Origin of the sequence: Thermithiobacillus tepidarius DSM 3134 (genome assembly GCF_000423825.1) — a bacterium.
In the GTDB taxonomy this organism is placed as follows: Bacteria; Pseudomonadota; Gammaproteobacteria; order Acidithiobacillales; family Thermithiobacillaceae; genus Thermithiobacillus; species Thermithiobacillus tepidarius.
In genome coordinates this window covers 5,146-46,889 of sequence record NZ_AUIS01000019.1, presented here as the reverse complement: position 1 = coordinate 46,889, position 41,744 = coordinate 5,146, and the positions used below count along the sequence as shown (strand labels likewise).

The 41,744-nt window shown below is 69.7% G+C and carries 40 protein-coding genes; 24 read left to right on the top strand and 16 right to left on the bottom strand.

Translation table 11 applies throughout. The features are described from left to right. Nucleotides 1–328: IS5 family transposase (locus G579_RS0109945; protein WP_028990065.1), on the top strand; the 328-nt coding region annotated here is incomplete at its 5' end. 817 nt (nucleotides 329–1,145) lie between these two features. Here the strand turns inward: G579_RS0109945 and polA are convergent. Then, a complete protein-coding gene (gene polA, locus G579_RS16945) occupies nucleotides 1,146–3,869 on the bottom strand; it encodes a DNA polymerase I (RefSeq protein WP_038019321.1) in 2,724 nt (907 codons plus the stop codon). A 79-nt stretch (nucleotides 3,870–3,948) separates the two neighbouring features. Here polA and G579_RS0109930 point away from each other — a divergent pair, with 79 nt between their 5' ends. From G579_RS0109930 to G579_RS0109920, 3 genes are read left to right on the top strand one after another with little or no spacing between them, the layout of a single operon-like run. Further along, nucleotides 3,949–4,671, top strand: a complete 723-nt coding sequence (locus G579_RS0109930; RefSeq protein ID WP_038019318.1) for an LOG family protein — start codon at nucleotides 3,949–3,951, stop codon at nucleotides 4,669–4,671. Between the two features lie 58 nt (nucleotides 4,672–4,729). Beyond that, nucleotides 4,730–5,026 (top strand): DUF2782 domain-containing protein, encoded by a 297-nt coding sequence (locus G579_RS0109925; protein ID WP_038019316.1) that lies wholly within the window; start codon nucleotides 4,730–4,732, stop codon nucleotides 5,024–5,026. A gap of 10 nt (nucleotides 5,027–5,036) precedes the next feature. After that, a complete protein-coding gene (locus G579_RS0109920) occupies nucleotides 5,037–5,975 on the top strand; it encodes a homoserine kinase (protein ID WP_028990062.1) in 939 nt (312 codons plus the stop codon). On the opposite strand, the gene G579_RS0109915 is transcribed toward G579_RS0109920, so the two are convergent. Both G579_RS0109915 and G579_RS0109910 read right to left on the bottom strand, forming a co-directional pair. Beyond that, nucleotides 5,964–6,716, bottom strand: coding sequence for an alpha/beta hydrolase (locus G579_RS0109915; RefSeq protein WP_038019313.1), 753 nt, complete (start codon nucleotides 6,714–6,716; stop codon nucleotides 5,964–5,966). The two genes, G579_RS0109920 and G579_RS0109915, sit on opposite strands and share 12 nt — an antisense overlap. Nucleotides 6,717–6,731: 15 nt before the next feature. After that, nucleotides 6,732–7,526, bottom strand: coding sequence for a sulfite exporter TauE/SafE family protein (locus tag G579_RS0109910; protein WP_028990060.1), 795 nt, complete (start codon nucleotides 7,524–7,526; stop codon nucleotides 6,732–6,734). A 240-nt stretch (nucleotides 7,527–7,766) separates the two neighbouring features. Between G579_RS0109910 and G579_RS0109905 the strand changes: the two genes are divergently transcribed. The 6 genes from G579_RS0109905 (at nucleotide 7,767) to G579_RS0109880 (ending at nucleotide 14,160) form a co-directional block, all read left to right on the top strand. Next, nucleotides 7,767–7,997 carry a sulfurtransferase TusA family protein gene (locus G579_RS0109905; protein ID WP_028990059.1) on the top strand — a complete coding sequence of 77 codons (231 nt, stop codon included), beginning with the start codon at nucleotides 7,767–7,769 and terminating at the stop codon, nucleotides 7,995–7,997. Between the two features lie 47 nt (nucleotides 7,998–8,044). Beyond that, complete coding sequence (locus tag G579_RS18310) at nucleotides 8,045–8,689, top strand: TetR/AcrR family transcriptional regulator (protein WP_028990058.1); 645 nt, start codon at nucleotides 8,045–8,047, stop codon at nucleotides 8,687–8,689. A gap of 122 nt (nucleotides 8,690–8,811) precedes the next feature. Beyond that, nucleotides 8,812–9,060 carry a type II toxin-antitoxin system CcdA family antitoxin gene (locus tag G579_RS0109895; RefSeq protein ID WP_028990057.1) on the top strand — a complete coding sequence of 83 codons (249 nt, stop codon included), beginning with the start codon at nucleotides 8,812–8,814 and terminating at the stop codon, nucleotides 9,058–9,060. Then, nucleotides 9,060–9,374: a CcdB family protein gene (locus G579_RS0109890; protein ID WP_028990056.1), complete on the top strand. Its 315-nt coding sequence runs from the start codon at nucleotides 9,060–9,062 to the stop codon at nucleotides 9,372–9,374. The genes G579_RS0109895 and G579_RS0109890 overlap by 1 nt, the downstream gene beginning before the upstream one ends. After that, complete coding sequence (locus G579_RS0109885) at nucleotides 9,375–13,010, top strand: hydantoinase B/oxoprolinase family protein (protein WP_051181359.1); 3,636 nt, start codon at nucleotides 9,375–9,377, stop codon at nucleotides 13,008–13,010. Beyond that, a complete protein-coding gene (locus G579_RS0109880; protein WP_211218710.1) occupies nucleotides 12,997–14,160 on the top strand; it encodes a glycerate kinase family protein in 1,164 nt (387 codons plus the stop codon). The genes G579_RS0109885 and G579_RS0109880 overlap by 14 nt, the downstream gene beginning before the upstream one ends. 3 nt (nucleotides 14,161–14,163) lie before the next feature. Here the strand turns inward: G579_RS0109880 and G579_RS0109875 are convergent, their stop codons facing one another. From G579_RS0109875 to G579_RS0109865, 3 genes are all read right to left on the bottom strand, one after another. Continuing rightward, a complete protein-coding gene (locus G579_RS0109875; protein WP_028990053.1) occupies nucleotides 14,164–15,579 on the bottom strand; it encodes an exonuclease domain-containing protein in 1,416 nt (471 codons plus the stop codon). A gap of 73 nt (nucleotides 15,580–15,652) precedes the next feature. Continuing rightward, a complete protein-coding gene (locus G579_RS0109870; protein ID WP_028990052.1) occupies nucleotides 15,653–17,362 on the bottom strand; it encodes a potassium channel family protein in 1,710 nt (569 codons plus the stop codon). A gap of 10 nt (nucleotides 17,363–17,372) precedes the next feature. Then, a complete protein-coding gene (locus G579_RS0109865) occupies nucleotides 17,373–17,756 on the bottom strand; it encodes a DUF6394 family protein (protein ID WP_028990051.1) in 384 nt (127 codons plus the stop codon). Between the two features lie 400 nt (nucleotides 17,757–18,156). Between G579_RS0109865 and G579_RS16935 the strand changes: the two genes are divergently transcribed. The 4 genes from G579_RS16935 (at nucleotide 18,157) to G579_RS16930 (ending at nucleotide 22,186) form a co-directional block, all read left to right on the top strand. Beyond that, nucleotides 18,157–18,645, top strand: coding sequence for a GlcG/HbpS family heme-binding protein (locus G579_RS16935; protein WP_051181357.1), 489 nt, complete (start codon nucleotides 18,157–18,159; stop codon nucleotides 18,643–18,645). Continuing rightward, complete coding sequence (locus tag G579_RS0109855; RefSeq protein WP_028990050.1) at nucleotides 18,645–19,301, top strand: class I SAM-dependent methyltransferase; 657 nt, start codon at nucleotides 18,645–18,647, stop codon at nucleotides 19,299–19,301. Before G579_RS16935 ends, G579_RS0109855 begins: the two co-directional genes overlap by 1 nt. A 51-nt stretch (nucleotides 19,302–19,352) precedes the next feature. Then, nucleotides 19,353–19,622, top strand: a complete 270-nt coding sequence (locus tag G579_RS0109850) for a cupin domain-containing protein (RefSeq protein ID WP_028990049.1) — start codon at nucleotides 19,353–19,355, stop codon at nucleotides 19,620–19,622. A gap of 119 nt (nucleotides 19,623–19,741) precedes the next feature. Continuing rightward, the gene (locus tag G579_RS16930; RefSeq protein ID WP_081662716.1) at nucleotides 19,742–22,186 is read left to right on the top strand and encodes an EAL domain-containing protein; all 2,445 of its coding nucleotides are present in this window, start codon (nucleotides 19,742–19,744) and stop codon (nucleotides 22,184–22,186) included. 15 nt (nucleotides 22,187–22,201) lie between these two features. Here G579_RS16930 and G579_RS0109840 read toward each other — a convergent pair whose 3' ends face one another. Then, nucleotides 22,202–22,696: a DsrE family protein gene (locus G579_RS0109840; protein ID WP_038019307.1), complete on the bottom strand. Its 495-nt coding sequence runs from the start codon at nucleotides 22,694–22,696 to the stop codon at nucleotides 22,202–22,204. Nucleotides 22,697–22,770: 74 nt separating this feature from the next. On the opposite strand from G579_RS0109840, the gene G579_RS0109835 reads away from it, so the two are divergent. Then, nucleotides 22,771–23,592 carry a metal-dependent hydrolase gene (locus G579_RS0109835; RefSeq protein ID WP_169376791.1) on the top strand — a complete coding sequence of 274 codons (822 nt, stop codon included), beginning with the start codon at nucleotides 22,771–22,773 and terminating at the stop codon, nucleotides 23,590–23,592. A gap of 18 nt (nucleotides 23,593–23,610) precedes the next feature. On the opposite strand, the gene G579_RS0109830 is transcribed toward G579_RS0109835, so the two are convergent. From G579_RS0109830 to G579_RS0109810, 5 genes are read right to left on the bottom strand one after another with little or no spacing between them, the layout of a single operon-like run. Next, nucleotides 23,611–24,174 carry a nucleotidyltransferase family protein gene (locus G579_RS0109830; protein WP_028990046.1) on the bottom strand — a complete coding sequence of 188 codons (564 nt, stop codon included), beginning with the start codon at nucleotides 24,172–24,174 and terminating at the stop codon, nucleotides 23,611–23,613. After that, nucleotides 24,171–25,160 (bottom strand): XdhC family protein, encoded by a 990-nt coding sequence (locus tag G579_RS0109825; RefSeq protein ID WP_028990045.1) that lies wholly within the window; start codon nucleotides 25,158–25,160, stop codon nucleotides 24,171–24,173. Before G579_RS0109825 ends, G579_RS0109830 begins: the two co-directional genes overlap by 4 nt. 1 nt (nucleotide 25,161) lies before the next feature. After that, nucleotides 25,162–27,333, bottom strand: a complete 2,172-nt coding sequence (locus G579_RS0109820; protein WP_028990044.1) for a xanthine dehydrogenase family protein molybdopterin-binding subunit — start codon at nucleotides 27,331–27,333, stop codon at nucleotides 25,162–25,164. Beyond that, nucleotides 27,330–27,794, bottom strand: coding sequence for a (2Fe-2S)-binding protein (locus G579_RS0109815; protein WP_028990043.1), 465 nt, complete (start codon nucleotides 27,792–27,794; stop codon nucleotides 27,330–27,332). The genes G579_RS0109820 and G579_RS0109815 overlap by 4 nt, the downstream gene beginning before the upstream one ends. A gap of 21 nt (nucleotides 27,795–27,815) precedes the next feature. After that, the gene (locus G579_RS0109810) at nucleotides 27,816–28,883 is read right to left on the bottom strand and encodes an NADH:flavin oxidoreductase/NADH oxidase (protein WP_028990042.1); all 1,068 of its coding nucleotides are present in this window, start codon (nucleotides 28,881–28,883) and stop codon (nucleotides 27,816–27,818) included. 197 nt (nucleotides 28,884–29,080) lie between these two features. Between G579_RS0109810 and G579_RS16925 the strand changes: the two genes are divergently transcribed. The 6 genes from G579_RS16925 (at nucleotide 29,081) to G579_RS16920 (ending at nucleotide 33,938) form a co-directional block, all read left to right on the top strand. Next, complete coding sequence (locus G579_RS16925; RefSeq protein WP_038019330.1) at nucleotides 29,081–30,064, top strand: tetratricopeptide repeat protein; 984 nt, start codon at nucleotides 29,081–29,083, stop codon at nucleotides 30,062–30,064. A gap of 109 nt (nucleotides 30,065–30,173) precedes the next feature. After that, nucleotides 30,174–30,803, top strand: a complete 630-nt coding sequence (locus G579_RS0109800) for a cytochrome b/b6 domain-containing protein (protein WP_028990041.1) — start codon at nucleotides 30,174–30,176, stop codon at nucleotides 30,801–30,803. Next, a complete protein-coding gene (locus tag G579_RS0109795; protein WP_028990040.1) occupies nucleotides 30,796–31,203 on the top strand; it encodes a DUF1924 domain-containing protein in 408 nt (135 codons plus the stop codon). Before G579_RS0109800 ends, G579_RS0109795 begins: the two co-directional genes overlap by 8 nt. A 10-nt stretch (nucleotides 31,204–31,213) precedes the next feature. Next, nucleotides 31,214–31,738 carry a diheme cytochrome c gene (locus tag G579_RS0109790; protein WP_028990039.1) on the top strand — a complete coding sequence of 175 codons (525 nt, stop codon included), beginning with the start codon at nucleotides 31,214–31,216 and terminating at the stop codon, nucleotides 31,736–31,738. A 192-nt stretch (nucleotides 31,739–31,930) separates the two neighbouring features. Further along, nucleotides 31,931–32,590: a response regulator gene (locus tag G579_RS0109785; RefSeq protein ID WP_028990038.1), complete on the top strand. Its 660-nt coding sequence runs from the start codon at nucleotides 31,931–31,933 to the stop codon at nucleotides 32,588–32,590. A 1-nt stretch (nucleotide 32,591) separates the two neighbouring features. Further along, entirely contained in the window at nucleotides 32,592–33,938 is a 1,347-nt protein-coding gene (locus G579_RS16920) for an ATP-binding protein (RefSeq protein ID WP_038019304.1), read from the top strand. Between the two features lie 152 nt (nucleotides 33,939–34,090). Here the strand turns inward: G579_RS16920 and G579_RS0109775 are convergent, their stop codons facing one another. The 4 genes from G579_RS0109775 to G579_RS16915 form a co-directional block, all read right to left on the bottom strand. Next, a complete protein-coding gene (locus G579_RS0109775) occupies nucleotides 34,091–35,104 on the bottom strand; it encodes a M14 family metallopeptidase (protein WP_028990037.1) in 1,014 nt (337 codons plus the stop codon). Nucleotides 35,105–35,108: 4 nt separating this feature from the next. Beyond that, nucleotides 35,109–36,539, bottom strand: a complete 1,431-nt coding sequence (locus tag G579_RS0109770; protein ID WP_028990036.1) for a glutamate--cysteine ligase — start codon at nucleotides 36,537–36,539, stop codon at nucleotides 35,109–35,111. A gap of 243 nt (nucleotides 36,540–36,782) precedes the next feature. Continuing rightward, nucleotides 36,783–38,951 carry a DNA helicase II gene (gene uvrD / locus G579_RS0109765; protein WP_028990035.1) on the bottom strand — a complete coding sequence of 723 codons (2,169 nt, stop codon included), beginning with the start codon at nucleotides 38,949–38,951 and terminating at the stop codon, nucleotides 36,783–36,785. A gap of 58 nt (nucleotides 38,952–39,009) precedes the next feature. Continuing rightward, nucleotides 39,010–39,720, bottom strand: coding sequence for a rhomboid family intramembrane serine protease (locus G579_RS16915; RefSeq protein WP_081662715.1), 711 nt, complete (start codon nucleotides 39,718–39,720; stop codon nucleotides 39,010–39,012). A gap of 207 nt (nucleotides 39,721–39,927) precedes the next feature. Here G579_RS16915 and G579_RS0109755 point away from each other — a divergent pair, with 207 nt between their 5' ends. The 3 genes from G579_RS0109755 to G579_RS0109745 are packed head-to-tail and all read left to right on the top strand — an operon-like array spanning nucleotide 39,928 to nucleotide 41,705. Next, on the top strand, nucleotides 39,928–40,896 hold the full coding sequence (locus tag G579_RS0109755; protein WP_028990034.1) for a DnaJ C-terminal domain-containing protein: 969 nt from the start codon (nucleotides 39,928–39,930) through the stop codon (nucleotides 40,894–40,896). Between the two features lie 2 nt (nucleotides 40,897–40,898). Then, entirely contained in the window at nucleotides 40,899–41,222 is a 324-nt protein-coding gene (locus G579_RS0109750; RefSeq protein ID WP_038019301.1) for a chaperone modulator CbpM, read from the top strand. A 3-nt stretch (nucleotides 41,223–41,225) separates the two neighbouring features. Continuing rightward, nucleotides 41,226–41,705: a phosphate-starvation-inducible PsiE family protein gene (locus tag G579_RS0109745; protein ID WP_028990032.1), complete on the top strand. Its 480-nt coding sequence runs from the start codon at nucleotides 41,226–41,228 to the stop codon at nucleotides 41,703–41,705. The last annotated feature ends 39 nt before the right edge of the window (nucleotides 41,706–41,744 follow it).

Genomic DNA, 41,744 nt, shown 5'->3' with positions numbered 1-41,744 from the left:
CTCGGCAGGTCAGGTCGCCGACATCGAACAGGCCGCAGCACTGATCCAGGATCAGCCGGCCGAATTCATCGTGGCCGACAAGGGCTACGATTCGGATGCCTTCGTCGAAACAATTACGACGCAGGGCGGTCAGGCGGTAATCCCGCCGCGTTCCAACCGACTCAACCCCCGCTCGTTCGACCGGCATATCTACAAGAGCCGCAATCTGATCGAGCGTTTCTTCGCTCGCATCAAGCAATTCAGACGCATCGCCACGCGTTACGACAAGCTCGCCCACTCCTTCCTGTCGTTCGTCCATCTGGCTTGTTCCATCGTCTGGTTGGCTTGATTGAGAACAGACCCTAGGGATAATAGCATCTGTGGGCGGGTGCATCGCGCACATGGGCTGGGATGCGGGGCTTCAGCGCACGCAGAAAGGGACCGGCCGCGACCGGCTTGTTGACCGGCAACCGCGAGCCTGCCCGCTCCTGCGGCGGGCCAGCCGCATGGTCCCAGGCGGCCGTGCCGCCCCCTCATCCTGCCCGCTCACCACGGGAGAGGGTGTCCGGGGCTAGCCAGACGCGGTGCCCATCGATCACCCGACGGCGAACCGGCCGCGATGGTTCACGGGAAGGCAGGGGCGGGCTGGCCGGCGATCCCAGGGTGGCCGGCCGCGACCTTTATCGCGAGCGAGCTCGCTCCTGCAGCCGGTGGCAACAGCGGGGTCAGGGGTTTGGTTTTTCCACCCCCATTGTCCCGCTGAGCCGCACAGGACCGGCGGGAGATGCAGGGGCGAACTCGCTCGCGATTGCCTCCCCATCGGCACAATGGATCGCGAGCCAGCTCGTTGCTGCCGCCAGGGGCGGCAGCAACGAGCGAACGCCTGTTTGAGCGTAGCGAGCTGCGCAAGCGGCCCGCAGGGCGGGACAACGGAGGGGCCTCCGCTTTAGCACCAGTTCAGCCCAACCTACCCCACCTGTGAGCGGCGTGCCGAGTCAAAGGCCAGGGCGAGCGGGACGCGGCCACGCACCCGGCACGGTGCGCGCGCAAGCAGGTTGCCGCAGGAGCGAGCCTGCTCGCTTCTGCAAGCGCGGGACCAGCCTGCGACTGTCCGGCCCACTTCGCGGCGGAAGCCGCGCCTGCGCCGCACGCCACGGCACCATGGATCAGTGCGCCTCATCCCAGTTGCACCCCACCCCCACCGACACCTCCAGCGGCACCGCCAGCTCGGCCACGCCGGTCATGCGCTTGACCAATGCCGCCTTGACCTCGTCCACCCGCGCTTCCGGCACTTCCAGCACCAGCTCATCGTGCACCTGCAGGATCATGTGGCCGCGGCCCGGGTCCTCCTGCAGCCAGGCATCCACGGCGATCATGGCCAGCTTGATCAGGTCCGCCGCCGTGCCCTGCATGGGAGCGTTGATGGCGGTACGCTCGGCGTAGGCGCGGCGGTTGGCGTTGCTGGAATTGATCTCCGGCACGTAGAGGCGGCGGCCGAAGAAGGTCTCCACATAGCCCTGCGCGCGCGCCATGGCGCGCATCTCGTCCATGTAGCGGCGCACGCCCGGGTAGCGCTCGAAATAGCGGTCCACGTAGCGCTGCGCCTCGTTGCGCTCGATCTTGAGAGCCTGCGCCAGGCCGAAAGGGCTCATGCCGTAGATGAGGCCGAAGTTGATGGTCTTGGCGCGGCGGCGCTGCTCCGGATCCACGGCGGCGGGGGGCACGCCGAAGATCTCGGCGGCGGTGGCGGTGTGGATGTCCTCGCCGTGGGCGAAGGCGGCCAGCAGGCGCGCGTCGCCGGACAGATGGGCCATGATGCGCAGCTCGATCTGCGAATAATCGGCGCTCACCAGCAGGCAGCCCGGCGCCGCCACGAAAGCCTGGCGGATGCGGCGGCCCTGGCCGGTGCGCGCCGGGATGTTCTGCAGGTTGGGATCGGAGGAGGACAGCCGGCCGGTGGAGGTCACCGCCTGATGGAAGCTGGTGTGCACGCGGCCGGTGGCGGGATCGATCATGCGCGGCAGGGCGTCGGCATAGGTGCTCTTGAGCTTGGCCAGGCTGCGGTAATCCAGGATCAGGCGTGGCAGGTCGAAGCTTTCGGCCAGCTGGGACAGCACCTCCTCGCTGGTGGACGGCGCGCCGCCTGGCGTCTTCTTCTGCACCGGCAGCTTGAGCTTGTCGAAGAGGATTTCCTGGATCTGCTTGGGCGAGTTCAGGTTGAAGGGCTGCCCGGCCTGGGCGTGCGCCTGGGCCTCGACCGTCTGCATGGCGGCGGCCAGCTCCTCGCTCAGGATGCGCAGAGGCTCCGGGTCGATGCGCACGCCGGTGCTCTCCATGCGGGCCAATACCGGCACCAGGGGCATCTCGACCAGCCGGAACAGCGCCTTCAGGCGCGGCTCGGCCTCCAATTGCGGCCACAGGCACTCGTCCAGGCGCCAAGTGACGTCCGCGTCCTCGGCGGCGTAGGCGACGGCCTGCTCCACCGGCACCTGAGCAAAGCTGATCTGCTGCTTGCCCTTGCCCGCCACCTCGGCAAAGGTGATGGTGCGATGGCCCAGCACCTGCTCCGCCAGGGTGTCCATGTCGTGGCTGTGAGCGGTGCTCTGCAGGACGTAGCTCTCCAGCATGGTGTCGCGCGCGATGCCGCCCAGGCGGATGCCATGGCGGGCGAGGACGCGCAGGTCGTACTTGAGGTTCTGGCCAATCTTGGGCCGCTCGGGGCTCTCCAGGTAGGGCCGCAGGGTATCGAGCACCCGGGTGAGCGGCAGCTGCGGCGGTGCGCCCAGATAGTCATGGCCCACTGGAATGTAGACCGCCTCCGGGCAGGGCGCGCCCGGCGTCTTCCAGGCGAAGGACAGCCCCACCAAAGCGGCGTTGTTGGGGTCGAGGCTGGTGGTCTCGGTATCCACGGCGGCCCAGGGCGCCTGTTCCAAGGCGGCCAGCAGCTGGTCCAGCTCCTGTTCCGTGAAGATGCCGCGGTAGCGCTCGCGATCGATGGGCTCGGCATCGGCCGGGCGCACCGGCACGGCCGCGGGCTGCCCCTGCTCCAGTTCGCGCAGCCAGGATTGGAAGTCCAGCTGCCGGAAGAGTTCGCGCAGGCCTTCCTGCTCGGGCGCGCGGCGCTGCAGGTCCTCCAGGCCAAGCGGCAGTTCCAGCGTGGTGTGAATGGTGGCCAGCTCGCGGCACAGGGGCAACTGCGCCAGGCAAGCGCGCAAATTGTCCCCGGCCTTGCCCTTGATCTCATCGGCGTGAGCCACCAGCGCGTCCAGGCTGCCGTACTGCTGCAGCCACTTGCTGGCGGTCTTGGGCCCGACGCCGGGCACGCCGGGGATGTTGTCCACCGCGTCGCCCACCAGGGTGAGCCAGTCGACGATCAGCGACGGCGGCACGCCGAAGCGTTCCTCGATGGCGTCGGCGTCGCTGTAGCGTTCGCTCATGGTGTCCAGGAGCTGGATGCGGCCGTCCACCAGCTGCGCCATGTCCTTGTCGCCGGTGATGATGAGCACGTCGCGACCCTGGTCGGCGAAGCGCCGCGCCAGGGTGCCGATCACGTCGTCCGCCTCCACGCCGCTGATCTGCAGCAGCGGAATGCCGGACATCTGGATGATCTGATGGATGTAGGGGATCTGCCGGGTCAGGTCGTCCGGCATGGCCGGGCGCTGGGCCTTGTAGTCGCTGAAGCGCTCGTGGCGAAAGGTGGGGCCGGGGGCGTCGAACACCGCCGCCACGAAGCGCGGATCGCGCTCGCGCAGCAGCTTGCGCAGCATGTTGACCACGCCGTAGATGGCCCCCGTGGGCAGGTCCACGCGGTTGCGCAGGTCGGGCATGGCGTGGAAGGCGCGGTACAGAAAGCTGGAGGCGTCGATCAGGACGATGGGCGTTTCTTTCATCAGACTAGGGTTCCGGAAAATTTTCCGCCATAATAGCGGGAAAACACCATTCCCAATAGCTGGGGCAGAGAGGTCATTCATGCGTCCAGGCGTTTTTTCCAATGCGCTGTCCGGCCTGAAGTACGAGGAAGTGCTCACCCGCGAGCCCTGGAAGGTGCTGCAGATCATGACCGAGTTCGTGAACGGCTACGAGAAGCTCGCGCCGATCGAACCGAGCGTCAGCATCTTCGGCTCGGCGCGCATTCCGCCCGGGCACGTCTACTACGAGAAAACCGAGCGCATCGCCAAGCTGCTGGCCGATTCCGGCTTCTCCGTGGTCAGCGGCGGCGGCCCCGGCCTGATGGAAGCGGCCAACAAGGGCGCCTTCTCGGGCTCGGGCTACAGCGTGGGTCTCAACATCCAGCTGCCGCACGAGCAGCAGGACAACTCCTATCAGGACATTTCCCTGCACTTCCGCCACTTCTTCGCCCGCAAGGTGATGTTCGTCAAGTATGCCGCGGCCTACGTGGTCATGCCCGGCGGCTTCGGCACCCTGGACGAGGTGATCGAAGCGCTGACCCTGGTGCAGACCGGCAAGAGCCGGCGCATGCCCATCATCCTGGTGGGCAGCGAGTTCTGGGCGGGTCTGGTGGCCTGGTTCCAGGACACGCTGATCCGGGAGGGCATGATCAGTCCCGAGGACCTGGATCTGTTCACCGTGCTGGACGAGCCGGAGGACGTCGTCAAGGCCATCTTCCAGCATTACGAATACCGCGGCTTCGAGCCATCGGCGGCGGAGATCGAGGCCCTGATCAACCTGTAGTTCCGGGGCGCGGCAATCGTGCTATGATGAAATGAAACCGTTTTCGAGGCTCATCGACATGCGTTTTCTGCCTATCTTCCTCCTGCTGGGCGCCATGCTGGCCGGCCCCGCCGCCGCGCAGGACCTGGCCCCCGGCAAGAGCCTGGAGCCCGAGGTGACCATTGCCCCGCCGCCGGGCAGCGAGGTCGAGGAGTACCGCATCCGCGGCCGCCTGTATATGGTCAAGGTGACGCCGCCCAAGCCGCTACCGCCCTATTACCTGCTGGACACCGACGGCGACGGCCGCTTCGAAACCCGCCGCAGCACCCTGGATGAAAACTTCGTCATACCGCGCTGGGTGATCTTCGAATTCTGATCTCGCTTTTATGTCCGTCTACACCTGCGTCAGCCCCAGCGCGCTGGAGGATTTCCTGCGGCGCTACCGCCTCGGCCGCCCCTTGGGCCTGCGCGGCATCTCCGCCGGCGTGGAGAACAGCAACTTCTTCCTGGAAACCGAAGCCGGGGAGTTCGTCCTCACCATCTTCGAGCGCCTGCCGGCGGCCGACCTGCCCTACTTCCTGGACCTGACCGCGCATCTGGCGCAGCACGGCATTCCCTGTCCGCAGCCGATCGCTGACCGCGAGGGCCACTATCTGCAGCAGTTGTGCGGCAAGCCGGCGGCCATCGTGCAGAAGCTCTCCGGCAGCTCGGTGGAGCAGCCCAGCGATCGGCAGGCAACCGCCGTGGGTCGGCTGCTGGGCCGCCTGCATCAGGCCGGGCGCGACTTCCCGCAGCGCCGCGCCAACCCCACCGGCCCGCACTGGTGGGCGCAGACTGCCCGCGCCCTGGCGGGCCGGCTCAGCCCAGCCGAACAGGCGCTGCTGGACGACGAGCTGGCCTACCAGCGCCGGCAGCGGGCCAGCCACCTGCCCCAGGGCGTCATCCACGCCGATCTCTTCTGCGACAACGCCCTCTTCGAGGGCGACGTCCTCACCGGCGTTATCGACTTCTACTACGCCGCCGACGACCTCTACCTTTACGATCTCGCCATCACCGTGAACGCCTGGTGCTCGCGCGCGGACGGCGAGCTGGACCCGGCGCTCAGCCGGGCCCTGTGCGACGCCTACCAGGCCGAGCGGCCCTTCGTGCCCGGTGAGGCCTCGCATTGGTCCACCGCCCTGCGCGCCGCCGCCCTGCGCTTCTGGCTCTCGCGCCTCTACGACTTCCACTTCCCGCGCCCGGGCGACCTCATCCAGATCAAGGACCCCGAGGAGTATCGCCGCATCCTGGAGGCGCGGCGCGCCGACTGCCTGCTACCTCTTTGACGCCCGGCCGTATTTGTCCAGGAACTCCGTCACCGTCCTGAGCAGGACCGCATCCTGGCCGGTGAAGAAATGATCGGCGCGCGGTACCGCCACCTGCCGGGAGCCGGCATGGTGGCGGATGGCCGCCGCCCGCGCCTTGGCCGTCTGCAGCACGGCGGGCAGATCGTTCTGGCCGTAGAGGTCGAGGATCGGGAAATGAACCTTGCCGGCGCCCTGGAAGGCCAGGGAGTTGCCGATGGCCACCCAGGCCTGCACGGGTGCGTCGGGATGGGCGGCGAGGAAGTGATCGGTCATGCGCGTGCCCATGCTGTGGGAGACTACGGCGGGCCGGGCATAGCCCTTGGTCTTCAGGAAATCCAGCGCCGCCTGCAGGCGCTCGTCGGCCTCGGGCAGGACGGCCGCATAAGCTTCCGGCTTGGCATCCGCCGCCAGCACCGGCATCTGCACCGACAGGGTGGTGTAGCCCTGCTGCACGAGCTGCTGGCGCAACTGGCCGATCAGCCCCCAGTCCGGGTGCACGCCCATGCCGTGCACCAGCACCACCGCGTTCTTGGCCTCGGGCGCTTCGGTGTAGATGGTCAGGAATTTGTGGCCGTTCTTCTGCTCCAGGTACACGGGATCGCCCACCACGATGGCGTCCTTGATCTCGCCGGCCCACTTCTGCTCACGTTCGTAGTCGGCCGCCGCCAGGGCATGGCCGGCGCTGAACAGCAACAGGAATGCCAAAAGCAGATGACGCATCGGTCTCCTCCGGATTCAAAGCAGGGAAAAAGCCATCCTCACCGCTAAAGTATAGAGCAAAACAGCGAAGCCCTTTTTCAGGGCGCTTACCGGCAGCCGATGCGCCAGGCGCGCGCCCAAGGGCGCGGTCAAGACGCTGCCCAGCACCAAACCGGCCAAGGCCGGCAGGTAGACGAAACCCAGGCTGTAGGCCGGCAGCCGCTCCGCCGCCATGCCATTGAGCCCGTAGCCCAGGGCACCGGCCACGGCGATGGGCAGGCCGAGGGCGGCGCTGGTGCCGATGGCCCGGTGCAGGGGCACGTTGCACCAGCTCAGGAAGGGCACCGACAGGGTGCCGCCGCCGATGCCCACCAGGCTCGACACCCCGCCGATCACCCCGCCCGCCGCCGTCAATCCCGCACGGCCCGGCAGGCGCCGCTCCGGCCGCGACCGGAAACCCAGCAGCATCTGCGTGGCCACGTAGAACTCGAAGACGACGAAGATCAGCACCAGCGGCCGGGTCGGCAAGCCCGCCGCCAGCACCGTACCCAGCAGGGTGCCGACCACGATGCCCGGCGCGAGGCCGCGCCAGGCCCGCCAGTCCACCGCCCCGTGGCGGTGGTGGGCGCGCAGGGAGGCGATGCTGGTGAAGACGATGCTGGCCAGCGAGGTGCCGAGGGCGAGATGCATGATCTGGCCGGCGGCAAAGCCCTGGGCGGCGAAGAGGAAGCTCAGCACCGGCACGATCACGAGCCCCCCGCCAACGCCGAGCAGGCCGGCCAGGAAACCGGCACCCAGGCCGGTGGCGAGATAAAGCAGGACGACAGTCATGGACACGGATTCCGAAGCGCTTGGGGAATGTCCGGATCTCCGACGCGGCCGTGCCGGACACGGCGCATACCTTAGCGGCTTTGCCCTGTTCGTGGCAAAGGCCGCGGACGGCGGTCAGCGCAAAACGGGGTGATCGCCATGCCCATCTTTACTTGACAAATCCGACCTGGCGCTTATAAGTAATATAACGTTCACTTACTGAGTGGGCGTTATTTCGACGGCAATCCAGGAGGATGTACCATGGACACGGAAACCCTCGACGTACGCGGCAAGAGCTGCCCGACCCCGGTGCTGGAAACCCGCAAGGCCCTCAAGGCGCAAGCCGGCGGCAGCCTGCTGCGGGTGCTGGCCACCGATCCCGGCTCGGTGAAGGACTTCGACGCCTTCTGCCGGCAGACCGGCAACGAGCTGGTGGAATCCGGGGAAGCGGAAGGCACTTACAGCTTCGTCATCCGCAAGACCCAGGGCTGAGGCACCCGGCCGGGCGGACGCCCGCCCGGCCCCCTTCAGGAACGTGCATGAACACCACCAAAGCACCCGCCGCCCGGCGGCGCCTGAGCGCGGCGGCGCGCCGGGAGAGCATTCTGGCCGCGGCACAGCGGCTGTTTTCGGACAAGGGCTTTTTCGGCGTCCCGGTGGACGAGATCGCCAGGGCCGTGGGCGTCAGCCCGGCCGTGCTCTACAAGCACTTCCCATCCAAGGAGGCGCTTTACGAAGCCGTGCTCAACGCCATTGCCTGCCGGCGCGAGGACTACGTGGCGGCGGTGCTGGAGGAACCCTCCGATTTTGCCAGCGTGCTGCAACGCATCACCCTGGTCTATGCGCGCAGCGTGGCCGCGGAACCCGACTACCTGCGCCTGGAACTGCACGCCATGCTGGAGGGCAGCGGGACCGTGGTGGATTTCTTCGAACACCGCTGGCGGCCATTCGCCGATTTCATCGAGGCGGGCCTGCGCGAGATGGCGGCCGCAGGGAGCATCCCGCCCGTGGACGAAAAGGCGGCCAGCCTGCTCTTCCAGGGCATGCTGCGCGAGGCCCTGCTGACCAAGCTGCTGCACCAGGCGCCCCGCTACCGGGAGGTGGCGCTGCCGGCACTGGTGGAGCATCTTCTGGAGCTCTTCTTTCGGGCCGTCGGCTTGGTGGTGCGAGCGGAGCATCGCTAAAAGCACTGGCCGGCCAATGGTGCAAACAGGCGGGCAGCTCCATCTTCCACAGGGTCATGCTCCGGCTTGCAGCGCGCATACAATGCGCGTAGCCTGTGCGCACGCTTCCAAGGGGGCAGCCCATGCACATCGACGCTCATGACCCTGCCGCGCCGAAAAAACCGGTGAACCTGAGCATCAACAGCGATCTGTTGCGCCAAGCCCGGGCGCTCAAGATCAATCTCTCGCAGACGCTGGAGGAGCGCCTGGCCGAACTCCTGCGCGAAGCGCGGCGCAGCCAGTGGCTCGTGGAGAATCAGGCCGCGCTGGACGCCTACAATCGTCACATCGAGCGCCACGGCGCTTTCAGCGACGGGCTGCGGCAGTTCTGATGGCCCAGTTCGACGTGCACCGCAACCCCAACCCGGCGACCCGCGCGGTGGTCCCCTATCTGCTGAACGTGCAGTCCGACCTCCTCGACCGGTTGGCCACCCGAGTGGTGGTGCCGCTGGTGCGGGCCGCCGAACTGGAGCAAGCGGCCGCGCAGCTCAACCCGTGCTTCGAGATCGAAGGACAGGCGGTGGTCATGTCCACGCCCGAACTCGCCGGCGTGCCGCAGCGCGCCTTGGGCGAGCGGGTGTTATCCCTGCAGCACCGGCGCGACGAGATCACTGCCGCCCTGGATCTGCTCTTCACCGGCATCTAGATGCACCCCGGCATCCCCACGCACGCCCCCGCTCCCCGCTGGCAGTTCTGGATCGACCGCGGCGGCACCTTCACGGACATCGTCGCCCGCCGGCCGGACGGCACGCTGCTCGTGCACAAGCTGCTCTCGGAGAACCCGGAGCGCTACGCCGACGCAGCCCTGCAGGGCATCCGCGAGCTCCTGGGCCTGCCCGCCGACGCCCCCCTGCCCGCCGCGGAGATCGAGGCGGTGAAGATGGGCACCACGGTGGGCACCAATGCGCTGCTGGAGCGCCGCGGCGCGCGGGTGGCCTTCGTCACCACCGCGGGCTTCGGCGACGTGCTGCGCATCGGCTACCAGCACCGGCCGGACATCTTCGCCCTGCACATCCGCTTGCCGGAACAGCTCTACGAGCGCGTGATCGAGGTGCCGGAGCGCTACAGCGCCCAGGGCGAGGAGCTGCTGGCGGTGGACCGCGCGGCCGCCCGCGCCGCGCTCCAGGCCGCCTATGACGCGGGCATCCGCGCGCTGGCGGTCGCCTTCCTGCATGCCTACCGCCATCCCGAGCACGAGCAGCAGGTGGGCGAGCTCGCCCGGGAGATCGGCTTCACCCAGATCTCCCTCTCCCACCAGGTCAGCCCGCTCATGCGCATCGTCGGCCGCGGCGACACCACGGTGGTGGACGCCTATCTCTCGCCACTGCTGCGGCGCTACGTGGCGCAGGTGGAGGCCGGGCTGGCGGGCGATGGGACCCGCCTGCTCTTCATGCAGTCCAACGGCGGCCTGGTGGACGCGCGCTTTTTCGAGGGCCGGGACTGCATCCTCTCCGGCCCGGCGGGCGGCATCGTCGGCGCAGTGAAGACGGCGGCGCAGGCAGGCTTCCACAAGCTCATCACCTTCGACATGGGCGGCACCTCCACCGACGTGGCCCACTACGACGGCGATTACGAGCGCCGCTTCGAGACCGAGGTGGCCGGGGTGCGCCTGCGCGTGCCCATGATGAACATCCACACGGTGGCGGCGGGCGGCGGCTCCATCCTGCACTTCGACGGCAGCCGCTACCGGGTCGGGCCGGACTCGGCGGGCGCCAATCCGGGGCCGGCCAGCTACCGGCGCGGCGGCCCGCTCACGGTGACCGACTGCAACGTGATGCTCGGCCGCCTGCAGCCGGATTTCTTCCCCCGGGTCTTCGGGCCCGCCGGCGACGAGCCGCTGGACGTCGCGACCGTGCGCGAGCGCTTCGCCCGGCTGGCCGACGAGATCCGGGCCGCCACCGGCGACACGCGGACGCCGGAGCAGGTGGCCGAGGGCTTTCTCACGGTGGCAGTGGAACAGATGGCCGACGCCATCAAGGCCATTTCCGTGCAGCGCGGCTACGACGTGACCGGCTACACCCTGTGCTGCTTCGGCGGCGCCGGCGGCCAGCATGCCTGCCGGGTGGCGGACACCCTGGGCATGACGCGCGTCTTCCTGCATCCCTTCGCCGGGGTGCTGTCGGCTTACGGCATGGGCTTGGCCGAGCAGCGCGTGCTGCGCGAGCGCGCGGTGGAGGCGCCGCTGGACGCCGCGCTGATGCCGCAGCTCGAGGCCGACCTCGCCGCCCTGGAAACCGAGGGGCGGGCGGAGCTGCAGGCCCAGGGGATCGATGATGCCGCGCAGATCCGCGTGCTCCGGAAGGCGCGGCTGCGCTACGCCGGCACCGACACGGCCCTGCTGGTGGACTTCGGGCCCCTGGCCGCCATGCAGGCCGCCTTCGAGGCCGCGCATCGCGGCCGCTACGGCTTCCTCTATCCGGACAAGGCCTGCCTCGTAGAGGCGCTGCTCGTCGAGCTGGTCGGCGAGACGGCCGCCGTGACGACGCCGACGCTCGCGGCCTGCGGCGAAGCGCAGGCAGGCAGCCCGCTCGCCACGGTCCGCACCTGCGTGGCCGGCGCCTGGCAGGACACGCCCGTCCACGCGCGCGACCGCCTGCAGCCCGGCGTGCGCCTGCCGGGCCCGGCCATCATCGTCGAGCCGACCTCGACCATGGTGGTGGAACCCGGCTGGCAGGCGGAGCTCACCGCGCGCGGCGAGCTCATCCTCACCCGTCACACCCCCCTGCCGCGCCGGGAGGCCATCGGTACCCGCGCCGACCCGGTGATGCTGGAGATCTTCAACCGGCGCTTCATGTCCATCGCCGAGCAGATGGGCTACACCCTGCAGAACACGAGCTTCTCGGTGAACATCAAGGAGCGCCTGGACTTTTCCTGCGCGCTCTTCGACGGCGCCGGGCAACTGATCGCCAACGCGCCGCACATCCCGGTGCACCTGGGTTCCATGGGCGAGAGCGTGCAATCCCTGATCCGCCGCTTCGGCCACGCGCTGGCGCCGGGCGACGTCTACCTCCTGAACTCGCCCTACGCCGGCGGCACCCACCTGCCTGACATCACCGTCATCACGCCGGTCTTCGACGAAGCCGGCGACCGGCCGCGCTTCTACGTGGCCTCGCGCGGCCACCACGCGGACGTGGGCGGCATCACGCCGGGCTCCATGCCGCCCCTGAGCACGCGCATCGACGAGGAAGGCGTGCTGAGCGAGGGATTGCGCATCGTGGCCGGGGGCCGCTTCCTGGAGGACGCGGTGCGGGCCTGGCTGGCCGCGGGCCCGCATCCGGCCCGCAACCCCGCGCAGAATATCGCCGACCTGCGCGCCCAGGTGGCGGCCAATGCCCGCGGCGCCCAGGAACTGCACAAGCTGGTGGCGCACTACGGCCTCGCCACCGTGCAGGCCTACATGCAGCATGTGCAGGACAACGCCGAGGAGGCGGTGCGCCGGGTGCTCGACGTGCTCCGGGACGGCAGCTTCCGCTACCGCATGGACGACGGCGCCGAGATCGCGGTGGCCATCCGCATCGACCGCGCCCGGCGCCGGGCGCGCATCGACTTCAGCGGCACCTCGCCCCAGCAGGCCGGGAACTTCAACGCCCCCGCCGCCATCTGCAAGGCCGCCGTGCTCTACGTCTTCCGCACCCTGGTGCGCGACGAGATCCCGCTCAACGCCGGCTGCCTGCGGCCCCTGGACATCGTCATCCCGGCGGGCTCCCTGCTCAATCCCAAGCATCCGGCGGCGGTGGTGGCGGGCAACGTGGAGACCTCCCAGTACATTGTCGACGCCCTCTATGGGGCACTCGGGGTGCTGGCCGGCAGCCAGGGCACCATGAACAACCTCACCTTCGGCGACGGCGAGCAGCAGTACTACGAGACCATCTGCGGCGGCTCGGGCGCCGGGCCGGACTTCGACGGCACCGGCGCGGTGCAGACCCACATGACCAACTCCCGCATCACCGACCCGGAGGTGCTGGAATGGCGTTTCCCGGTGCTGCTGGAGCGCTTCGCCGTCCGCCACGGCAGCGGCGGCGCGGGCCGCCGGCGCGGCGGCGACGGCGTGGTCCGACGCCTGCGCTTCCGCGCGCCCATGACCGCCGCCATCCTGTCCAGCCACCGGCTGCTGCAGCCCTTCGGCCTGGCCGGCGGCGCGCCCGGCGCCTGCGGGCGCAACTGGGTGGAGCGCGCGGATGGCCGCCGGGAGATGCTGCCGGGCAAGGCGCAGGTCGAAGTGCGGGCCGGCGACGTGCTCGTCATCGAAACGCCGGGCGGCGGGGGCCATGGCGCGGCCTGAGCGCCCGCTGCAGCTCGTCATCGCGCCGGACGCCTTCAAGGGCAGCCTGGAGGCCCGCGCCGTGGCCGAGGCCATCGCCGCCGGCTGCCGGCGCGCGCTGCCGGACGCCGTGATCCGCTGCTTTCCCCTGGCCGACGGCGGCGAGGGCACGGTGGCCAGCCTGCTCGCCGCCCGCGGCGGACGGCTGCGCGGCGTGCGCGTGCACGGGCCATTGGGCGAGCCGGTGGAGGCCGGCTACGCCATCCTGCCGGACGGCGCGGCGGTGATCGAGCTGGCCGCCGCCTCGGGCTTGCCGCTGCTGCCGGCGGCCCGGCGCGATCCGCTGCGCGCCAGCTCCTTCGGCACCGGCGAGCTCGTCCGCGACGCCCTGGATCAGGGCTGCCGCCGCCTCATCGTCGGCCTCGGCGGCAGCGCCGTCAACGACGGCGGCCTGGGGCTGCTGCAGGCGCTGGGCTTTCGCTTTCTGGATGCCAAAGGACAGTCGGTGGGGCCGGGCGGCGGGGCGCTCGGCGCCATCGCGCGCATCGACGTCAGCCAGGCCGACCCGCGCCTGCGCGACGCGCAGCTCATCGCCGCCACCGACGTGGACACCCCCCTGCTCGGCCCCGAGGGCGCCACCCACACCTTCGGCCCGCAGAAGGGCGCGACGCCGGCGATGCTGGAGACGCTGGAAGCCGGCATGCGCCACTATGCGGACAAGATTGCCGAGACCCTGGCCGTACGGGTGCACGACTTGCCCGGCGCCGGCGCGGCGGGCGGCTGCGGCGCGGCCCTGCACGCCTTCCTGGGCGCGGAGATCCGCAGCGGCGTGGCACTGGTCATGGAGGCGCTGGGCGTCGCGGCGGCGCTGGCCGGCGCCGATCTTCTCATCACCGGCGAAGGCCGCATCGACGGCCAGACCCGCCGCGGCAAGGCGCCCTACGGGGTGGCGCGGCTGGCCAAGCGGCACGGGGTGCCGGTGCTCATGCTGGCCGGCGCCGTGGCGCCGGAGGCGCGGATGCTGCTGGAGGACGGGATCTGCGACGTGCTGCTCGGCATTCCGCCCGCCCCCATGTCGCTGGAAATAGCGCTGGCGCACACGGCGCAGCACTTGGCCGACGGCGCCGAGCAGCTCCTGCGCGCCTACCGGCTCGGCCGCCGCAGCGGCTGAGCCTCAGGCCGCCGGCGGCACCCGCCGTTGCGCGCCGAGCTCCACGATCTCCAGGCGCCGGCCGTGCTTGGCGAAGTAGCGGGTGAGAATGGTGTAGGTATCGAGGTCGAAGCGCGCCTGGCGGCGCAGCGTGTCGGCGTCGGGCAGGGCGTCCCCAGGGCGCAGCGTGCCGAGATAGCACCAGGCGTCGAGCACGTGCAGCTCCTCCCGCTCGCCCGCGGCGTCCCGCTCGCGCAGGCCGACAGGGCCGGCAAAGGGCCAGCTCTGCACCCGCAGGCGCGCCAGGGCCGCCGCCAGCCGGGCATCGTGGGCCGCCGCGCTTTCCTCACCCACGCAAGCGCCCCGGCAGCGCTTGAGCTGATAGGCGAAGCAGGGCCCGCGGCCGCCCTCCAGGCCCAGATGCCGCTGGCACAGGCCATGCTCCTCGGCCAAGCCGCGCAGGCAGTCGAGCGCGTCGCGGCGGCTCTTGAAGAGGCCGTAGAGATTGTCCAGCCGGCTGAAATCCAGCTCGCCGGCCTGCACCAGCTGCGGCGCCCGGCCCGGCTCCCACTGGAAGGCGCACAGGCTGCGATTGCGGCGCAGGCGCTGGTTGTGGATGGGCATCAGCGTCTTGACGAGCCGGGCTTCCTGCAGGAGCGCGCCCAGCTCGCCGGCGGTCTCGATCCAGTCGACGCGCCGGATCTGCTGGGCGATGCGCATGTCTTTGTTGAGGCGATGGTCGCCGGAGAAGTGGGACAGCACCCGCTCGCGCAGGTTGACGCTCTTGCCCACGTAAAGCACGGCGTCGTTGTCGCCGTGGAAGAGATAGACGCCCGGCCCCTCCGGCAGCGCCTCCAGGGCCTCGGCGTCCAGCCCGGGCGGCAGGCTCGGCGTCTTGAGGAGCATCTGCACCGCTGCGGCGAGTTCGTCCGGGCTGCGCTCACGCTGGAACACCCGCAGCAATTCCCACAGCACGCGCGCGTCGCCCAGCGCCCGGTGGCGTTCGGCCGCCGGTAGTCCATGGCGCTCGATGAGGCTGTCCAGGTTGTGGTGCCGGTGCTCGGGATAGAGGCGGCGCGAGAGCTTCACCGTGCACAGCACCTTGGCCTGGTAGCGCAGGCCCTGGCGGCGGAACTCGTTCTTGAGAAAGCCGTAGTCGAAGCGGGCGTTGTGGGCGACCAGCACCTTGCCGGCCAATTGCGCGTGCAGCGCCGGGCCGATCTCGGCGAAGCTGGGGGCGCCGGCGACCATGGCGTTGGAAATGCCGGTGAACTGCTCGATCCAGGGCGGAATGCGCACCTGTGGATCGACGAGCGTGCTCCACTCGCGCAGGACCCGCCCGCCGTGCACTTCGATCAGGCCGATTTCGATGATGCGGTCGCTGGTGGCGTTGCCGCCGGTGGTTTCCAGGTCCAGGAGGACCAGAGGCTGGTCAAGCATGCGAAGCGTCCCTTCACGTGGCCTCCCGTTTGTTCTTGTCGTGCTGCTCAGACCATCCGACCATGGTCCGGGTTCAACTTTCGCCCGGGGCTTGGCGCCGCCCGGCCAGCCAGCTCCACAAGAGCCCGCTCGGCCGCTCCGTGCCGTTGCGTACGTAGTCCAGGACGTTGTGATTGCTGGCGGTCCAGGCCATCGGCGCGGCCGCATCCGGGGGACCGCAGAACAGGATGCGGTCGCCGGGACGCAGGGATTGGCTGTCCTCCGGCAGCAGCACCTCCTCCTCGCCGCGCTTGAGCAGCAGGGCGAGGCAGGGCAGCTGGCGCGCGCGGTCGCGCGGGTCCGCGTACAGGTGGGCCAGGCGCAGCTCCTCGCCGGTCCGCAGGGCATCCCACAGGGCTGGCGTGCGCCCCGCATCGATCTCCAGATGCCAGGTGTCCGGCGCTTCCTCGCCGACCACGCCGATGATGCGGCTGACCAGGGCGTTGGCCCAGTCGTCGTCGTGATGGCGCGCCAGGCGCAGGAACTCGCTCAAGAGCGGGGTGGTGATCAGCGCCAGGATCTGGCGGGCGATGATGCCGGCGGGCTGCATGACCAGATCCAGGCGCGCGGCCTGAAAGACGGCGCGGTTTGCGCGCTGGTTCTGGCGCGCCACCAGGAAGAGCCGGGGGTTGAGGCTACGGGCGGTCACGATGATGGACAGGTTGTTGGTGTCGTTGTCGGTGCCGGCCACCAGGCCGACCGCCTGGCGGATGCCGGCCTCGCGCAGGGTCACCGCCTCGGTGCCCCGCCCCACCACCGCATCCGGCGGCGCCTGAGTGCGCGCCGGCTCGGCCTCCACGATCACGGTGCGGATGCCCTGGAAATCCAGGTAACGCTGCAGCGCCTTACCGAAGCGGCCGTAGCCGCACAGGATCCAGGTGCCGCGCGGCGGCGTCAGGAATTCGGTCAGCGGCATGCGGCGGGTGCTGGTCAACCACTCGAAAATAGCGTGCCGGCTGGGCGAGTGGATGGCCATGGCGAGGCGGTCGGCAAAGATGTCGAATGGGTTGAGGACGTGATCGGTGCCGAAGGACTCCATGTTGGCCTCGGTGTCGTGGGACTCGGCCCGACAGATGACGCGCAGGGGCGGGTTGAGAAGCTTGCCGGTGATGGCGACCTTGAGGTTGACGTCGTCGGCGCGGGTCAACGCGAGCACGCCGGCGCAGCGGGGGTGGGTCAGGCCGGCGGCCACCAGGGCGTCCGGGTCGGCCGCATCCGCGCAGATTCCCGGCACGAAGACGCCCAGATCCTCGATGGCCAGCGCATCGATGCGCTCCTGGGCGCTGTCCAGCACCACGGCGCGCAGGCCGCGCGCCGCCAGCTCCCGCACCAGCAGGCTGCCGGTGTCGCCGTAGCCGCAGACCAGGAAAAAGGGCTCGGTGATGTGGCGGACGTTGCGCCTGAAGCGGGTGTCGACGATGACCCGGCGGAAGGCGGGATCGCGCAGGGTGGCGAGCAGGGCGCCGATGGCGTAGAGCCAGGCGGTCACGGTGAGATAGATGGTGAAGGTCGTCCACAGGCGCTGCGCGTCGGTGAAAGGATACGGTACCTCGCCGAAGCCGATGGTCGAACCCATGAAGCTGACGAAGTAGAAGGCGTGGAAAAAGTCCATGCGCCAGGGCCGGCCCTGCGGGTCCATGCCGGGGATGAGGACGAAGCCTAGCACGGAGACGGCATAGGCGAGGATGAGCACCACCAGCGGCAGGCGCATGCGCCGCAGGAGGAGGAAGAGCCCGATGTTCATGGCCGCCGCCTCAGCGCCGCATCATCACGGTCTCGACCACCAGCAGCACCACCGACACCAGATTGGCCAGCAGGGCACCGCCGGACAGGGACACGATGCTGCCCATGACCATGGGCGTCAGCCCCACCGCCGTCACGTAGAGCGCCACGCCCCAGACCACGGCCGCGGCGATGAGCTGCACGTCGGCCACCAGGCTGGTGGCCAACAGCACGGCCCCGATGTGGGTACGGTCGCCGAACTTCATCACCGTGGCGATCAGGTTGACGACGATGGCGGCGAAGAGCTCGTAGACGTTGTGGTGATTGGGATCCTCGATCTCGCCGATGAAAAAGCCGAAGTTCAGCGTCATCGCCAGGACGATGACGAAGGCGAAGACGACTTTTTCCATGTTCATGCGCACCCTCCGGGAAGTGGATTGCAGTAAGTATAGAACCCCTTTTCTCGATGAGAGTCCTGGCTGCCAGGCCAGCGCGGGTTGCGGCCGCGGTCGTGCTGCCGTAGGAGCGGGCGGGCTCGCGATTTTGCCGTGGTCGGCACTTTGATCGCGGGCAATCCCGCTCCTACGCGCCCCGAGGCTACATGCCTAGCGCAGGAGTGAGCGGGCGCGCGATGGCTTGCCCATCGGCACGGCGGATCGCGAGCCCGCCCGCTCCTGCTTAGAAGCGGGAAGCGGCGGCGCGTTCCGGCCGGGTGGACCCGCGCGGCTTGTCCGCCCGGCCGGCAAGCTCTAGACTCTGTGGAATCAACGGACCACGGAGCGCTGCCGAGACGTCGTCCAGCGCAAGGAGGGATCGATGATCCAGCACCTGCCCGTCCGCCTTATCCTGGCCGCCGCGCTGGCCCTGGGCGCCGGCCAGCTCCGCGCCGAGACGGCGCAGCTCAGCACCGCGCAGATCCAGCGGGTCCTGGCGGCCGCGGTAGCTCAGGCCCAGTCGCTCGGCGTGCCCATGGGCGTTTCCGTGGTGGACGCCGGCGGCAACCTGATCGGCTTCATCAAGATGCCGGGCGCCTTCATCCACACCAACCACACCTCCTTCAGCAAGGCTTATACCGCCGCCTCGGTGCGCCGTCCCAACCACGAGACCGGCATCCCGCCCGCGGTCATCGAGGAGATCCAGGCCGCCACCCAGGGCCGCTTCACCGACCTGCCGGGCGGCTTTCCGCTCGTCGCCCAGGGCCAGGTGGTGGGCGGCATCGGCGCCGCCGGCGGCAACGCCGAGCAGGACGTGGCCGTGGCCCGCGCCGGCGCGGCGGCTCTGGCCCCAAAAGAGGAAAAGCGCTGATGGAACGCATCCCCGAACCGGAACTAATGGACGAGCCGGGGCAGGCGGCGGCTTATGCCGCGGCGGACTTCACGGCGCCGCACACCCATTTCGTGGAACTGTTCCGCGCCGCCTTCGGCGAGGTGGCGGGCGTGGCCCTGGACCTCGGCTGCGGGCCGGCGGACGTGACCATTCGCTTCGCCCGCGACCAGCCCCGCTGCCGCGTGCATGGCGTGGACGGCGCCGCGGCCATGCTCGCCCACGGCCAGGAAGCGGTGCGGCGCGCCAGGCTGGACGGGCGGGTGCAGCTGATCCGGGGCTACCTGCCCGGCGCTTCGCTGCCCCAGGCCCGCTACGACGCGGTCATCAGCAACAGCCTGCTCCACCACTTGCACGAGCCCATGGCCCTGTGGACCGCGGTCCAAGCCCATGCGCGGCCCGGCGCGCCGATCTTGGTCATGGACTTGATGCGCCCGGCCAGCCGCAGCGAGGCCGAGGCCATGGTGGCGCGCTACGCCGCCGGCGAGCCGCCGGTGCTGCAGCGCGATTTCTTCCATTCCCTGCTGGCCGCCTATCGGCCGGCGGAGGTGCAGGCGCAACTGGCGCAGGCCGGGCTGGCTCACCTGCAAGTGCAAACGGTGAGCGATCGCCATCTCGTGGTGAGCGGGCGCGCCTGAAGCGCCCGCCGTCTCATTCAAGTGCTCTGCTGCACGACCGAGGAGGTGCGCATGGACATGGAGGCGATCCAGCAGGACTGGGCGCGACGCGGCTTCAGCTGCGGCCTGTGGATCGATCCGCCGGGCCAGGTATGGCGTGATTATACCCATCCCGCGGACGAACTGCTCATGGTCATGGAAGGGGAGCTGGAACTGGAGATCGACGGCCGCACCCTGCGGCCGCGCCTCGGCGAGGAGGTCTTCATCCCGGCCCGCGCCCGGCATACGGTGCGCAACGTGGGCGGCGGCACCGCGCGCTGGCTCTACGGCTACCGGCGTTAGCGCCGTCCACCGCCCATCCCCCTGTCCGTGATCCTCGCGCCTTCAAAACCGGACGGAATCGACTAAATAATGAGTAAAGGACTGCCTGCCAAGGAGCTTCGCCGGATACGGCACATCCGATGGTTACAAACATTCACAAGAATCCCAGGATCCAGCTCCACTCGCATCGCCTCATCGCCACCGGCTTCACCTTGGTGCTCCTGCTCATGGGCACCCTGACCCTGGTGGCGCTCTATCACCTGGCCGATCTGCAAAAGCGCCTGGACACGGTGGTCAATGAGCAGAACGTCAAGACCGATCTCATTTCCACCATGCGCTTGGCGGCGCGTGAGCGGGCGATGGCGCTTTACCGCATGAGCCTGACCCCGGACCCCTTTGCCCGGGATGAGGAGTTCCTGCGCTTCAACCAGCTGGCGGGCGATTTCGCCGCCGCGCGCATGCGGCTGCTGGACATGGCGCTGAGCCCGGCCGAACGCGCCATCCTGGAGCAGCAAGGCCGGCTGAGCCGGATGAATCGGCCATTGCAGGACGAAGTGGCCAATCTGATGCTGACCGGGAACACGGAACGGGCCGGGCAAATTCTGCTGGACCGGGTGATTCCGCTGCAAAACGAGGTGCTGGCGGCCCTCGATCGGCTGCGTGCCCTGCAAACGGAGGCGGCGCGCCAAGCGGCCGCCGAGGCAGGCAACGCTTACCGCGCCGCCCAGTTGGCCATGGCCGGGCTGGGCAGCACTGCGCTGGGCCTGGGCATCCTCATCGCCGTGTACGTGGCGCGCCGCACCGCCAGTGCCGAAGAAGCGCTGTTCCAGGAGAAAGAGCTGGCGGAGGTCACCCTGCATTCCATCGGCGACGCGGTCATCACCACCGATGCCGGCGGCCGGGTGGATTACCTCAATCCGGTGGCGGAGCAGCTGACCGGCTGGACAGCCCAGGAAGCCAGGCAGCAGCCGCTGGAAACGGTGTTCCGGCTCATCGACGGGACCAGCCGCGAGTCCATCGACCATCCCGCCAGCCACAACCCACTCGATGGCCAGACCCTGGGCCTGAACCACCATACGCTGCTCGTGCGCCGGGATGGCCAGGAGTTCGCCATCACCCACTCCGCCGCGCCCATTCGCAACCGGGCGGGCGAATCCATCGGCGCCGTGATCGCCTTCCACGACGTGACCGAAGCCAAGCGGCTGGCGCGGCAACTGTCCTGGCAGGCCAGCCATGATGCGCTCACGGGTCTGGCCAACCGGCGCGAATTCGAGCGCCGGCTGGCGGAACTGCTGGAAGACGCCAGGCAGCGAAAGCAGATGCACATCCTGCTCTATCTGGACCTGGACCAGTTCAAGGTGGTCAACGACACCTGCGGCCACATGGCCGGGGATGAGCTCTTGCGTCAGCTGGCGACCCTGATCCAGGCCCGGGTGCGCGGCCGGGACACGGTGGCGCGCCTGGGCGGCGACGAATTCGCCCTGCTGCTGGAGAGCTGTGCGCTGGAGCACGCCTTCGCCATTGCGGAAAAGCTGCGCCATGACATCGGCGATTTCCGCTTCGCCTGGGAGGACAAGATCTTCTCCTGCGGCGTCAGCATCGGACTCGTACCCATCACGCCGCACTCGGAGAGCCTGGCCGCGCTGCTGAGCGCCGCGGACACGGCCTGCTACGCCGCCAAGGAAAACGGCCGCCACCGGATACACGTGTACCGGCCCGACGACAGCGAACTGGCGCGGCGCGAGGGGGAAATGCAGTGGGTGTTCCAGATCAACCGCGCCATCGAGGACGGGCTGCTGCGCCTGTACTATCAGCCGATCGTGCCGGCCGCGCCTGACGACAGCCGGCCCGGCCATTTCGAGATCCTGCTGCGCATGGTGGACGGGACCGGCGAGACGATTCCACCCATGGCCTTCATTCCCGCCGCCGAGCGCTACAATCTGATGGCCACCCTCGACCGCTGGGTGGTGCAGAACACCTTCGAGTGGATCGCCCGCCAGGACCTGAGCGCGCAAGGCAACCTGGACTGCTGCGCCATCAACCTGTCGGCGCACTCGCTTTGCGATCCGGATTTCCTGGACTTCGTGATCAATCAGTTCCAGCGGACCAGCATCCGGCCGGAGCAGATCTGCTTCGAGATCACGGAAAGCTGCGCCATCGCCAACCTGAGCCGGGCACGGCAGCTCATGTCGGCGCTCTGGAGCATGGGCTGCCGCTTCGCGCTCGACGATTTCGGCAGCGGCATGTCGTCCTTCGCCTACCTCAAGAACCTGCCGGTGGATTTCCTGAAGATCGACGGTGCTTTCGTGCGGGACATGGTGGACGACCCGGTGGATCATGCCATGGTGGAAGCGATCACCCGCATCGGCCACGTCATGGGCATCCAGATCATCGCCGAATTCGTGGAAAACGAGGCAATCCGGGAAAAGCTCAGGCACTTGGGCGTGGATTACGTGCAGGGCTATGCCATCGATCAAGCCCGGCCCTTGGCGCAATTCCGCATGCCCGCTGCCCAGGGCGAACCTGGCGGCCGCCGGACGCAGGCGGACCGCCCCCTTGCCGCATCCTGCCCCGGCACGCCCTGACGCCGGCCCGTTTCATCAAGGCGAAGTCGATGCCGGCCGGCGCACCCGCACGTGCACGTAGCCCAGCTCCTGATACTGCCTGATCTGCGCCGGGCCCGCGGCCGCCACGTTCACGTAGTCGGGAAAGTCCTCGGCGGCGACGCCGCGGCGGTTGGCGTAGGTCTCGCAGACGTGCACGGGCACCTTGTCCTCGCGGCTCAGCGCCTGGACCGCCGCGTGCACCTCGCGCTGCTCGGCGCGCTGGCTCTTCTGCAGCGCGAACTGCTCGTTGCCGTGGGTGACGACGGCCAGGGGCAGGCCGGGCCAGCGCTGGCGCAGCCGCTGCGCCTGGGCGCGGACGGTGGGGATGGCCCAGCGCAGGGCCTGGGGATCGCGATCGACGATCTCGAACACCACCCCCGCGGGCGCCTCGCCGCGGGCAAGGATGGCGTCGATCTCGTCCGGGGTGGCCGCCCGGGCCGGAACGGCCAGGAACAAAGAAAGCAGCACGGCGGACAGGGCGTAAGGCATCGGATTTCCTCCACTCGGCGTCCTTCCTGCTATATTACTGCAAAAACTGCCACCATCCCCGACAGGAGTCCAGCATGCGCGCCAACCGCCGTCCCGTGATGCCGTTCCTCGCCCTTCTCGCCCTTCTGCTCTGCCTGCCCCTGCAGGCCCAGGCCAAGACGCCCACGGAGCTGACCTGGTACGGGCACGCCGCCTTCCGCATCAAGACGCCGGGAGGCAAGGTGCTGCTGATCGACCCGTGGATCGGCAACCCGTCCAACAAGCGGGCCAAGGAAGACCTGGCCGCCCTCAAGCAGGTGGACCTGATCCTGATCACCCACGGCCACTTCGACCACGTGGGCGACGCGGTGGAGATCGCCAGGAAGACCGGCGCGCGCCTGGTGGCCACCTTCGACCTCGGCAACGCCCTGGCGCAATACGCCGGCTATCCGAAGGAGCAGATGGGCTTCGACACGCTGGGCAACTTCGGCGGCGAGCTCACGCTGCTCGACGGCGAGGTGAAGGTCGCCTTCATCCCGGCGGTGCACAGCTCGACGGTGACCGCGCCGGGTGGCCAGGACGCGCACTACGCCGGCAATCCGGGCGGCTTTCTCATCAGCGTGCGCAACGGTCCGACCATCTACCACACGGGGGATACCGACCTCTTCGCCGACATGGCGCTGGTGCCGCGCTTCCACCAAGTGGACGTGATGCTGCTCAGCATCGGCGACCACTTCACCATGGGCCCCGAGCGCGCCGCCGAGGCCGTGCGCCTGGTCAAGCCGCGCGTCGCCATTCCCATGCACTACGGCACCTTCCCGGTCCTCACCGGCACCCCGGAGGCCTTCGCCAAGGCCCTCGGCGGCCGGCACAACGGCCTGCGGGTGATGCAGGTGGGCCAGACGCTGCGCTTCTGAAGGAGAGCGGCGGGGCGCTCAGACGCTCAGATCCGCCGGCGTGTCGATGTCCAGCAACACGCCGGGGTCGTCGCTGGCGAAGCCTTCCAGATCGGCCGCGTGCGCCGCCAGCAAGGCGCGCGCGCCCTCGTCGCCGCTCAAGCGGCACAGCGCCTCCCGAAAGGCGCGGCTGAAGCCCACCGGATGGCCGCGCCGGCCCTGATAGACGGGCGCGGCCAGGGGCGCGCCGGCTGCCAGATGGCGGACCACTTGGCGGATGGTGTCCGGGCGGATGCCGGGCATGTCGGCCAGGGTGATGAGCCAGCCCTGCGCCCCCTCGGCGGCGCGCACCCCGCAGGCGAGGCTGGCGCCCATGCCCTCGGCGGCGCGGGGGCAGGCCGCCACGGCCAGACCCTCGGCGGCGAGCCGCTCGGCCAGGGCCTGATCCTCGGGCCGCACCACCGCCACCGCGAAGTCCACGGCGGCGCGCAGGTTGCGGGCCGCGGCCACGCCGAGCGGCGTGCCGTCGGCCAAGGGCTGCAGCAGCTTGGGGCCGCCGAAGCGGCTGCTGCTCCCCGCCGCGAGCAGGACGCCGGCGATCATGCCGACACGCGTTGCGGGCTGGCCGGCACGGCCGCCGCCGGGGCGAGCCGCACGCCGCGGCGCACGGCGGTCAGCTCGGCCAAGGTGGCGACGGCGATCTCCGGCGGGGTGCGGCTGCCGATGGCCAGGCCCACCGGCCCATGCAGCCGCGCCAAGGCCGCCGCCGGCACCCCGAGAGCGGCGAGGCGGGCGCGGCGCTTGGCGTTGTTGGCCCGCGAGCCCAGGGCGCCCACGTAGAAGGCATCGGAGACCAGGGCTTCCAGCAGGGCCAAATCATCGAGCTTGGGGTCGTGGGTGAGCGCCAGGACGGCGCTGCGGGCATCGCTGGCGCGCGCCCGCACCACGTCGTCGGGCATGCCGGTATCGAGCGGCGCGCCGGCCACGTCCCAAGTAGCGGCATAGTGCTCGCGCGGATCGCAGACGATCACCTCATAATCGAGCAGCGGCGCCATCTGCGCCACGCAGCGCGACAGCTGCCCGGCGCCGATGAGCAGCAGGCGCCAGGCCGGGCCGTGCACGCAGGTGAGCACGGCGCCGTCATAGGCGAAGTCCTGGCTGCGGCGGGCAGGCTGCAGGGCGCAGCGGCCGCTGCGCACGTCCACCTGGCGGGCGAGCAGCTCACGCCGTTCCAGGGCCGCCACCAGGCGCTCCAGCAGCGCCGGATCGGGGTCCGGCTCCACCAGGAGCTCCAAGGTGCCGCCGCAGGGCAGGCCGAAGCGCCGGCCCTGCTCGCGGCTGACCCCGTAAGCGAGCAGCGTCGGCCGGCCGTGAAATTCCCCCCGCCCGTGGCGCTCGAGCAGATCCTCCTCCACGCAGCCGCCCGAGACCGAACCCGCCAGCCGCCCGTCCGCGCTCAAGGCCAGCAGCGCGCCCGCCGGCCGCGGCGCCGAGCCCCAGGTGCGCAGCACCGTCACCAGGGCCGTGCGCCGGCCCGCCGCCTGCCAGGCGGCGGCATTGCGCAGCACGTGGAGATCGGTGCCGTCCATGTCAGGCGCGCAGGTCTTCGGCCCGGATGGGCAGGTGACGGATGCGCTTGCCGGTGGCGGCGAAGACGGCGTTGGCCACCGCCGGCGCCACGGGCGGCACCGCCGGCTCGCCCACGCCGCTGGGCGGCTCGCGGCTTGGCAGCAGATGGACTTCGATCAGCGGCGTTTCATCGAGGCGCAGCAGGGGATAGTCGTTGAAGTTGCTCTGCTGCACCCGGCCGCCGGCCAGGGTGATGGGACCCTTGAGGGTGGCCGTGAGGCCGTAGATGATGGCGCTTTCCACCTGGGCCCGCACCGTGTCCGGGTTGACCACCGTGCCGCAGTCCAGCGCGCAGACGATGCGGTGCACGCGCAGCGTGCCGTCCTTGGCCACGGACACCTCCGCCACCTGAGCCGCGTAGCTGCCGAAGGATTTGTGCACGGCGAGACCGCGCCCGTGGCCGGCCGGCAGCTTGCCGCCCCAGCCCGCCTTGTCGGCGGCGAGCTCCAGCACCTCGCGTTCGCGCGCGGCGTCGGACAACAGCGCCCGGCGCAACGCCAGCGGGTCCTTGCCGCCGGCGGCAGCCAGCTCGTCCAGGAAGCTCTCCTTGACGAAGGCGGTGTGGGAGTTGCCCACCGAGCGCCAGAAGCCCACCGGCACGCCCGTGTCCTTCATCACGTAGTCCACGTGGATGTTGGGGATGGCGTAGGGCAGCTCGGCGGCGCCCTCCACCGAGGACGGATCGATGCCGTCCTTGACCCGCTGCGGCATGACCCGCGACATGATGGACGGGCCGGCCAGCCGATGGGTCCAGGCCACCGGCATGCCGTCGCGGTCGAGGCCGGCGCGCAGCTGGTTGTACATGGCCGGGCGATAGAAGTCGTGCTGCATGTCCTCCTCGCGCGGCCAGATGAGCTTCACCGGCGCGCCCACCGCCTGGGAGAGCTGCACCGCCTCGGCCACGAAGTCCTGCTCGAAGCGGCGGCCGAAGCCGCCGCCCAGCAGGGTGGTGTGCACGATGACCTGCTCCTGGGGCAGGCCGGTGATCTTGGCCGCCGTCATCTGCACGCCGGTCTGCGACTGGGTCGGCACCCAGACCTCGCAGGCGTCGCCGCGCACGTGGGCGGTGCAGTTCATGGGCTCCATGGTGGCGTGGGCGGCGAAGGGGAGCTGATAGACGGCCTCCACGGTCTTGGCGGCGTCGCCCAGCGCCTGCTCGGCGTTGCCCTGATCGTGGGCCACCGCGCTGGGCTGGCCGGCGGCCTGGGTCAGCAGCTTGTCGATGCCGGCGCTGTCGAGCTTGGCGTTGGGGCCCAGGTCCCATTGCACCTGCACGGCCTGCAGGCCCTTGCGCGCCGTCCAGTAGTCCCGGGCGACCACGGCGATGCCGCTCTCCACCGGCAGCACCGCGCGCACGCCGGGGATGGCCTTGGCCTGGGTCGCATCGTAGCCGGCGAGCTTGCCGCCGAAGACCGGGCAGTGGGCCACGGTGGCGATGAGCATGTCCGGCACCTTCACGTCGATGCCGAAAACCGCGCTGCCGTCCACCTTGGCCGGCGTGTCCAGGCGCGCCAGCGGCTTGCCGATGAGCTGGAAATCCTTGGGCGATTTGAGCGGCACATCCTGCGGCAGCGGCTGGCGCGCCGCCAAGCTGGCCAGTTCGCCGTAGCGGGCCTGGCGGCCGCTGTCCGGATGCAGCACCTTGCCCTTTTCCGTGCGGCAGCTTTCCGGCGTCACCTGCCACTCGCGCGCGGCGGCCGCCACCAGCATGGCCCGGGCCGTGGCGCCCGCCTGGCGCAGGGGCTCCCAGCTCGACGACACGCTGGTGCTGCCGCCGGTGGCTTGAATGCCGATCTTGGGGTTGCGGTAGGCCGGATCGGCCGGTGCCTGCACCAGCTTCACCCGCTGCCAGTCGGCGTCCAATTCCTCGGCCACCAGCATGGGCATGGAAGTCATCACCCCCTGCCCCATTTCCGACTTGTCCACCACGATGGTCACCATGTCGTCCGGGGTGATGCGGACCCAGGCATTGGGGGCGAAGCGCTGGGCCGCCGGTGCGCCGGCCTTGGGCCGCGGCGGCTCGCTCGGACGGCGGTCGCACCCGGGCAGGTAGACGCCGACGGCCAGGCCGCCGCCGACGAGGGCGCTCACCTTGAGGAAATGCCGCCGGCCGGCGTCGAATCTTGCGCTCATGCCGCACCTCCGGCGCCCTTGGCCGCCCGGTGGATGGCCCGGCGGATGCGTGGGTAGGTACCGCAGCGGCACAGGTTTCCGGCCATGGCGGCATCGATGTCGGCGTCCGAGGGCTTGGGATTGCCGGCCAGCAGTGCCGCGGCGGCCATGATCTGCCCCGACTGGCAGTAGCCGCACTGGGGCACCTGCTCGGCGATCCAGGCCCGCTGCACGGGATGGCTGCCGTCGGCGGACAGGCCCTCGATGGTGGTGACCTGCCGGCCGCTGGCGGCGGAGACCGGCGTGACGCAGGAGCGGACGGGCCGGCCGTCCAAGTGCACGGTGCAGGCGCCGCACTGGGCGATGCCGCAGCCGTATTTGGTGCCGGTGAGTCCCAGGGTATCGCGCAGCACCCACAGAAGCGGGGTGTCGGGACTGACGTCCACCGACTGCGCCTTGCCGTTTACCGTCAATGCCACCATGCCAGCCTCCTATGCGTTGTCTCAGCGCGGCTTGGCGCGCGCGTACTGCACCGGCCAGGGCAGGTCCACGCCCAGCGCCCGGGCCGCGTGCAGCGGCCAGTAGGGATCGCGCAGGAACTCGCGCGCCATGAATACGGCGTCGGCCTGGCCCATGGCCACGATCTGCTCCGCCTGCGCCGGCTCGGTGATGAGGCCGACCGCGCCGGTGGCGATGCCGGCCTCGCGGCGGATGGCCTCGGCGAAAGGCACCTGGAAACCGGGCGCGGCCGGGATCTTGGCATCCATCACCATGCCGCCGCTGGAGCAGTCGATCATGTCGATGCCGCGCAGCTTGAGCCAGTGGGTCAGTTGGATGGACTGGGCCAGATCCCAGCCGCCCTCCACCCAGTCGGTGGCGGAAATGCGCACGAAGACCGGCTTGTCGTCCGGCCAGACGGCGCGTACCGCCTCGGCGACCTGCAGGGGCAGACGGGCGCGGTTTTCCAGGCTGCCGCCGTATTCATCCTCGCGCTGGTTGGCGATGGGGGACAGGAACTCGTGCAGCAGATAGCCGTGGGCCATGTGGATCTCGACCACCTCGAAGCCCGCCTCCAGGCTGCGGATGGCCGCCTCGGCGAACTGCGTGACGATGCCGTCCAGCTCCTCGCGCGCCAACGCCCGCGGCGCGGGCCAGCCGGAGGCGAAAGGCAGCGCGCTCGGCGCCACGGTCTCCCAGCCGCCCGCCGCCGGCCCCAGCGGCTGGCCGCCGTGCCAGGGCACGTCCGTGGAAGCCTTGCGGCCGGCATGGGCGATCTGGATGGCGGGCACCGCCCCCTCCTCCTTGAGGAACTCGACGATGGGCGCGAAGGCGTTGACGTGCACCTCGGACCAGATGCCGAGATCGGCGGGCGAGATGCGCCCCTCGGGCGACACCGCGGTCGCCTCCGCCATCACCAGCGCCGCGCCGCCCACCGCCCGGCTGCCCAGGTGCACCATGTGCCACAGGTTGGGAATGCCGTCCTCGGCCGAGTACTGGCACATGGGCGAGACGAAGATGCGGTTCTTGAAGGTGAGGCCGCGCAACGACAAGGGTGAAAAGAGTTTGCTCATGCGGATTCTCCGGCTGCGGGAGCGGGCCGGGGCCCTTTTGCTTTTCTGTGCACTGCATCCAGCAGATTAACCGAAGGCGGGGCGCGGGGCCTCCGGCTTTGGTTGGAAAGCCCGGGCCCACGGCAGGCGGTTGATTCGGCGGCGGCATGCGTAAAGAATAGGGCCAGCTGACCCATCCGATATCCTCGCAGGACACTATGAAAAAACGAAAGCACCTGCTCTCCCTCAGCATCGCCGTATGGCTGGCCGCACCGGCCTGGACCCAGGCCGCGGAGGCGCCTCCGGCCACGCCGGCCCAAACGCTGGCCGCGCCGGCGGACGCGCAGGCCCAGGCCCAGTTGGGCTACCGTTACGAAACCGGCCAGGGGGTTGTTCGCGACTACACCGAGGCGGCCAAGTGGTACCGCTTGGCCGCCAGGCAAGGCCATGCCGGCGCGCAGCTGAACCTGGGCTTCCTCTACGACAACGGACGCGGCGTGCCGGTGGACCACCGGGAAGCCCTGTCCTGGTACCGCCAGGCCGCACGCCAAGGCAACGTCCACGCCCAGGCCCTGCTGGGCTGTCTCTACGAGGCCGGCAAGGGCGGACCCGGCGATGCCCGCTGGCACCGACCGGAAGGCCCGGGCGATGCCGTCGCCCAGAAACTCATGGGTGCGCTCTATGAAAGCGGCACGCTCTTCCCCCGGGACGATCTGGAAGCCTTCAAGTGGTACCGCCTGGCCGCCGAGGCCGGCCTGCCCGCGGCGCAGTTCAACGTGGGACTCTACTACGAGCAGGGCCGCGGCGTGGCCCAGCACTACGCCGAGGCCCTGCAGTGGTACCGCCGCGCCGCCGCGCAGGGCTACGCCGATGCCCAGGTCAACCTGGGCTATCTGTACCAGCAGGGCGAAGGCGTGCCGGCGGACCTCCACGAGGCCCGGCGCTGGTACGAACAGGCCGCAGCCCAGGGCAACCCCGTGGCCATGTACAATCTGGGCCGGCTCGATGAGACCGGCAAGGGCGCCGCGTCCGGCAACGCCGAGGCCTTGGGCTGGTACGAGAAGGCCGCCGCGGCCGGCGCGCCGCAGGCCATGGAGCGCCTGGCGGCGATCTACCAGGCGGGCCTGCTCGGCGTCGCGCCCGACCCCCAGCAGGCGCAAAGCTGGCGCCTCCGGGCCCAGGCGGCGCGGGCCGGGCACTGACCCGGGCCCGCTTCTGTCCGCCATCCTGCGGTACCGCCCTTCCTTAAGCTCCCGTTAAGCAAAACCGCCTAAGCTCCCGATCGTCCTCTTCGACGATCAGGAGCATCCCATGGACACCCTCAGCTACGAACGGCGCAAGGTTTACGACCTGCCCCTGCGCCTCATCCACGCCTGGAACGCGCTCGTCATCCTGCTCTTGCTGGCGACCGGCTGGCTGTCGGACTTCTTCGAGGCCGGCGCGCCGGCGGCGGGCCTCTGGAACGTGCACATCCTGGCCGGCTACGGCCTGGTCGCCGGCCTGGCGGCGCGCCTGACCTGGGGCCTGGTCGGCCCGCGCCACGCCCGCTTTGCCGACCTGTGGCACCCGCGCGCCTGGCTTGCCGCACTGCGCACCCGCCGCCTGCCCCATGCCCCGCGCTTCGGCCACGACCCCCTGGCCAGCCTCGTCTATCTGGCCGCCTACATCGTCCTGCTCGGCATGGCCGGCACCGGCCTGGCCCTCGCCGCCGTCGAGCACGATATGGGCCCGCTCGCTGCCTGGCTCGGCGACAGCGTCTGGCTCAATGAGTTCTTCGAGGAGCCGCACGAACTCGGCTATGGCCTGCTCGCCGGCTTCGTGGGCCTGCATCTGCTCGCCCTGGCCCTGCACGAGCGCTTCGGCCGGCGCCCCGTCGCCCAGGCCATGGTGAGCGGCTATCAATACCGTCCATCCGATGCTTCAGGAGTCGATCATGCGTAAATGGTTCGCCGCCTTGTCCTTGCTCTCCGCCCTGCCCGCCTTCGCCGCCACGCCCGAGGCGCTGCTGCAGCATTACACCCAACAGGCCCGGCAGGAAAACCCCGCCTTCAGCGCCTTCTCGGCGGAACGCGGCCGGCAGTTCTACCAGGCCGAGCACCGCTCGCCCCGCGGCGAGGCCGTGAGCTGCGCCACCTGCCATACCGCCGATCCGCGCCGCCCGGGCCGGACCCGCGCCAACAAGGTCATCCAGCCCCTGGCGCCGGCCATCAACGGCGAGCGCCTGACGGATCTCGCGAAGGCGGAAAAATGGTTCCGCCGCAACTGCCATGACGTGCTCGGCCGCGAGTGCACGGCCCAGGAAAAGGGCGACTTCGTCCATTATCTGCTCTCGGTGAAATAGGAGAAAACACATGAAAATCCGCAATTTGCTCAGCCTCGCCGTACTGATCGGCGCCGTGACCGCCACCGGTCTGCTGTTGGCCGACGATGATGAACACAAAACCGGCAGCGCCCGCGCGCTGCCGCCGGTGGCCAACGCCCAATGGCAGGCCGAATGCGCGAGCTGCCACATGGCCTATCACCCCGGCCTGCTGCCGGCGCGCTCCTGGCGCCAGATCATGGCCAATCTCGACAAGCACTTCGGCGAGAATGCCAGCCTGGACAAGGCCACCGCCGAGGAAATCACCCGCTTCCTGGTCCAGCACAGCGCCGACAACAGCCCCGTGCGCCGCAGCCAGAAGATCGCCGCCTCCATCCCGCCGGGCAAGACACCCGTGCGCATCACCGAAACCCCGTGGTTCCGCGCCCAGCACGACGAGATCAGCCCGGCCGTCTGGAAGCGCCAGAAGATCGGCAGCCCGGCCAACTGCGTGGCCTGCCATCAGGGCGCGGAGCGGGGAGACTTTTCGGAGGAGCGCGTGAGGATTCCGAGATAGCCTGGATCGAACCTGAATGGCCCAGCAGAACGTAGGTTGGGCTGAGCTGGCGAGGCCCAACGCTTTGCGTCCAAGCGCAGGCCATGCCGTTCTTGATCCCAGATGTTGGGCCATGCGCCATCCAGCCAATCCCAACCCTACCCCGACTCTCCCTCCCCAAGTACACTACCTGGAACCCAGGAGCCCACACCCTTGCGCATCCTCCTCGTAGAAGACGACCCCCTGCTCGGCGACGGCCTGCGCGTCGGCCTCGGCCAGGAGGGCTACACGGTCGACTGGATTCGGGACGGCCAGGCGGCCCGCCTGGCGCTGGAAACCGGCAGCTATGGCCTGGTGGTGCTGGATATCGGCCTGCCGCGCCTGTCCGGCCTCGAGCTGCTGCGCGCCCTGCGTGCGCAGGGCAACGGAGTGCCCGTGCTCATCCTCACCGCCCGCGACGCCGTGGCCGACCGCGTCGCCGGGCTGGACGGCGGCGCCGACGACTACATGATCAAACCCTTCGACCTGGACGAACTGGCTGCCCGCATCCGTGCCCTGCTGCGCCGGCGGATGGGGCGGGCCAGCCCCGTCCTGCGTCATGGCGAGTTGGCCTTGGACCCGGCCGCCCACCGCGTCACCCTGGCCGGCGAAGCGGTGGAGCTGTCGCCGCGCGAGTTCGCGCTCTTGCAGGCCCTCCTGGACAACGCCGGCCGCGTGCTGTCCCGCGCCCAGCTCGAGGAAAGCCTCTACGGCTGGGGCGAAGAGGTGGAGAGCAACGCCGTGGAAGTCCACGTCCACCACCTGCGCCGCAAGCTCGGCCCGGAGCTCATCCGCACCGTGCGCGGCGTGGGCTACACCATCGATCGGCCCTGAGATGCCCGTCCCCTCCCTGCGCCGCCGCCTGCTCGTCCTGCTGCTGCTGGTGCTCAGCCTGGCCTGGGCCCTGGCGGCGGGCTTGAGCTTTCTCGACGCCCGCCACGAGCTCGACGAGGTGTTCGATGCCCAGCTCGCCCAGTCGGCGCGGGTGCTGCTGGCCCAGTTTTCGCCCGAGGCGGACGACGAGGAAATCGAAACCGAGGAGCTGGAGAGGCCGCAACACAAGTACGAGCAGCAGATCGCCTTCCAGATCTGGCACCGGGACGGCCGACTCCTGCTGCGCTCGGCCAGCGCCCCGGCCACGCCTCTGTCGCCGCTCACCGAGGGCTACGGCGACCGGCAGATCCAAGGGCAGGCCTGGCGGGTCTTCTCGCGCTGGGATGCCGATCGCCGCCACTACATCCAGGTGGGCGAGCGTCGGGCGGTGCGCGACGAGCTGGCCGGCCACATCGCCGCCCGCCTGCTGCTGCCTCTGGGCCTGGCCCTGCCGCTGCTCGCCGGCCTGGTCTGGTTCGGAGTGGGCCGCGGCTTGGCACCCCTGCGGCAGGTCGCGGAGGCCGTGGGCCGACGCGCCCCCCGGCACCTGGACCGGCTCGACAGTAGCCGGGCGCCCGCCGAAGTCCGTCCGCTCCTCGACGCCCTCAACGCCCTCTTCGCCAAGCTCGAAGCCGCCTTCGCGCGCGAGCGCCGCTTCACCGCCGATGCCGCCCACGAACTGCGCACGCCCCTGGCCGCCCTCAAGACCCAGGCCCAGGTCGCCCGCCGCGCCCAGGACGCGGCCGAACGCGAGCGCGCGCTCGACAACGTGCTGCGCGGCGTGGACCGGGCCACGCGCCTGGTCGAGCAACTCCTCGCCTTGGCGCGGCTGGAGCACGAGAACGCCGCCTGGCAGTGGCAGCCGGTGGAGCTGGCGGGCCTGGCCGCCGCGGTGCTGGCGGAGCTGGAGCCGACCGCCCATGCCAAAGGCATCGGCGTGAGCCTGGCGGCACCCGACTCCTGCGTCCTGCCGGGCGACGCCACGGCGCTGGCCATCCTGCTGCGCAATCTGGTGGACAACGCCGTGCGCCACACGCCCGCCGGCGGCCAGGTAGCGGTGCGGGTGTCCTGCGATCCCGCGCAGGCGCTGCTGGAAGTGAGCGACAACGGGCCCGGCATCCCGGCCGCGGAGCGGGACAAGGTGTGGGAGCGCTTCTATCGCGGCGAGGGGGTCGAGGCCGAGGGCAGCGGGCTGGGCCTGTCCATCGTGCGCCGCATCATCGAGCTGCACGGCGGCACGGTCGAACTGGGGGAGCCGGCGGCGGGCCGGGGACTGCGGGTCAGCTGCCGCTTTCCGCTGCGGCGCTGAGCCAGCGGTCGCCCCGGGCCACCGCCCTGCCGATCGCGGGCAAGCCCGCGCCTACGCTGCACACGGCCGCCCTGTCCGTCGTAGGAGCGAGCTGGCTCGCGATAACAGGCTCTGGTCAGGCAGGCGGCCTGCCCGCCGGGCGCCTGTCTGCGCTATGCGCCCGCCAACGGATAGCGCTCCATGAGATAGCACAGGCAGTCCTGGCGGATCACCCGCTGGTCGAGGGTGAGCATGGACGGCATGAGCGGGCGCGCGGTGCGGATCTCGCCGTGGTCCCAGCGGAAGAAATCCGCGCCCACCTCCCGGCCCTGCTCGTCGCGCACTTCCAGCCGGACGCCGCCGTCCGGCCGCAACCAGCCGAGCAGCGTGCCCGCCGGCAGTTCGCGGAAGTTGAGATGGTCGAGGTCGCCGACGAAGCGGATGTCCGCCGCCGCGTCGCCGAAGCCGAAGTCCACCGCCGCCGGCACCGTCACCGTCGCCACCGTGTGAAAGAGATCCATATCGTGCTCGGCCACCGGGTGGGTGGGAATCTCGGCCAGGTGCAGGCAGGCCTCCAAGTAATCCAGCACGTGCTCCACCCCATAGGCCTGCCCCGGCTGCCCGCATTCCAGGGTGACGGCGGGACAGAGCTCGGCGAAGGCTGCCGTCTGCACGCCGAGCGGGCGGATGAAATAGACCACCGTGCGGCTGAACAGCGTGGCCAGATGGAAAAAGCGCTGGTCGATGCGGTTGACGCAGGCGTAATGCGGGTTGAGGCCGGTGTTGTTGTGCACGTCCACGCTGGCGAAGACGCCGCGCGCGCGCATCTCCGCCACCACCTGGCCCATCATGGCGTGCTCCGGCGTCTGCCCGGCTTCGCCGCCGGGCCAGATGCGGTTGTAGTCGGGCTGCCCCTCCAGGCGGCGCATGCCGTGGCGCGCCGCCGCCACGTTGCCGATGAAGACGGACAGCGCCCGCGGCAGCTCGCGCCCTTGATATTTGCGCCAAAGGGCCTGCACCGCGGTCAGCCCGGTGTCCTCGTTGCCGTGCAGCAGCACCGACACGAAGAGCGGCTCCGGCCGCCGGCCCGGCAGATGGATCAGGGTCGGCCCCGCCAACACCTCGTGCAGGTGGCGCGCATCCGCCGCCAGCAGGCCGTCCGGCACGTGATCGATGATGTTCAGCATCGGCTCACAACTCCCATTCATGCACCGGCGCGGCGCTGCGCTGGCGCGCCACGTAGGCGGCGGTGAGGGCCTGCATGTCGGCGCCGTGCTGCGCCACCCACGCCCGTTGCCAGGCCGCGCCGGTGCGCCCGCGCTCCACGCGGGCGGCGATGATGCCCAGGTAACGGTCGATGTCGGCGGCTTCCAGGGCCAAACTCTCCAGGCCGGTACGCGCCAGGGGCAGGAGCTCGTCCAGGAGCAGCCGCCGTACCGGCCGCCGGCGTCCGTCCAGCCACACGAGCTCGGCCGCCAAGCCTTGTTCGGCGGCGGCGTAGAAATTGGCGCGCGCCTGCTCGAAAGGCAAACGCTCCTCTGGCGCCGGCGCCTGCCGCGCCAGGGCATGCACCAGCCCGAAGAAGAGCGCCATGTTGGCTACGGCATCGGTCACGCCGGGGCCGGCCGGCACCACCCGGTGCTCGATGCGCAGGTGCGGCCGGCCCGCCGCATCGAAACCGACGATCGGCCGGTTCCAGCGCCAGATGGTGCCGTTGTGCAGGCGCAGGTGGGCGAGCGCCTCCGGCGCCTGCTCGGCCAAGATGGGCAGCAGCACGGGATGGTGCTCGAGGTTTTCGCGAAAGCAGTCCAGCAGGCTCTGCACGTAGCCGGTGCCGAAGCTGGTGCGGTTCAGGGAGTGCGCGGCATCCGTCTCCACCTCGTCCAGGGCGGTGGCCTGCTCGAAGAGGGGAATGCGGGTCTCGTCCCACAGGCGCTTGCCGAAGAGATGCGGGGAGTTGGCGGTGGCCGCCACCATGGGCGCGGACAGGACCAGCGCGGCGTTGTAGAAGCGGGCCGCCTCGGCGGGCGGCACCTGCAGATGGATCTGAAAGGAGGTCGCCGCCGCTTCCAGCATCACGTCCCCGTGCAGGGTGTGCAGGTCGTCGGCGCCGTGGATGTCCACCTCCAGCGGATGGCCATGGCGCAAGCGCAGCACCTGGGCATTGAGGGCGCGGAAGCGCTTCATGCGCGACATGTTGGCGAGATTCAGCTCCTCCTCGCGCACGGTGGGCAGGATGCCGATCATGACCAGGCGCGCATCCAGCTCGCCCGCCACCGCCTCGCAGCGCCGCCAGGTGGCGTCCAGCTCCGCTTCCGTCCGCCGCAGTACGTCGCCGCGCAGCGTGTGGGGCAGGCTGTTCATCTCCACGTTGAAGCGGGCCAGCTCCGGCACCACCATTGGACTGCCCAAAGCCTGGATGAAACGCTCGTTGATGGGCAGCGGCCGGCAATGGTGGTCGACCAGCCAGGCCTCCAGCTCGAAGCCGCCCACCGCCGGCCCCGCATCGAAGCGGCCTTCCGCGAACCAGGCGGCCAGCAGCTCGGTCTCCGCGCGCAGGCGTTCCTGAAACGCGGCGAAGTCCTGGCGGGAGAAGCGGACATGCTTGATTTCCTGACCCACGGCACGCTCCGGAGGCTTGGGGGCTTATCAGCAAGTATATCCGCGCGGCAGGATGACGTTGATACGCCGGGGGTAGGACGGGGTGAGGCCGACTCCCGAGCCAAGAGGATGAGGCGGGCTGCCATCATCGGCGTAGGAGCGAGCTTGCTCGCGATTGCTTGGCGGTCGATCCAGCCCATCGCGGGCAAGCCCGCTCCTACGATCTGGGGATCCAGCCCAGCCTTCCCGCTGCAACCCCCAACGTCAAACCGCCTCCAGCTTCACCACCCCCAAGGCCAGCCACTTGGCTCCGACCCCTTCGAAATTGATGCGGATGCGGCCGTGGCGGCCGTCGCCGTCGTAGTCGAGCACCACGCCCTCGCCGAAGCTCGGGTGGCGGATGCGGCTGCCCAGGGGAAAAGGAACCGCTGGACTCGACGCGACCGGGGCCACGCGGCGGGGCGCCGGGGCGCTGAGGGCATCGTCGAAGACCGGCCGGGTGACGCGCGGGCGCGGGCGCACCTCCTCCAGCAGCTCGGCGGGCACATCGCGCAGGAAGCGCGACGGCAGGCTGTGCATCTCGCTGCCATGCAGGCGCCGCGATTCGGCATAAGTGAGCACGAGCTGGCGCATGGCGCGCGTCATGCCCACGTAGCACAGGCGCCGCTCCTCCATCATGGCCTGCGGATCGTCCAGGCTGCGGTTGTGGGGAAAGAGCCCCTCCTCCAGGCCCGCCAGGAAGACCAGGGGAAACTCCAGGCCCTTGGCGCTGTGCAGGCTCATGAGGTGCACGCAGTCGCTCCAGGCGTCCGCCTGCCCCTCGCCCGCCTCCAGGGCGGCGTGGGTGAGGAACTCGCTCAGGATGCTGGCCGCGCCGCCCTCCTCCGCCGCCGGGCGCTCCAGTGCCGCCTGGGCGGCGAAGCTGCGCGCGGCGTTGATGAGCTCGTCCAGGTTCTCCTCGCGCGCCTCGGCCCGGTCGCTCTGGCGCGCGTACCAGGCGCGCAGCTCGGTGTCCTGGATGACGCCGGCCAGCGCCACGTCCAGGGGCTGGTCGCGATAGCGCTGCGCCAGGCCATCGATGAGGTTCATGAACACCGCCAGCTTGCGCGCCGCCGCCCCCTCGGCCCGCGCCGCCGCCTGCCACAGCGAAATGCCGTAGGTCCGCACCTGGGCGCGCAGGGCGTCCAGGGTGCCGGGGCCAATGCCGCGGGTGGGCAGGTTCACCACCCGCTCGAAGGCGGCGTCGTCATGGCGATTGTGGATCAGGCGCAGGTAGGCCAAGGCGTCCTTGACCTCGGCGCGGTCGAAGAAGCGCAGCCCGCCGTAGACGCGGTAGGGCACGCCCTGCTGCACCAGCACCTCTTCGAAGATGCGGCTCTGCGCGTTGGCGCGGTAGAGCACGGCGCACTCGTCATGGCGCCCGCCCGCCGCCACCCACTGCTGGATGCGGCCGACCACGTAGCGCGCCTCGTCCACCTCATTGTAGGCGGCGTAGAGCTGGATCGGGCTCTGGTCCGCGGACTCGGTCCACAGGGTCTTGCCCATGCGCTGGGGATTGCGGCTGATCACCGCGTTGGCGGCGTCGAGGATGGTTTGGGTGGAGCGGTAATTCTGTTCCAGGCGGATCAGGGTGGTGCCCGGGAAATCCTCGCCGAAGCGCAGCAGATTCTCCACCCGCGCCCCGCGCCAGCCGTAGATGGCCTGGTCGTCGTCGCCCACCACGAAGAGGTTCTGATGGGCCAGCGCCAGTTGGCGCAGCCACTGGTACTGCACCCGGTTGGTGTCCTGGAACTCGTCCACCAGCACGTGCCGGAAGCGCTGCTGATACTGGCGCAGAATGTCCGGGTCCTGCCACAGGCGCAGGGCGCCGAGCAGCAGGTCGGCGAAATCGATCAGCCCCGAACGCCGCTTGACCGCCTCATAGGCCTGGTAGACCCGCAGCCCCTGGGCCGCCAGGCCGTCCTCCGGCTCGATCTTTTCCGGCAGCAGTCCTTCGTCCTTCCAGCGGTTGATCAGCCCGGCGAGCATGCGCGGCGGCCAGGCCTTCTCGTCCATGTTGAGCTCGCGCAGCACGCGCTTGATCAGGCGCAGCTGGTCGTCGCTGTCCAGGATCTGGAAGTTTTCCGGCAGGTCGAGGGCGCGATGATGCAGGCGCAGCAACCGGTGCGCCAGCCCGTGGAAGGTGCCGATCCACAGCGGGCGCACGTCGATGCTGAGCAGCCGCCCGACACGCTCGCGCATCTCGGCGGCCGCCTTGTTGGTGAAGGTCACCGCCAGCACCTCGCGCGGCGACAGCCCGGACTCGATCAGGTGGGCGATGCGGTGGGTCAGGACGCGGGTCTTGCCGGAGCCGGCGCCCGCCAGCACCAGGGCCGGTCCGCCGGACAGGGTCACCGCCTCGAGTTGGCGCGGATTCAGGGGAGTGGACTTCATGGCCGGCAGTATACCAGATTTACCGGTGCGTCAGACGCACCATCGCAGAATCCGCCCTTCACCACCCTCCTTCCTGCAGCCGCATGCGCAGCGCCGGCGCCTTGCGCAGGAAGGGCGCCATGAGCAGGCCGGCGGCGAAGCCGCCGATATGCGCCCACCACGCCACCCCACCCTCGCCGATGGGCTGCAGCAGGGCCAGGCTGCCGGAAAAGACCTGGATCACGAACCAGGCCAGGATGAAGACATAAGCGGGAACGTTGAAGAAAAACGGAATGATGAAGACCGGGAACAGGGTGAGGATGCGTGCCCGGGGGAAGTAAATCAAGTATGCCGCCATGACGCCGGCAATGGCGCCGGAGGCGCCGACGGCCGGCATCGTGGAATAGGCGTTGAAGAAGTAGTGCGCGTAGCTGGCCGCCAGTGCCGCCACCACGTAAAAGACGAGAAAGCGGCCATGGCCCATGTCGTCCTCCACGTTGGGCCCGAAAATCCACAGGGTCCACATGTTGAAGAGCAGATGGAACCAGCCGCCGTGCAGGAAAGCATTCAACAGGAAGGGGCTGTAATCGCTGGGATTGAGGTCGTGCAAGCTGGCCCAGGCCGGATTGCTGTAGCGGGCGGGCACCAGGCCGAACTCCTGGAAGAACGCCTCCGCCGCCGGCCCGGGCACGCTCAGCTGCAGGCCGAAAGCCAGGATATTGGCCAGAATCAAAACCCAAAGGACCCGGGGCGACTCACGGTTCGGTATATTGTCGGCGAGGGGTAGCATGGCAGGCGCTCCGGGAAGAGGTGCGACTTGAAATGCGCCGCAGACAGCCCATATTTAGGGAAACGCAAACACGGCAATTCGCCTGGCCGAGGCGCCGCCTCTTTCCCCTTAAGGCGGGCGCCTGCCGGGCTGTCTGCCGGTAACCTGTTTCTGCAAGGTATCTGCTCATTTCGGATTGATAAATCAGCTCATCGGCGGAGGCCGGCCTTGGAATACAAAGACTACTACAAAGTCCTCGGCGTAGAAAAAAGCGCCGACCAGGAAGAGATCAAGCGCGTCTATCGCAAGCTCGCCCGCAAGTACCACCCGGACGTCAGCAAGGAACCGAATGCCGAAGAAAAATTCAAAGAACTACAGGAAGCCTACGAGGTCCTGAAAGACCCCGAGAAGCGCAGCGCCTACGACCAGCTGGGCAGCTACCAGGCGGGCCAGGAATTCCGCCCGCCGCCCGGCTGGGAGGAGAACGTGCACTTCCATTGGGGCGGCGGTGCCGAAGCCGGCGGCTTCAGCGACTTCTTCGAGAGCCTCTTCGGCGGCGGCCCGGGGCGCGGCGGCTTTGGACGCGGCGCGGGAGCGGGCGCCGGGGCGGGCTTCGCCGCGGCCGGCGAGGACTTCGAAGTGACCCTGCCGGTCACCCTGGAGGAGGCTTTCGCCGGCACCCAGAAAACCGTGCGCCTGGAAATGCCGGAGGTGCAGCCCAACGGCCGGGTCGCGCGCGTGCCCCGGCAGATCCAGGTGCGCATCCCCAAAGGCGTGAGCGAGGGTCAGCGCCTGCGCCTGGCGGGCCAGGGCGGCAAGGGCTACGGCGGCGGACCGGCGGGGGATCTGTACCTGCGCATCGCCCTGCAGCCGCATCCCCTGTTCAAGGTGCAGGAGCACAACCTCAGCGTGGAACTGCCGCTGGCCCCCTGGGAGGCCGCCCTCGGCGCCACGGTGGAAGTGCCCACCCTGGACGGCCGCGTGCGCCTGAAGATCCCGGCCGGGGCCAGCACGGGCCAGAAGATGCGCCTGGCCGGCAAAGGGCTGCCGAAGCCGGGCGGCAAGGGCGCGGGCGATCTCTTCGCCGTGCTCCAGGTCGTCGTGCCCAAGCATTTGAGCGACCGCGAGCGGACCCTCTTCGAACAGCTCGCCCAAAGCTCCAACTTTAAGCCGCGCGCCAGCTTGGAGGGAGTCTGAGAATGGCTGGAAACCTGCTGAACATCCTGGAAGCCCGCCTCTTGGGCGACACCCACGAAACCCTGTCCCTGGAAGCATTCTGCACGCAGTTGCAAAGCCCCGTCGAGACGGTGGAAGCCCTGGTCGCCTACGGCATCGTGCATCCGCGCGGCGGCCCCGAGTGGACCTTCGCCGCCACGGACCTGCGCCGGGCGCGCATCGGCATGCGCCTGTGCCGCGACCTGGAGCTCAACTGGGCCGGCGCCGCCCTGGCTCTCGACCTGCTGGAGCAACTGGAGGAGCTGGAGCGCCAGATGGCCTGCCTGGCGCAACTGCGCGGGAGCTGAGGCATGGGCGCAGCTCGCCGGGCGTTGCTCAAGCACTATCTGAGCCTCAGCTCCTACAAGCGCTTCGAGCTGCTGGTCTCCTACGTCCTCGTCTTCCTGATCAGCATCATCATTCTCATCGCCCTGTATCGGCTGGCCGAGGACGTCCTCTTCGGGCTGCTGAGCGGCGTGCTCAACCCCTTGGACCACAAGGCGTTCCAGAACATCTTCGGCGAGATCATGACCGTGCTCATCGCCATGGAATTCCGCTACTCCATCCTGCGGGTGATCGGCGGCCGCGAAAGCATCATCCAGGTCAAGACCGTCATCCTCATCGCCCTGCTCGCCCTGTCCCGCAAATTCATCATCCTCGACCTCCACGAAACCGACGCCCTCATGCTGATAGCGCTGGCCGCCGTCACCCTGGCGCTCGGCGCCGTCTACTGGATGATGCGCGAGCGAGATGACCGGCACCTGCCGGAGAACGGGACGAGTGACTGGTGACTGGTGACTGGTGACTGGTGACTGGTGACTGGTGACTGG

Coding starts and splice junctions, on each gene's coding strand:
- G579_RS0109815 (WP_028990043.1), bottom strand. CDS start 27,794: ATGGTGGCATTGACGGTAAACGGCAAGGCGCAGTCGGTGGACGTCAGT.
- G579_RS16930 (WP_081662716.1), top strand. CDS start 19,742: ATGGTTACAAACATTCACAAGAATCCCAGGATCCAGCTCCACTCGCAT.
- G579_RS0109905 (WP_028990059.1), top strand. CDS start 7,767: ATGGACACGGAAACCCTCGACGTACGCGGCAAGAGCTGCCCGACCCCG.
- G579_RS16915 (WP_081662715.1), bottom strand. CDS start 39,720: ATGCTACCCCTCGCCGACAATATACCGAACCGTGAGTCGCCCCGGGTC.
- G579_RS16920 (WP_038019304.1), top strand. CDS start 32,592: ATGCCCGTCCCCTCCCTGCGCCGCCGCCTGCTCGTCCTGCTGCTGCTG.
- G579_RS0109920 (WP_028990062.1), top strand. CDS start 5,037: ATGTCCGTCTACACCTGCGTCAGCCCCAGCGCGCTGGAGGATTTCCTG.
- G579_RS0109865 (WP_028990051.1), bottom strand. CDS start 17,756: ATGAACATGGAAAAAGTCGTCTTCGCCTTCGTCATCGTCCTGGCGATG.
- G579_RS0109875 (WP_028990053.1), bottom strand. CDS start 15,579: ATGCTTGACCAGCCTCTGGTCCTCCTGGACCTGGAAACCACCGGCGGC.
- G579_RS0109870 (WP_028990052.1), bottom strand. CDS start 17,362: ATGAACATCGGGCTCTTCCTCCTCCTGCGGCGCATGCGCCTGCCGCTG.
- uvrD (WP_028990035.1), bottom strand. CDS start 38,951: ATGAAGTCCACTCCCCTGAATCCGCGCCAACTCGAGGCGGTGACCCTG.
- G579_RS0109885 (WP_051181359.1), top strand. CDS start 9,375: ATGCACCCCGGCATCCCCACGCACGCCCCCGCTCCCCGCTGGCAGTTC.
- G579_RS0109850 (WP_028990049.1), top strand. CDS start 19,353: ATGGACATGGAGGCGATCCAGCAGGACTGGGCGCGACGCGGCTTCAGC.
- G579_RS0109790 (WP_028990039.1), top strand. CDS start 31,214: ATGAAAATCCGCAATTTGCTCAGCCTCGCCGTACTGATCGGCGCCGTG.
- G579_RS0109820 (WP_028990044.1), bottom strand. CDS start 27,333: ATGAGCGCAAGATTCGACGCCGGCCGGCGGCATTTCCTCAAGGTGAGC.
- G579_RS0109910 (WP_028990060.1), bottom strand. CDS start 7,526: ATGACTGTCGTCCTGCTTTATCTCGCCACCGGCCTGGGTGCCGGTTTC.
- G579_RS0109925 (WP_038019316.1), top strand. CDS start 4,730: ATGCGTTTTCTGCCTATCTTCCTCCTGCTGGGCGCCATGCTGGCCGGC.
- G579_RS0109830 (WP_028990046.1), bottom strand. CDS start 24,174: ATGATCGCCGGCGTCCTGCTCGCGGCGGGGAGCAGCAGCCGCTTCGGC.
- G579_RS0109775 (WP_028990037.1), bottom strand. CDS start 35,104: ATGCTGAACATCATCGATCACGTGCCGGACGGCCTGCTGGCGGCGGAT.
- G579_RS0109800 (WP_028990041.1), top strand. CDS start 30,174: ATGGACACCCTCAGCTACGAACGGCGCAAGGTTTACGACCTGCCCCTG.
- G579_RS0109890 (WP_028990056.1), top strand. CDS start 9,060: ATGGCCCAGTTCGACGTGCACCGCAACCCCAACCCGGCGACCCGCGCG.
- G579_RS0109750 (WP_038019301.1), top strand. CDS start 40,899: ATGGCTGGAAACCTGCTGAACATCCTGGAAGCCCGCCTCTTGGGCGAC.
- G579_RS0109810 (WP_028990042.1), bottom strand. CDS start 28,883: ATGAGCAAACTCTTTTCACCCTTGTCGTTGCGCGGCCTCACCTTCAAG.
- G579_RS0109930 (WP_038019318.1), top strand. CDS start 3,949: ATGCGTCCAGGCGTTTTTTCCAATGCGCTGTCCGGCCTGAAGTACGAG.
- G579_RS0109880 (WP_211218710.1), top strand. CDS start 12,997: ATGGCGCGGCCTGAGCGCCCGCTGCAGCTCGTCATCGCGCCGGACGCC.
- G579_RS16935 (WP_051181357.1), top strand. CDS start 18,157: ATGATCCAGCACCTGCCCGTCCGCCTTATCCTGGCCGCCGCGCTGGCC.
- G579_RS0109915 (WP_038019313.1), bottom strand. CDS start 6,716: ATGCGTCATCTGCTTTTGGCATTCCTGTTGCTGTTCAGCGCCGGCCAT.
- G579_RS0109895 (WP_028990057.1), top strand. CDS start 8,812: ATGCACATCGACGCTCATGACCCTGCCGCGCCGAAAAAACCGGTGAAC.
- G579_RS0109840 (WP_038019307.1), bottom strand. CDS start 22,696: ATGCCTTACGCCCTGTCCGCCGTGCTGCTTTCTTTGTTCCTGGCCGTT.
- G579_RS0109825 (WP_028990045.1), bottom strand. CDS start 25,160: ATGGACGGCACCGATCTCCACGTGCTGCGCAATGCCGCCGCCTGGCAG.
- G579_RS0109745 (WP_028990032.1), top strand. CDS start 41,226: ATGGGCGCAGCTCGCCGGGCGTTGCTCAAGCACTATCTGAGCCTCAGC.
- G579_RS0109795 (WP_028990040.1), top strand. CDS start 30,796: ATGCGTAAATGGTTCGCCGCCTTGTCCTTGCTCTCCGCCCTGCCCGCC.
- G579_RS0109835 (WP_169376791.1), top strand. CDS start 22,771: ATGCGCGCCAACCGCCGTCCCGTGATGCCGTTCCTCGCCCTTCTCGCC.
- G579_RS18310 (WP_028990058.1), top strand. CDS start 8,045: ATGAACACCACCAAAGCACCCGCCGCCCGGCGGCGCCTGAGCGCGGCG.
- polA (WP_038019321.1), bottom strand. CDS start 3,869: ATGAAAGAAACGCCCATCGTCCTGATCGACGCCTCCAGCTTTCTGTAC.
- G579_RS0109855 (WP_028990050.1), top strand. CDS start 18,645: ATGGAACGCATCCCCGAACCGGAACTAATGGACGAGCCGGGGCAGGCG.
- G579_RS16925 (WP_038019330.1), top strand. CDS start 29,081: ATGAAAAAACGAAAGCACCTGCTCTCCCTCAGCATCGCCGTATGGCTG.